General features: G+C 58.6%; 54 protein-coding genes (2 of these 54 running past the window's edge). 25 read left to right on the top strand and 29 right to left on the bottom strand.

Features of this window, described 5'->3' with window-relative positions; translation table 11 throughout:
• Positions 1-804: the 3' portion of a glycosyl transferase family protein gene (locus CH92_RS09100; protein WP_025241467.1), read on the top strand. It extends 180 nt beyond the left edge of the window; only the last 804 of its 984 coding nucleotides appear in the window; its start codon lies beyond the left edge, outside the window; its stop codon occupies positions 802-804.
• An 87-nt stretch (positions 805-891) separates the two neighbouring features.
• Positions 892-1,890 carry a glutathione S-transferase family protein gene (locus CH92_RS09095; RefSeq protein WP_025241466.1) on the top strand — a complete coding sequence of 333 codons (999 nt, stop codon included), beginning with the start codon at positions 892-894 and terminating at the stop codon, positions 1,888-1,890.
• 61 nt (positions 1,891-1,951) lie between these two features.
• On the opposite strand, the gene cysG is transcribed toward CH92_RS09095, so the two are convergent.
• From cysG to ftsK, 6 genes are all read right to left on the bottom strand, one after another.
• Complete coding sequence (gene cysG, locus CH92_RS09090; protein WP_025241465.1) at positions 1,952-3,349, bottom strand: siroheme synthase CysG; 1,398 nt, start codon at positions 3,347-3,349, stop codon at positions 1,952-1,954.
• Between the two features lie 162 nt (positions 3,350-3,511).
• Positions 3,512-4,792, bottom strand: coding sequence for a serine--tRNA ligase (gene serS, locus CH92_RS09085; protein WP_025241464.1), 1,281 nt, complete (start codon positions 4,790-4,792; stop codon positions 3,512-3,514).
• Between the two features lie 71 nt (positions 4,793-4,863).
• Entirely contained in the window at positions 4,864-5,238 is a 375-nt protein-coding gene (gene crcB / locus CH92_RS09080; protein WP_025241463.1) for a fluoride efflux transporter CrcB, read from the bottom strand.
• Positions 5,235-6,560, bottom strand: coding sequence for a replication-associated recombination protein A (locus CH92_RS09075; protein WP_025241462.1), 1,326 nt, complete (start codon positions 6,558-6,560; stop codon positions 5,235-5,237). Before CH92_RS09075 ends, crcB begins: the two co-directional genes overlap by 4 nt.
• Positions 6,561-6,635: 75 nt before the next feature.
• Positions 6,636-7,262, bottom strand: coding sequence for an outer membrane lipoprotein chaperone LolA (lolA, locus tag CH92_RS09070; protein WP_025241461.1), 627 nt, complete (start codon positions 7,260-7,262; stop codon positions 6,636-6,638).
• A 15-nt stretch (positions 7,263-7,277) separates the two neighbouring features.
• A complete protein-coding gene (gene ftsK / locus CH92_RS09065) occupies positions 7,278-9,683 on the bottom strand; it encodes a DNA translocase FtsK (protein WP_025241460.1) in 2,406 nt (801 codons plus the stop codon).
• Positions 9,684-9,897: 214 nt separating this feature from the next.
• On the opposite strand from ftsK, the gene trxB reads away from it, so the two are divergent.
• From trxB to infA, 4 genes are all read left to right on the top strand, one after another.
• On the top strand, positions 9,898-10,845 hold the full coding sequence (gene trxB, locus CH92_RS09060) for a thioredoxin-disulfide reductase (protein ID WP_025241459.1): 948 nt from the start codon (positions 9,898-9,900) through the stop codon (positions 10,843-10,845).
• Between the two features lie 48 nt (positions 10,846-10,893).
• Complete coding sequence (aat, locus tag CH92_RS09055) at positions 10,894-11,574, top strand: leucyl/phenylalanyl-tRNA--protein transferase (RefSeq protein ID WP_025241458.1); 681 nt, start codon at positions 10,894-10,896, stop codon at positions 11,572-11,574.
• A 52-nt stretch (positions 11,575-11,626) separates the two neighbouring features.
• The gene (locus tag CH92_RS09050) at positions 11,627-12,334 is read left to right on the top strand and encodes an arginyltransferase (protein WP_025241457.1); all 708 of its coding nucleotides are present in this window, start codon (positions 11,627-11,629) and stop codon (positions 12,332-12,334) included.
• A gap of 99 nt (positions 12,335-12,433) precedes the next feature.
• Positions 12,434-12,652, top strand: coding sequence for a translation initiation factor IF-1 (infA, locus tag CH92_RS09045; protein WP_002553999.1), 219 nt, complete (start codon positions 12,434-12,436; stop codon positions 12,650-12,652).
• A gap of 182 nt (positions 12,653-12,834) precedes the next feature.
• Here infA and clpA read toward each other — a convergent pair whose 3' ends face one another.
• Positions 12,835-15,105 (bottom strand): ATP-dependent Clp protease ATP-binding subunit ClpA, encoded by a 2,271-nt coding sequence (gene clpA, locus CH92_RS09040; RefSeq protein WP_025241456.1) that lies wholly within the window; start codon positions 15,103-15,105, stop codon positions 12,835-12,837.
• 29 nt (positions 15,106-15,134) lie between these two features.
• A complete protein-coding gene (clpS, locus tag CH92_RS09035) occupies positions 15,135-15,497 on the bottom strand; it encodes an ATP-dependent Clp protease adapter ClpS (protein ID WP_025241455.1) in 363 nt (120 codons plus the stop codon).
• A 213-nt stretch (positions 15,498-15,710) separates the two neighbouring features.
• Between clpS and cspD the strand changes: the two genes are divergently transcribed.
• Positions 15,711-15,968, top strand: coding sequence for a cold shock domain-containing protein CspD (gene cspD, locus CH92_RS09030; protein WP_025241454.1), 258 nt, complete (start codon positions 15,711-15,713; stop codon positions 15,966-15,968).
• A gap of 64 nt (positions 15,969-16,032) precedes the next feature.
• On the opposite strand, the gene icd is transcribed toward cspD, so the two are convergent.
• Positions 16,033-17,289, bottom strand: a complete 1,257-nt coding sequence (gene icd / locus CH92_RS09025) for an NADP-dependent isocitrate dehydrogenase (protein ID WP_025241453.1) — start codon at positions 17,287-17,289, stop codon at positions 16,033-16,035.
• A gap of 366 nt (positions 17,290-17,655) precedes the next feature.
• On the opposite strand from icd, the gene CH92_RS09020 reads away from it, so the two are divergent.
• From CH92_RS09020 to CH92_RS08975, 10 genes are all read left to right on the top strand, one after another.
• Positions 17,656-19,881, top strand: a complete 2,226-nt coding sequence (locus CH92_RS09020) for an NADP-dependent isocitrate dehydrogenase (protein WP_025241452.1) — start codon at positions 17,656-17,658, stop codon at positions 19,879-19,881.
• Between the two features lie 114 nt (positions 19,882-19,995).
• Complete coding sequence (locus CH92_RS09015) at positions 19,996-20,436, top strand: NUDIX hydrolase (RefSeq protein ID WP_025241451.1); 441 nt, start codon at positions 19,996-19,998, stop codon at positions 20,434-20,436.
• A gap of 66 nt (positions 20,437-20,502) precedes the next feature.
• Positions 20,503-21,633, top strand: a complete 1,131-nt coding sequence (mnmA, locus tag CH92_RS09010; protein ID WP_025241450.1) for a tRNA 2-thiouridine(34) synthase MnmA — start codon at positions 20,503-20,505, stop codon at positions 21,631-21,633.
• Positions 21,630-22,253, top strand: a complete 624-nt coding sequence (gene hflD, locus CH92_RS09005; protein ID WP_025241449.1) for a high frequency lysogenization protein HflD — start codon at positions 21,630-21,632, stop codon at positions 22,251-22,253. Before mnmA ends, hflD begins: the two co-directional genes overlap by 4 nt.
• A gap of 111 nt (positions 22,254-22,364) precedes the next feature.
• A complete protein-coding gene (purB, locus tag CH92_RS09000) occupies positions 22,365-23,735 on the top strand; it encodes an adenylosuccinate lyase (protein ID WP_025241448.1) in 1,371 nt (456 codons plus the stop codon).
• 75 nt (positions 23,736-23,810) lie between these two features.
• Positions 23,811-24,977 carry a cupin domain-containing protein gene (locus CH92_RS08995; protein ID WP_025241447.1) on the top strand — a complete coding sequence of 389 codons (1,167 nt, stop codon included), beginning with the start codon at positions 23,811-23,813 and terminating at the stop codon, positions 24,975-24,977.
• Entirely contained in the window at positions 24,970-25,395 is a 426-nt protein-coding gene (locus tag CH92_RS08990) for a GNAT family N-acetyltransferase (protein WP_025241446.1), read from the top strand. The genes CH92_RS08995 and CH92_RS08990 overlap by 8 nt, the downstream gene beginning before the upstream one ends.
• Before the next feature lie 6 nt (positions 25,396-25,401).
• Positions 25,402-26,031 carry a hypothetical protein gene (locus tag CH92_RS08985; RefSeq protein WP_025241445.1) on the top strand — a complete coding sequence of 210 codons (630 nt, stop codon included), beginning with the start codon at positions 25,402-25,404 and terminating at the stop codon, positions 26,029-26,031.
• A complete protein-coding gene (locus CH92_RS08980) occupies positions 26,028-26,834 on the top strand; it encodes a secretin N-terminal domain-containing protein (RefSeq protein ID WP_025241444.1) in 807 nt (268 codons plus the stop codon). Before CH92_RS08985 ends, CH92_RS08980 begins: the two co-directional genes overlap by 4 nt.
• A 506-nt stretch (positions 26,835-27,340) precedes the next feature.
• On the top strand, positions 27,341-28,936 hold the full coding sequence (locus CH92_RS08975; RefSeq protein ID WP_025241443.1) for an isocitrate lyase: 1,596 nt from the start codon (positions 27,341-27,343) through the stop codon (positions 28,934-28,936).
• A 395-nt stretch (positions 28,937-29,331) separates the two neighbouring features.
• On the opposite strand, the gene CH92_RS22015 is transcribed toward CH92_RS08975, so the two are convergent.
• From CH92_RS22015 to ppsA, 8 genes are all read right to left on the bottom strand, one after another.
• Positions 29,332-29,496 (bottom strand): hypothetical protein, encoded by a 165-nt coding sequence (locus CH92_RS22015; protein ID WP_158491118.1) that lies wholly within the window; start codon positions 29,494-29,496, stop codon positions 29,332-29,334.
• 151 nt (positions 29,497-29,647) lie between these two features.
• On the bottom strand, positions 29,648-30,640 hold the full coding sequence (locus tag CH92_RS08970) for an OmpA family protein (RefSeq protein ID WP_025241442.1): 993 nt from the start codon (positions 30,638-30,640) through the stop codon (positions 29,648-29,650).
• A gap of 99 nt (positions 30,641-30,739) precedes the next feature.
• A complete protein-coding gene (gene sigX / locus CH92_RS08965; RefSeq protein WP_038622936.1) occupies positions 30,740-31,306 on the bottom strand; it encodes an RNA polymerase sigma factor SigX in 567 nt (188 codons plus the stop codon).
• A gap of 107 nt (positions 31,307-31,413) precedes the next feature.
• Positions 31,414-32,244, bottom strand: a complete 831-nt coding sequence (locus CH92_RS08960) for a mechanosensitive ion channel family protein (protein ID WP_025241440.1) — start codon at positions 32,242-32,244, stop codon at positions 31,414-31,416.
• A 2-nt stretch (positions 32,245-32,246) separates the two neighbouring features.
• The gene (locus tag CH92_RS08955; RefSeq protein ID WP_025241439.1) at positions 32,247-32,492 is read right to left on the bottom strand and encodes a hypothetical protein; all 246 of its coding nucleotides are present in this window, start codon (positions 32,490-32,492) and stop codon (positions 32,247-32,249) included.
• A 54-nt stretch (positions 32,493-32,546) separates the two neighbouring features.
• Complete coding sequence (locus CH92_RS08950) at positions 32,547-33,545, bottom strand: zinc transporter ZntB (RefSeq protein WP_025241438.1); 999 nt, start codon at positions 33,543-33,545, stop codon at positions 32,547-32,549.
• Positions 33,546-33,604: 59 nt separating this feature from the next.
• Entirely contained in the window at positions 33,605-34,093 is a 489-nt protein-coding gene (rraA, locus tag CH92_RS08945) for a ribonuclease E activity regulator RraA (protein WP_025241437.1), read from the bottom strand.
• Positions 34,094-34,293: 200 nt separating this feature from the next.
• Positions 34,294-36,666, bottom strand: a complete 2,373-nt coding sequence (gene ppsA / locus CH92_RS08940; protein ID WP_025241436.1) for a phosphoenolpyruvate synthase — start codon at positions 36,664-36,666, stop codon at positions 34,294-34,296.
• 155 nt (positions 36,667-36,821) lie between these two features.
• Between ppsA and ppsR the strand changes: the two genes are divergently transcribed.
• The gene (gene ppsR, locus CH92_RS08935) at positions 36,822-37,640 is read left to right on the top strand and encodes a posphoenolpyruvate synthetase regulatory kinase/phosphorylase PpsR (protein WP_025241435.1); all 819 of its coding nucleotides are present in this window, start codon (positions 36,822-36,824) and stop codon (positions 37,638-37,640) included.
• A 132-nt stretch (positions 37,641-37,772) separates the two neighbouring features.
• Here the strand turns inward: ppsR and prpF are convergent, their stop codons facing one another.
• From prpF to CH92_RS08910, 5 genes are all read right to left on the bottom strand, one after another.
• On the bottom strand, positions 37,773-38,966 hold the full coding sequence (gene prpF, locus CH92_RS08930; protein ID WP_025241434.1) for a 2-methylaconitate cis-trans isomerase PrpF: 1,194 nt from the start codon (positions 38,964-38,966) through the stop codon (positions 37,773-37,775).
• 105 nt (positions 38,967-39,071) lie between these two features.
• Positions 39,072-41,669 (bottom strand): Fe/S-dependent 2-methylisocitrate dehydratase AcnD, encoded by a 2,598-nt coding sequence (gene acnD, locus CH92_RS08925; RefSeq protein WP_025241433.1) that lies wholly within the window; start codon positions 41,667-41,669, stop codon positions 39,072-39,074.
• Between the two features lie 81 nt (positions 41,670-41,750).
• Complete coding sequence (gene prpC, locus CH92_RS08920) at positions 41,751-42,878, bottom strand: bifunctional 2-methylcitrate synthase/citrate synthase (protein ID WP_025241432.1); 1,128 nt, start codon at positions 42,876-42,878, stop codon at positions 41,751-41,753.
• Between the two features lie 78 nt (positions 42,879-42,956).
• On the bottom strand, positions 42,957-43,844 hold the full coding sequence (prpB, locus tag CH92_RS08915; RefSeq protein ID WP_025241431.1) for a methylisocitrate lyase: 888 nt from the start codon (positions 43,842-43,844) through the stop codon (positions 42,957-42,959).
• Complete coding sequence (locus CH92_RS08910) at positions 43,841-44,563, bottom strand: GntR family transcriptional regulator (protein ID WP_025241430.1); 723 nt, start codon at positions 44,561-44,563, stop codon at positions 43,841-43,843. Before CH92_RS08910 ends, prpB begins: the two co-directional genes overlap by 4 nt.
• A 274-nt stretch (positions 44,564-44,837) precedes the next feature.
• Here CH92_RS08910 and CH92_RS08905 point away from each other — a divergent pair, with 274 nt between their 5' ends.
• Genes CH92_RS08905 through pabB form a run of 4 tightly spaced genes read left to right on the top strand, consistent with a single transcriptional unit; the run spans position 44,838 to position 49,281 of the window.
• Complete coding sequence (locus tag CH92_RS08905; protein WP_025241429.1) at positions 44,838-45,374, top strand: ATP-dependent zinc protease; 537 nt, start codon at positions 44,838-44,840, stop codon at positions 45,372-45,374.
• 4 nt (positions 45,375-45,378) lie between these two features.
• A complete protein-coding gene (locus CH92_RS08900) occupies positions 45,379-46,905 on the top strand; it encodes an inactive transglutaminase family protein (RefSeq protein WP_025241428.1) in 1,527 nt (508 codons plus the stop codon).
• 3 nt (positions 46,906-46,908) lie between these two features.
• Entirely contained in the window at positions 46,909-47,892 is a 984-nt protein-coding gene (locus CH92_RS08895) for an alpha-L-glutamate ligase-like protein (protein WP_025241427.1), read from the top strand.
• A 48-nt stretch (positions 47,893-47,940) separates the two neighbouring features.
• Positions 47,941-49,281, top strand: a complete 1,341-nt coding sequence (gene pabB / locus CH92_RS08890) for an aminodeoxychorismate synthase component I (RefSeq protein ID WP_025241426.1) — start codon at positions 47,941-47,943, stop codon at positions 49,279-49,281.
• A 139-nt stretch (positions 49,282-49,420) separates the two neighbouring features.
• On the opposite strand, the gene thrH is transcribed toward pabB, so the two are convergent.
• Positions 49,421-50,038, bottom strand: a complete 618-nt coding sequence (gene thrH / locus CH92_RS08885) for a bifunctional phosphoserine phosphatase/homoserine phosphotransferase ThrH (RefSeq protein WP_025241425.1) — start codon at positions 50,036-50,038, stop codon at positions 49,421-49,423.
• 183 nt (positions 50,039-50,221) lie between these two features.
• On the opposite strand from thrH, the gene CH92_RS08880 reads away from it, so the two are divergent.
• On the top strand, positions 50,222-50,956 hold the full coding sequence (locus CH92_RS08880; RefSeq protein ID WP_025241424.1) for a phosphoadenylyl-sulfate reductase: 735 nt from the start codon (positions 50,222-50,224) through the stop codon (positions 50,954-50,956).
• A gap of 135 nt (positions 50,957-51,091) precedes the next feature.
• Here CH92_RS08880 and cysB read toward each other — a convergent pair whose 3' ends face one another.
• Positions 51,092-52,066 carry an HTH-type transcriptional regulator CysB gene (gene cysB / locus CH92_RS08875; RefSeq protein ID WP_025241423.1) on the bottom strand — a complete coding sequence of 325 codons (975 nt, stop codon included), beginning with the start codon at positions 52,064-52,066 and terminating at the stop codon, positions 51,092-51,094.
• 314 nt (positions 52,067-52,380) lie between these two features.
• A complete protein-coding gene (locus tag CH92_RS08870; RefSeq protein ID WP_025241422.1) occupies positions 52,381-53,334 on the bottom strand; it encodes a putative 2-dehydropantoate 2-reductase in 954 nt (317 codons plus the stop codon).
• Positions 53,335-53,608: 274 nt separating this feature from the next.
• Between CH92_RS08870 and CH92_RS08865 the strand changes: the two genes are divergently transcribed.
• On the top strand, positions 53,609-54,685 hold the full coding sequence (locus tag CH92_RS08865) for a 3-deoxy-7-phosphoheptulonate synthase (RefSeq protein ID WP_025241421.1): 1,077 nt from the start codon (positions 53,609-53,611) through the stop codon (positions 54,683-54,685).
• A 43-nt stretch (positions 54,686-54,728) separates the two neighbouring features.
• Here CH92_RS08865 and CH92_RS08860 read toward each other — a convergent pair whose 3' ends face one another.
• Positions 54,729-55,019, bottom strand: coding sequence for a GNAT family N-acetyltransferase (locus CH92_RS08860; RefSeq protein WP_025241420.1), 291 nt, complete (start codon positions 55,017-55,019; stop codon positions 54,729-54,731).
• Positions 55,020-55,435: 416 nt separating this feature from the next.
• Here CH92_RS08860 and CH92_RS08855 point away from each other — a divergent pair, with 416 nt between their 5' ends.
• Entirely contained in the window at positions 55,436-55,690 is a 255-nt protein-coding gene (locus CH92_RS08855) for an Lpp/OprI family alanine-zipper lipoprotein (protein WP_025241419.1), read from the top strand.
• A gap of 82 nt (positions 55,691-55,772) precedes the next feature.
• On the opposite strand, the gene CH92_RS08850 is transcribed toward CH92_RS08855, so the two are convergent.
• From CH92_RS08850 to CH92_RS08840, 3 genes are all read right to left on the bottom strand, one after another.
• Complete coding sequence (locus tag CH92_RS08850; protein ID WP_025241418.1) at positions 55,773-56,735, bottom strand: L,D-transpeptidase family protein; 963 nt, start codon at positions 56,733-56,735, stop codon at positions 55,773-55,775.
• 68 nt (positions 56,736-56,803) lie between these two features.
• Positions 56,804-57,085 carry a hypothetical protein gene (locus CH92_RS08845; RefSeq protein WP_025241417.1) on the bottom strand — a complete coding sequence of 94 codons (282 nt, stop codon included), beginning with the start codon at positions 57,083-57,085 and terminating at the stop codon, positions 56,804-56,806.
• A 44-nt stretch (positions 57,086-57,129) separates the two neighbouring features.
• Positions 57,130-57,671: the 3' portion of an arylesterase gene (locus CH92_RS08840; protein WP_025241416.1), read on the bottom strand. The gene runs 64 nt beyond the window's last position; 542 of the gene's 606 nt are visible here — the last part of the coding sequence; its start codon lies beyond the right edge, outside the window — the gene reads right to left on this strand; the stop codon is at positions 57,130-57,132.

The following is a 57,671-nucleotide window of genomic DNA, read 5'->3' as shown; positions in this document are numbered from 1 at the left end:
GAAGAAAGCGCCGAAGAGCTTGCCGGCTTCACCGAGGCCGTGCGCGAGCGTTTGCACGCACCTGCAATCGAAGTGGATTTCGACTGGCCGACCTATGCCGGCAAGAAACGTCACCTGCCTTGGTACCTGCTCGCAGCCAAGTGCCTGGCGCGCAACGGTGTTCGCATCCTCATGCATGGTGGCGGTGCCCATACCGCTGGACGGATGTATAGCGAGCAGCTGCTCGACCTGCTTGAAATCACCCATTGCGATAACTGGAACAGTGTCAGTGCCACTCTGGACCGGGACAATCTCGCGTTCGCGCCGCTCGGTGCCTGGATGCCTGGGCTGCAACGGATGATCGACCAACGCAACATTCTCGGGCTGCGCTCGCCAATCCACTCGCTGGCGCGCATTCTCAATCCGCTCGGCGCCCGTTGCGGCCTGCAGAGTATTTTCCACCCCGGTTATCAGGCCAATCATCGTGAAGCCAGCCGTTTGCTCGGCGACACGGCCATCGTCATCAAGGGCGAAGGCGGCGAGATCGAGGTCAATCCGGACGGCGTTGCGCACCTGTACGGCACTCGAGCGAGCGAGTCTTGGGATGAGGACTGGCCGGCGCTTTCCCCACAACGTCATGTCAAGCCGGCGCAACTCGATCCGCAGCATTTACTCGCCGTCTGGCGGGGCGAGGCCGAAGATGCCTATGGCGAACTGGCGGTGGCGGCGACGATGGCTCTGGCCCTACGCGGGCTCGGTCAATCGCGCGAGGCCGCATTTATCCAGGCGCGACAGTACTGGGAACGACGCAATCTATCGGTCTGAGCGATGCCTTTAGACGGGGATTGTGATCCATCCATCGAACTATCCTCCCTAGACTGACCCCTAATCTGAAATATGAGGAGGCAGAACATGGGGCTCTTGGTCGATGGACAGTGGCAGGACCGCTGGTACGAAAACAGCCGTGACGGTGAATTCCAGCGAGAACAGGCGCAACGACGCGACTGGGTCACTGCGGATGGCTCACCAGGTCCGAAGGGTCAATCAGCAGTAAAGGCTGAAGCCGGGCGCTACCACCTCTACGTTTCGCTCGCCTGCCCCTGGGCCCATCGCACCCTGATCTATCGCAAACTCAAGCAGCTCGATCAGTTGATCGATGTGTTGGTCGTCAGTTGGTTAATGGCCGAGCACGGCTGGACTTTCGACAAACACACCGGGTCCTCCGGTGACGCGCTGGATGGCTTGCAATACTTGCATCAGCGCTACACCAGTGATGACAAAAACTACACCGGCCGAGTCACCGTACCGGTGCTCTGGGACCGCCAGCAGCAACGCATCGTCAATAATGAGTCCGCCGAGCTGATCCGCATTTTTAATAGTGCCTTCGACGAGTTGACCGGATCGACACTGGACCTCTGTCCAGAACCGCTGCGCGCCGAGATCGACATGCTCAACGAGCGGATTTATCCGCGCGTCAATAATGGGGTTTATCGCGCCGGATTCGCCTCCACGCAGAAAGCCTACGAAACCGCATTCGATGAGCTGTTCAACGAACTCGACTGGCTCGAGCAACGCCTCCGCGAACGGCGCTACCTGACCGGCGAATACCTGACCGAAGCGGACTGGCGCCTATTCACCACAATTGTTCGCTTTGACGCCGTCTACCACGGGCATTTCAAATGTAATCTGCGGCGGATCGAGGACTACCCGAACCTGTCGAACTGGCTGCGCGAACTGTATCAATGGCCCGGAATCGCCGAAACCGTCGATTTCGTTCACATCAAGAGCCACTACTACGCGAGCCACCGCCATATCAACGCCAACGGCATCATCCCCAAGGGCCCCCAGCTGGCACTGGACCGTGCGCATGATCGCGACCGGTTGCCAGGCAAGGGCATCTGGTCGCGCTGAGCACAGCGCGCAGCCGCAGCCGCAGCATCTGCTCTGGATTCGTGGCGCACGAGCGCCGCGTCTATTCGGATGCGGTGCCGGCCCCTTCAAACCAGGCGAGCTTTTCTCGAAGCTGCACCACCTCGCCGACGATGATTAGCGTCGGCGCTTGAACGCGCTCGCTTGCGACCCGAGCGGCCAGATTGCCAAGCGTGCCGGTAAACACACGCTGATGGCTGGTAGTGCCCTGCTGGATCAAAGCAACGGGCGTATCGGCAGCGCGCCCATGGACAATTAATTGCTCGCAGATCACCGGCAAACCAACCAAGCCCATGTAGAACACCAAGGTCTGGCTGGGCGCCACCAGTTCCGGCCAGGGCAGATCGCAGCTGCCGTCCTTCAAATGGCCAGTGACGAAACGCACTGACTGCGCATGGTCACGGTGGGTCAGGGGGATACCGGCGTAGGCGGCACAACCACTGGCGGCCGTGATACCGGGAACGACCTGGAACGGAATGCCGTGAGCCGCCAGCTCTTCGATCTCCTCCCCGCCACGACCGAAAATGAAGGGATCGCCGCCCTTCAGGCGCAACACTCGCTTGCCCTGCCGGGCCAGCGTCACCAGCAATTGGTTGATCTGCTCCTGGGGGACGGCGTGCTCCGCACGCTGTTTGCCGACGTAGATCCGATCGGCATCGCGGCGACACAAATCGAGGATGGCCGGCGCGACCAAGCGGTCATAGAGCACAACGTCGGCTTGCTGCATCAACCGCAGCGCACGAAATGTCAGTAGATCCGGGTCGCCAGGACCCGCGCCGACCAAATACACCTCGCCGAGGCTTTTGGGCGCTGCGCCGGAGAGCTTTTCCTCCAGCAGTCGCTCGGCCTCGTGCGGCTGTCCCGCCATTGCCCGCTCGGCAATGGTGCCTTGGAAGACTTCTTCCCAGAACACCCGCCGTTGCTGCACATTCGGCAATGCAGCCTTGACCTGACTGCGAAATTTTCTCGCCAGACCAGCCAACTGCCCGTACACGGCAGGCACCCAGGTCTCGATTCGCGCCCGCATCAGACGCGCCAGAACCGGGGCATCACCGCCGCTGGACACTGCGATCATCAGTGGAGAGCGATCGACGATCGCGGGAAAGATGACCGTACACAGATCGGGCGAATCCACCACATTGACCGGGATGCCGAGCGCTTTGGCATCGTGCGACACCTGTGCATTCAACGGCTCGTCATCGGTGGCGGCGATCGCAAGCACACAGCCGGCGAGGTCGTCGCGGATATAACCGCGTAGAAACGAATGACCACCGCTCCGCTCAACCAAGTCAGTCAACTGCGGTTCAATCTCGGGCGCCACGACACGCAGTACCGCACCGGCCTCGGATAACAGGCGCGCCTTGCGCAAGGCGATCTCGCCGCCACCGATGACCAGCACCGCGCGACCTTTGAGATTGTGAAACAGCGGCAGAAAATCCATCAGCGAGTCCTGGTAAAGAAAGTTGGGCCATCTCAGCCATTGCGCGGGAGACGGCCCTTGTCGGCAATCAAGAAATCAGGATAGTGCCGAGTACCAGCCTGTGGAGCGGCAAGACCGCGCCGATTTCCTGCTTCAAGCAGCGACGCGCGCCGCCGAAGCGCCTTAGCCGATGACCTCGATACCGCTCATGTAAGGCTTCAAGACATCGGGGACTTGAATGCTGCCGTCCGCCTGCTGATAGTTCTCCAGCACCGCGACCAGTGTGCGTCCTACCGCCAGACCCGAGCCATTGAGCGTATGCACCAACTCGGGCTTGCCGGTTTCAGGATTACGGAAGCGCGCCTGCATGCGCCGTGCCTGGAAATCGCCGCAGTTGGAGCAGGAGGAAATCTCACGGTACTTGTCCTGGCTAGGGACCCAGACCTCCAGGTCGTAGGTCTTGGTCGCACCGAAGCCCATGTCGCCGGTGCACAGCGCAAGCACGCGGTACGGCAGCCCCAAAAGCTGCAAGACCTTCTCCGCGTTGCCGGTAAGGCTTTCAAGCGCCTCGAACGATTGGCTCGGTTCGACGATCTGCACCATCTCGACTTTGTCGAATTGATGTTGGCGAATCATGCCCCGTGTATCGCGGCCAGATGCACCGGCTTCGCTGCGGAAACAGGGTGTATGCGCGACGAACTTCAACGGCAGCTGCTTGGCATCGAGAATCTCACCGGCGACGATGTTAGTCAGCGACACCTCCGCGGTCGGGATCAGATAGAGGTCAGCCTCGCTCTCACGGCTGATCTTGAATAGATCCTCCTCAAATTTCGGCAACTGGCCAGTGCCTTGCAGCGCGGGGGCCTGAACCAGATAGGGTGTATACGCCTCTTCATAACCGTGTTCGCGCGTGTGCAGATCGAGCATGAATTGCGCCAGTGCGCGATGCAGGCGAGCAATCGGCCCGCGCATCAGGGCAAAGCGAGCACCCGACAGCTTGGCGGCGGTTTCGAAGTCGAGCCAGCCATGCTGCTCGCCCAGGGCCACGTGATCCTTAACCTCGAACTCGAATGCCTTCGGCGTGCCCCAGCGGCGCACTTCGACGTTGTCGTCTTCGTCCTTGCCCACCGGGACCGACTCGTGGGGCAAGTTCGGCAGGCTCAGCATCAGTTGGTCCAACTCGACCTGAATACCCTCCAGCTCGACCTTGCCGGCGTCCAGTTCAGAGCCCATGCGGTCCACTTCCGCGAGCAATGGCGCGATGTCCTCGCCACGCTGCTTGGCCTGGCCAATAGACTTGGAGCGAGCGTTGCGCTCGGCTTGCAGTTGCTCGGTGCGGGTCTGCACGGTTTTGCGCTGTGCTTCCAGCGCCTCGATACGCGCCACGTCCAGCTGGTAGCCACGGGTGGCCAAGCGATTGGCGACGTCCTGCAGCTGCGTGCGTACCAGTTTCGAATCAAGCATGGTGGGTCTCGTCTGTGAAAGCTTTGAGGAAAGGCAAAGAGGAAGCGAAGTTTACGTGATCCAGCCCAGGTTCATAACCTGCCAAGCGTGAGCCCGGCCCAGGCCGCCAGCAGCCCGCCGAGTACGCTTATCCCGACATAGCCAAAGGTGGTTGCGAGCTGCCCACTCTCAAGCAGGCGCAGGCCATCAAGCGAGAAGCTGGAGAAGGTCGTCAGCGCTCCAAGAAAGCCGATGATGAGACCACCGCGCAGTTCGGGAGAGATTTCCGGTCGTGCCAGAAAGAACGCATACAGGTAACCAATCAGCAGGCAGCCAAGCAGGTTGACCCCCAGCGTCGCCAGATAGAAATGTCGAGGCCAGTTCGCCGACACCCAAGTCGCGACGCCGAAGCGGATCAGCGTCCCGAGCACGCCACCCGCCACCACGGCGAGCACCATCCGAATCATGTCTTCCTCCGTTGCCGCGGGCTTTCTCGATCAAGGCGTGCCAAATGCTCGAGCTTGTCGCGAATCTTGCTTTCCAGCCCTCGTGGTACCGGTTGATAGTACTGGCGTGGCGCCACCGCGTCCGGGAAATAATCCTCGCCGGCCGCATAGGCATCCGGCTCATCGTGGGCATAGCGATATTCGTTGCCGTAGCCCAGCTCTTTCATCAGTCGGGTCGGCGCATTGCGCAGGTGCAACGGGACTTCCTGCGACCCGCTCTCGCGCACGTCCCGCATCGCCGCATTGAAGGCACTGTAAACGGCGTTGCTCTTGGGCGCGCAGGCCAGATAGACGATGGCCTGCGCGACCGCCAGTTCGCCCTCGGGACTGCCGAGCCGCTCCTGAACATCCCAGGCCGATAAGCACAAGCTCAATGCCCGCGGATCAGCGTTACCAACCTCTTCACTGGCCATGCGCACCACGCGCCGGGCGATATACAGCGGATCGCAACCACCATCGATCATTCGGGCAAACCAGTACAACGAGGCGTCCGGATTCGATCCGCGAACGGACTTGTGCAGCGCCGATATCTGGTCGTAGAAGGCTTCGCCGCCCTTATCGAAACGTCGACGCGTGTCGCCCAACAAGTCTTGAAGCAGCTCGACGCTGATCTCGCCACCCTCTTCAGCCAGATCCGAGGCGTTCTCCAGGAGGTTCAGCAGCCGCCGACCGTCGCCATCAGCTGCCGCCATGAGAATTTGAAAACTCTCGTCCGGCAGGCTCAGGCGCAGGTCGCCCAGGCCTTTGGGTTCCGTTAGCGCGCGCGCAACCAGCCTGCGCAACGCAGCTTCGTCGAGGCTTTTGAGCACGTAGACCCGTGCACGGGACAACAGCGCATTGTTCAGCTCGAAGGAAGGGTTTTCGGTGGTCGCACCGATGAAAATCAGCGTGCCATCTTCGACGTAGGGCAGGAACGCGTCCTGCTGAGACTTGTTGAAGCGATGCACCTCGTCAACGAACAGAATGGTGCGCCGTCCATACTGGGCCGCCTGCTGCTTGGCAATTTCCACCGCCTGTCGAATCTCTTTGACGCCGGCCAACACCGCCGAGACGGTTTCAAAATGCGCGTCGGACACCTTGGCCAGCAGCCGCGCCAGGGTCGTCTTGCCGACACCCGGTGGTCCCCAGAACACCATTGAATGCAGCGCGCCCTGCTCCAGCGCCTCACGCAACGGCTTGCCGCGCGCCAGCAGATGCTCCTGCCCGACGTACTCGTCCAGGCTGGCGGCGCGCAAACGTGCAGCTAGCGGTTGAGCGACTGGTTCGCGGCTGAACAGGTCCATCGCGGACGGGAACCTCTTATGCGAACGGCCTGCAGGAACGCAGGCCGTATCGGTTAACGAACGTACCGACGCAGATCACTCGGAAATGACGTCGGTTCCCTCGGGAATCTCGAAGGTGAACTGGTCGGCCTTCAGCGGTTGGTTCAGCCTGACACCCTGAAACAGAATATTGGTGCGCTGACCGACACCGTCGACCATCTGCATGTCATTGATTACGTTGCCGCGAAATGACAAGCGCAGGGTGTCGAACAAGGTGTCCTTGGCCTTGGGCTTCAACGTGAAATCCACCACCTCGCCCGCTTCCTGATGCGAGACGTCGAAGTTTTCGCTGATGGCCGAGACGTCGCCCGAAAGCAACAGTGCCGGCGTATGGGTCAGGCGTTGATCAAGCGTCTGGATGGTTACCTGTTCGAGATCCGGATCGTACAGCCAGACTTTCTTGCCATTGGAAATCAACAACTGCTCCATCGGCTCATCGGTGTGCCAGCGGAACTGACCCGGCCGCTTAAGCGCCATCTCGCCGGACGTTTCCTGGAGCTGGGTACCGCTGCCGTCAAGCGACAGCTGGGAAAAACGTCCGGTCAGGGTTTCAGCCTTCTGCAGCAGACCGGTCAGGCGCTGCACGGAAGCGGCCTGGTCGGCCTGGGCCGGAACCAGTGTTAACAGCAGAGCGGATGCAAACAACGCACGAATCAACTGCATGGAGCCCTCGGCGATCTAGTCGCGGGTAGGAGGCGGCGCGAGCACTTCGCGCGAGCCGTTGGTATTCATTGAGGTCACTACGCCGGCCATTTCCATGGCTTCGATCATCCGCGCGGCGCGGTTGTAGCCGATCTTGAGCTTGCGCTGCACGGCGGATATCGATGCTCGGCGACTTTCGGTGACGAAGCGTACGGCCTCGTCGTAGAGCGGATCATCTTCACTGTCATCACCGCTGCCGCCCTCGCCTCCGCCACCATCGAAGCCGCTGCCGGAATCTTCCACGCCGACAAGAATCTCTTCGATGTAGTCAGGCGCACCACGAGCCTTCCAGGCCTCGACAACACGGTGCACCTCTTCATCGGAAACAAATGCACCGTGGACGCGAATCGGCAGACCGGTACCCGGAGGCAGGTAAAGCATGTCGCCGTGACCAAGTAATTGTTCGGCACCGCCCTGGTCGAGAATGGTGCGCGAGTCGATCTTGCTGGAAACCTGGAAGGCCATGCGAGTTGGAATGTTGGCCTTGATCAGGCCGGTAATGACGTCCACCGAGGGACGCTGGGTCGCGAGGATCAGGTGAATGCCAGCGGCGCGGGCCTTCTGCGCAATACGCGCAATCAGCTCTTCGACCTTCTTGCCGACGATCATCATCATATCGGCAAATTCGTCGACCACGACTACGATGGTGGGCAGCTTGTGTAACAGGGGCGCCTCGTCTTCCATGCTTTCGCGACGGTAGAGCGGATCGGTCAGCGGTGTACCCGCCTCCTCTGCATCCTTCACCTTGCGGTTGAAGCCCGCCAGGTTACGTACACCCATGGCCGCCATCAGTTTGTAGCGCCGCTCCATCTCGGCCACGCTCCAGCGCAGCGCGTTGGCGGCCTCCTTCATGTCGGTCACAACCGGGCATAGAAGATGCGGAATACCTTCGTAGATAGACAGTTCGAGCATCTTCGGGTCGATCATGATCAGCCGCGCGTCTTCCGGCGTTGACTTGAACAGGATCGACAGGATCATCGCGTTCACACCGACCGATTTACCCGAACCGGTCGTACCTGCAACCAGCAGGTGGGGCATTTTCGCCAGGTCGGCAATTACCGGCTTACCACCGATATCGTGGCCGAGTGCAATGGTGACTGGCGACTTGGCATCATCATAGGGAGCGGATGACAGCACTTCCGAGAACCGCACAATTTGACGGTCTTCGTTAGGGATCTCGATGCCGACAGTCGTCTTGCCGGGAATCACCTCGACCACACGGACGCTGATCACGGCCAGAGAGCGCGCCAGGTCCTTGGCAAGGTTTGATATGCGGCTGACCTTGACGCCAGCGGCCGGCTGGATCTCGAAGCGAGTGATGACCGGGCCTGGATGCACCGACTCGACTATGACTTCGACGCCGAACTCCTTCAGTTTAATCTCCAGCAGCCGCGACATGGCTTCCAGCGATTCGGGCGAGTACTGTTTTTGCTGCTTCTCAGCGACGTCCAGCAGCGACAGCGGCGGCACGCTGCCTTCGATCAGCGGGTCGACAAACAGGTTGGCCTGTTTTTCCTTTAATACTCGCTTGCTCTGTTCGACCGGCTTGGGTGGGGCGGGCGGCGGAATCATCAGCGCCGGACGCTTATCGCGTTCGGTCATATGCTTACTCAGCGACTCTTCTCGCTCGAGCAGGCGCTCCTTCACCTTGGCGCGCTCGCGGCGATCCGAAAGTGAGCCGGCCACCTCGTTGACCACGTCATCGACTTCGCGCAGCTGCGCCACAACCTGCTTGCGCTCGTTTCGTGCGGTCCACCATCGGGTGAAGAGACTTTGAATCAGCTCGATCAGGTCGAGCGTGATCTTGCCGGTCAGGTCCATTACCTTAAACCAGGACAGATCGGTAAACACCGTCAGACCGAACAGGAAGAAAGCCAGCAACAATAAGGTGCTGCCTTGAACGTTGAGCGCCGCCTCGGCGAGCTGCCCGAGACTTTCGCCCAATGCCCCGCCCGCCGACGCAGGCAGATTATTGGCGAACTGGAAATGGATATAAGCCAGCGCGGAGCCGGAAAGAATCAGGAATACGAGCCCGATCAACCGCCAGGAGAACAGCCAGCCGTTCCAGCTCCAGGGCTGGTGGCGCGCGCGAAACACTTGCCAGGTCTTGATCCCCAGCAGCAACGGAAACAGGAACGCAAAATAACCGAGCGCCATGAACAGCACATCGGCGAACCAGGCCCCGGCGCGGCCGGCGGCGTTCTGGACTTGCTGGACGTTACTGGTATGAGTCCATCCGGGGTCGGCCGGATCGTACGTGAGCAATGCCATCCAGAGGTATGCGCACAACGCGCCGAGCGCAATCAAAGCGCCCTCTTTAAGACGGTAATGCAATTGCTGTCGCCAGACGGAAGCCGGCGCGGTAGAGGAGGTATTCTTCAAAACGCTTTTTTTCCTGCGCCCGGGGCGCGCTCTATGAACCGTATTCAGCCAGGTAATTGGACATTGTACGGGTTTGTCGATTCGATGGCATGCCGGTTCCGCGCCGGCTTGGGCTTTTCGCGATGCTTCGGTGTAGCATAACCGCCAGTTTTTTCAGCGCGGCTCGACTGGAGCACGCTTCTCTATTAGCAACAAAGGCTTATGAGGGCTTTTTATGAATGAAGTCAAGCATTCACGTCTGATCATCCTCGGCTCGGGCCCGGCCGGTTATACCGCCGCGGTATACGCTGCCCGCGCCAACTTGAAGCCGGTCATGATTACCGGCATCCAACCCGGCGGCCAGCTCACAACCACCACCGAAGTGGATAACTGGCCCGGCGACGTCGAAGGCCTTACCGGCCCGGCACTGATGGAGCGGATGCAAAAACACGCGGAGCGCTTCGATACCGAAGTGATCTTCGACCACATCCATACCGCCGAACTGCAGCAGCGCCCCTTCGTCCTCAAAGGCGACAGCGCGACCTACAGCTGCGATGCGCTGATCATCGCTACAGGGGCTTCGGCCCAATATCTCGGCCTTCCTTCAGAGGAGGCATTTGCCGGACGCGGCGTATCAGCTTGCGCTACCTGCGATGGCTTCTTCTACCGCAACCAAGTGGTTGCGGTGATCGGAGGCGGCAACACGGCGGTCGAGGAAGCGCTCTATTTGTCCAACATCGCCAAGGAAGTGCATCTGATCCATCGTCGCGACAAGCTGCGCTCTGAGAAAATCTTGCAGGACAAGATTATGGAAAAAGCGACCAACGGCAATATTCGCCTGCATTGGAATCACACCTTGGAGGAAGTACTTGGTGATGCCAGCGGCGTCACTGGCGTGCGCTTGAAGAACACCCTATCGGGCGAAGAACAGAAGCTCGACCTGTCAGGAGTGTTCATTGCTATCGGCCATAAGCCCAACACCGATCTATTCGCAGGTCAGCTAGAAATGAAAGACGGCTACCTCAAGATCAAGGGCGGCAGCGAGGGCGACGCCACCTGCACGACCATTTCGGGCGTATTCGCAGCAGGCGACGTGGCCGATCATGTGTATCGTCAGGCGATTACGTCTGCCGGAGCAGGCTGCATGGCCGCACTCGATGCCGAAAAGTATCTGGATCAGTAACCCTCCTTCAGGGCGGACACCCATATCCGCCCTTCGTGACGTATCGATATGCTGACCTGGCTGCAGCGCGACGACCTGTCGTTTCCCCCGCTAGAAAAGGCCATGCGCGAACCCAACGGGCTACTCGCCGCAGGAGGCGACCTGTCGCCCGAGCGCTTGCTGGCAGCCTACCGGCATGGTTGCTTCCCCTGGTATCAGGACGGCCAACCGCTGCTCTGGTGGTCGCCTGACCCACGCACGGTTCTGTATCCCGAGGAGCTGCATGTCTCACGCAGCCTGAGGAAGAAATTGCGCCAGGGGAAATTTGACATCACCTTCGATCGAGCATTCCAGGACGTAATCGAAGGCTGCGCAGGCCCACGTAGATATGCCGATGGAACCTGGATCACAACACCGATGCAGGAAGCCTACCTAAAGCTGCATCACGTCGGCATCGCGCACTCGGTAGAAGTCTGGCAAGACGAACGGCTGGTCGGCGGCCTCTATGGTCTCGCCATGGGTCGACTATTCTTCGGCGAATCGATGTTCAGTCGCACAACCGATGCATCTAAGGCAGGATTCGTGGCACTAGTGGAACGTCTCCGAGACTGGAGATTCAAATTGATTGACTGCCAGATGCCGACTCAACACCTGGCCAGTTTCGGGGCGCGAACCATAGCCCGCCAAACCTTCGCCGAAACGCTCGCCAAATATCTGGACGAACCCAGTTCAGCCCGATGGGAGACCTAGTCCACGAAGCCAAGCTGACCTACACTGACTTCAAGATTTCCGAGAGCTGACCATGACTTCACTGGCTCGTCTCAAGTTCTATGCCACACAGCCTCATGCGTGCAGTTACCTGCCCGACGAACAGGCCACCACGCTATTCCTCGACCCTAGCCAGCCGATGGACGTACAGGTGTATGCAGAATTGTCCGAAATGGGTTTCCGTCGCAGCGGCGACCATCTCTATCGGCCGCACTGCCAACGTTGCACCGCCTGCATCCCCGCACGCATACCCGCCGAAGGGCTAGAGCTCAATCGTCAGCAGAGACGTATTCTCAAGCGCAACGCGGATCTGATCGTTACCGATGTTCGGCCTTCGTTCACTGAAGAGTATTACTCGCTCTATGCCAGCTATATCGAGCAGCGCCACGCTGACGGCGACATGTACCCACCGAGCCGAGATCAGTTCCATACCTTCCTTGTCCGCGACCTGCCCTTCTCCCGCTTCTACGAGTTCCGTCTGAATGGTCGCCTGCTCGCTCTGGCGGTGACCGATGTGCTGCCTAACGGCTTGTCTGCGGTCTACACCTTCTACGACCCCAGCGAGGAACGCCGGAGCCTTGGCCGTTTCGCCATTCTCTGGCAGGTCGGCGAAGCGGCACGACTCGGGCTGAAGGCGATTTATCTGGGCTACTGGATCAAGAACTGCCGCAAAATGAGTTACAAGACCGAATACCGCCCTATCGAACTGCTGGTTAACCAGCGCTGGATAACTCTGAGCTGAGGCCTTGGCTCTCGGAGCCCTTTCAGGCACAATACTTGCCGCTTTTACCCGGGCATTCTTCGCACCGGGTCAATCATTGAACACCGAGGGCTCTACTGAATGTCGAAAGAAGACAGCTTCGAAATGGAAGGTACTGTCGTCGACACCCTGCCCAACACCATGTTTCGTGTGGAGTTGGAAAATGGGCACGTCGTTACTGCGCACATCTCCGGAAAGATGCGCAAGAACTACATCCGGATTCTTACCGGCGACAAGGTTCGCGTAGAACTGACGCCGTACGACCTGAGCAAAGGTCGCATCACCTACCGCGCCCGCTAACAGGTCGCGAGAATGAATGCCCGGTATCGACCGGGCTTTTTGTTTCTACCGGATTACCGAATCCGGATCTGGCCGAACGCTTTGCATGCGCACCGCCGGCTAAAGCCGTTGCCATCGCAACGACGACCAAACGAAAACGCCCGGCAATGCCGGGCGCTTCTGTTTAAACACAGTGACAGGCTCTAAGCCAACTCGGCCGAGGTCTCGAAGTCGAAGAACGGCTCGCCATCACGAATGTCGATGTGCACCACACCTCCATGCTCAGCCAATTCGCCAAAGAGAATCTCCTCAGCCAGCGGACGCTTGATTTTATCCTGAATCAAACGAGCCATCGGCCGCGCGCCCATCTGAGGATCATAGCCACGCTCAGCCAGCCAGCCACGCGCCGCATCCGACACCTCAAGCGTGACATGCTTATCCTCGAGCTGTGCCTGCAACTCAATGAGAAACTTATCGACAATGCTCTTGATGACTTCGTGACTCAGACGGCCGAACTGGATGATGGTATCCAGGCGGTTACGGAACTCCGGCGTGAAGCTCTTCTTGATCACTTCCATCGCGTCCGATGCATGATCCTGATGGGTGAAACCAATCGAAGCACGGGCAGCAGTTTCGGCGCCCGCATTGGTGGTCATGATCAAAATGACGTTACGGAAATCTGCCTTGCGGCCGTTGTTGTCGGTCAACGTCCCGTGATCCATCACCTGCAATAGCAGATTGAACACTTCCGGATGCGCCTTCTCGATCTCGTCGAGCAGCAGCACGCAATGCGGTTGTTTGGTGATCGCCTCGGTTAACAAGCCACCCTGATCGAAGCCTACATAGCCAGGCGGCGCACCGATCAAACGCGACACGGTATGACGCTCCATGTACTCGGACATATCGAAGCGCACCAGATCGATACCCAGAGCCCTCGCCAATTGACGCGCCGCTTCCGTCTTGCCGACACCGGTAGGGCCTGCAAAAAGGAACGATCCTACAGGCTTATCGGGTGCCTTCAGCCCCGCCCGGGACAGTTTGATAGCCGTAGCCAACGAATCGATCGCATCGTCCTGGCCGAAGACTGTCAGTTTCAAGTCGCGCTGCAGATTGCGCAGCAATTCCTTGTCAGAGGTGCTGACATGCTTAGGCGGAATCCGCGCAATCTTGGCAACGATGTCTTCAACCTGCTCGACATCGATCCGAGCGGCGCGCTTGTCCTCGGGCTGCAGACGCTGGAACGCTCCCGCCTCGTCGATGACATCTATCGCCTTGTCCGGCATGTGCCGATCATTGATGTAGCGCGAAGCCAGCTCAGCAGCTGCACGGAGCGATTCATCACTGTATTCGATACCATGATGCTGCTCGAAGCGCCCTTTCAGGCCACGCAAAATACCGATGGTGTCTTCAACGGATGGCTCGGAAACGTCAACTTTCTGGAAGCGTCGGGCCAGGGCCCGGTCCTTTTCGAAGATCCCACGAAATTCCTGGAACGTGGTCGACCCGATACAGCGAATCTCTCCCGACGACAGGAGTGGCTTAAGCAAATTTGAAGCATCCATTACGCCGCCGGACGCCGCACCAGCGCCAATAATCGTATGGATTTCGTCAATGAAAAGGACAGCCTGAGGCCGCTTGCGAAGCTCGTTCAACAGAGCCTTGAAGCGTTTTTCGAAATCGCCGCGATACTTCGTACCGGCCAGTAAGGCGCCTAGATCGAGCGAATAGACGACACTGCTGGCAAGCAGGTCCGGCACTTGATTGTCGACGATGCGCTTGGCCAGCCCCTCGGCAATAGCGGTCTTGCCAACCCCGGCCTCACCAACCAATAACGGATTATTCTTGCGCCGACGAGCCAGGATCTGAGCGACTCGTTCGACCTCGTGCTCTCGGCCGACCAATGGATCTATACGACCCTGACGAGCCAGATCGTTGAGGTTGCTCGCATAGGCGTCGAGCGGGTTACCCGAGGTAGCAGACTCGCCACCCTCCTCGTCCTGCATTTCCGAATCGCCTTCCGGATTACCGCTATTGCCCGGGACCTTTGAAATTCCGTGGGCGATGTAATTGACGACATCGATCCGGGCGATGTTCTGCTGTTTGAGTAAAAATACCGCCTGGCTTTCCTGCTCACTGAAGATTGCAACCAGGACATTCGCACCAGTGACTTCGCGCTTGCCCGAGCTTTGCACATGAAAAACAGCACGCTGGAGCACGCGCTGAAAGCCCAAAGTTGGCTGGGTCTCACGCTCTTCGTCGTGCTGGGGAATCAGCGGTGTGGTGGAATCGATGAATTCTTGCAGATCGTGCCGCAATTTATCGAGACCGGCGCCGCAGGCCCGCAAGACCGTTGCGGCGGCTTCATTGTCCAGCAGCGCTAACAGAAGATGCTCGACCGTCATGAATTCATGACGCTTGGTACGAGCCTCCTTGAACGCCAAATTCAGAGTGACTTCGAGCTCACGGTTCAACATAGCTTTCACCTCTTACCCAGCAGTCGGGTTTAACCGTCCTTCTCGATCTCACAAAGCAACGGGTGCTGGCATTCCCTTGCATATTGATTGACCTGCATCGCTTTGGTTTCCGCGACGTCACGCGTATAGACGCCACATACGGCCCGCCCTTCGGTATGAACCGCCAGCATAAGCTTGGTGGCGAGCTCCCGATTGTGATTGAAAATCCCCTCAAGCACCTCTACGACGAAATCCATCGGCGTGTAGTCGTCATTAAACATGACAACTTTGAACATCGGTGGTGCCTTCAGTTGTGGCTTGGCTTCTTCGACTGCCAAGCCGGAAGAGTCGTCGTCCAACGGTTCGGGGCGATCTTGATTGAATATTAGTCGAATCTCTGGAGATGCACGCATGCGTATAACAGTTCTAGATCGGGGCGCCGAGGCCGAGTAATTGGAAAGGCTTCACAGCCACCTGACGAGTCGCCTTGACTATCGGCAAAACGATGATACAAACAGTATGTGCCACAACGGCAACGGGCTGCGCGTGTGGGCCATGTGCTGCATCAGCGCGGAATAAAATGGATGTTACTCCAGTGATGGACTCCTTTGCAGAGGGATAACAGCATGCTAAGCGGTAAGGTCAAGTGGTTCAACAACGCCAAGGGCTATGGATTTATCGTAGCAGACGGCGGCGATGAGGACCTGTTCGCCCACTACTCTGCCATTCAGATGGAAGGGTACAGAACTCTGAAAGCTGGGCAAGCGGTCATGTTTGATATTCTGCAAGGTCCCAAGGGCCTGCACGCAACCAATATTCAATCGCTGCAAAGCACCGTGGAAACAGTGGCGTCTGCTCCACAGAGCTCTACCGTAGACGCCTGATTCCAGGCAACAACGGACAACAAAAAGGCCGATCGACGATCGGCCTTTTTGTCGCTCCCTCGGTTTACATGTGGGAGATCATGGCATCGCCAAATTCCGAGCAGGACATCAGCTTCGCGCCGTCCATCAGACGCTCGAAGTCATAGGTCACTGTCTTGGCAGCGATTGCGCTTTCGGTCGATTTGATGATCAGATCCGCGGCCTCCAACCACCCCATGTGGCGTAGCATCATTTCGGCTGAGAGGATCAATGAACCAGGGTTGACCTTGTCTTGCCCGGCGTATTTCGGGGCAGTACCATGAGTTGCTTCGAACATAGCCACCGTGTCGGACAGGTTGGCGCCCGGAGCGATACCGATGCCACCGACTTCTGCCGCAAGCGCGTCGGACAGGTAGTCGCCATTCAGATTCAGCGTGGCGATGACGTCATACTCAGCCGGACGCAACAGGATCTGCTGCAGCATGGCATCGGCAATGGCGTCTTTGACGATAATATTCTTGCCGGTGTTCGGGTTCTTGAACTGCATCCAAGGACCGCCGTCCAGCAGCTCGGCGCCGAACTCATCGCGAGCCACCTCGTAGCCCCATTCCTTGAAGGCACCCTCGGTGAACTTCATGATGTTGCCCTTATGCACCAACGTCACGGAACTGCGATCATTGTCCACTGCGTATTGCAGGGCCTTGCGAACCAGACGCTTGGTGCCCTCGAGCGAAACCGGCTTGATGCCGATGCCACAATTCTCGGTGAAGCGGATCTTCTTGACGCCCATTTCCTCGGTGAGGAATTTGATGACCTTTTCCGCCTCTGGCGAACCGGCCTTCCACTCGACTCCAGCGTAAATGTCTTCCGAGTTTTCCCGGAAAATGACCATGTCCACATCGGCAGGTTTTTTCACCGGGCTGGGCACGCCAGTGAACCAGCGAACTGGGCGCTGGCAGACGTAGAGATCCAGCTCCTGACGCAGGGCAACGTTCAAAGAGCGGATACCACCACCGACAGGCGTCGTCAGCGGCCCCTTGATTGACACCACGTAGTCACGAACGACTTCCAGAGTTTCTTTTGGCAGCCAGGTGTCCTGATCGTAGACCTGAGTCGCCTTCTCGCCCGCATAGATTTCCATCCAGGCGATCTTGCGCTCGCCGCCGTAGGCCTTCTCGACGGCTGCGTCGACAACCTTGATCATCACCGGACTGATATCAATCCCGATCCCGTCGCCCTCGATATAGGGAATGATCGGGTTATTGGGAACGTTCAGAGTGTTATCGGCGTTGACGGTGATTTTGTCACCGCTGGCAGGCACCTGGATCTTTTGATATCCCATGCTGGACTCCGTTTTGTGGTTAAACATTAAACAGCGGTCTTCCCCGGAGGGTAACCTAGCTGAATCAGCCTAAACTAGATGTTCATTCGTCTTATGGCTTGGGCATTCTTTGACAGCGGGTCGCGGTGATATACTGCTTAGGTGACTAACGAGTCATGAGGGCCAACCGATCTTCAACGAGATCCTTGCTCCTGAAACCGTCGACTGCCAACCGCAGCCGGTCGGACTAAACGCTCAACACTCTAGTGGTGCTGCATCCAACATCATCGCGGCGAATCTTGAGACTGGCTCAGCAAACGTAGCCAGAGCGCTTACCAGCGCACTTCTCGATTCTGTGCACGCTCAGCAAGAGAGAGTTAACTCTACATGTCCACCCGCTCGAAGATTATCTATACCTTCACCGACGAAGCCCCGGCGTTGGCCACCTATTCGCTTCTGCCTATTGTAGAAGCCTTTGCCGCCTCTGCCGGTATTGCCGTCGAAACACGTGACATCTCTCTTGCAGGGCGCATTCTTGCAAGCTTTGCCGACCAGCTGGATGCGGACAAGGTAGTCGCTGATGACCTCGCCAAGCTCGCCGAGCTGACCAATCAGCCCGATGCCAACATCGTCAAGCTTCCGAACATCAGCGCTTCCGTTCCTCAGCTCAAAGCCGCCATTGCTGAATTGCAGGCGCTCGGCTACAACATTCCCAACTTCCCGGAAGATCCGCAGACCGAAGCCGAGAAAGACGCGCGTGCGCGCTACAGCAAGGTATTGGGCAGCGCCGTGAACCCGGTCTTGCGCGAAGGCAATTCCGATCGCCGCGCACCTGCAGCGGTTAAGGCCTTCGCCCGCAAGCATCCGCATTCGATGGGCAAGTGGAGCAAGGCCTCGCAATCCCATGCCGACTACATGCGCGGCGGCGACTTCTTCTCCAGCGAGCAATCCATCACGATGGATAGAGCTGGCGACGTGCGTATCGAGTTCGTCGGCAAAGACGGTCAGGTCGAAGTGAAGAAGACAGTTTCGCTGCAGAACGGCGAAGTGCTTGACGGCATGTTCATGAGCTGCCAGAAGCTGCGGGCATTCTTCGAAGACACCCTGCAGGACTGCAAGGAAACCGGCGTGATGTGGTCCCTGCACGTGAAGGCCACGATGATGAAGATCTCCCACCCGATCGTCTTCGGCCATGCCGTCAGCGTCTACTACAAGGACGTGTTCGATAAATACGGCGAGCTGTTCAAGGAACTGGGCGTCAACCCTAACAACGGCTTGAGTAGCGTCTACGACAAGATCAAGTCATTGCCCGATTCCCAACAGGAAGAGATCCTTCACGATATCCACGCGTGCTACGCCGGCCGCCCGGAAATGGCGATGGTCGACTCGGTCAAGGGCATCACTAACCTGCACATTCCAAGCGACGTGATCGTCGACGCTTCCATGCCGGCAATGATTCGCAGCTCGGGTCAAATGTGGGGCAAGGATGGCAAGCTCAAGGACACCAAGGCGGTGATGCCGGAAAGCACCTATGCCCGCATCTACCAGGAGATGATCAACTTCTGCAAAACCAACGGCGCTTTCGACCCGACCACCATGGGCAGCGTACCGAACGTCGGCCTGATGGCACAGAAGGCCGAAGAGTACGGCTCACACGACAAGACGTTCGAGATGACTGCCGACGGCACTATGCGTGTCGTGCTGGGCGACGGCACCGTGCTGATGCAGCATGCAGTGGAAAAAGGCGACATCTGGCGTGCCTGTCAGACCAAGGACGCCCCGATTCGTGACTGGGTCAAGCTGGCTGTTACCCGTGCTCGTCAATCGGACACGCCGGCCATCTTCTGGCTAGACCCCGAGCGCGCCCACGACCGCGAGCTTCAGAAAAAGGTCGAAGCTTACTTGCAAGAACACGACCTAACCGGTCTGGATATCCGCATGATGGGCTACAACGAAGCCATCCGTGTCAGCATGGAACGCCTGATCCGCGGCCAAGACACCATCTCGGTGACAGGCAACGTGTTGCGCGACTACCTGACCGACCTGTTCCCGATCATGGAACTGGGCACGTCGGCGAAGATGTTGTCGATCGTCCCGCTGATGGCCGGCGGCGGCATGTACGAAACCGGTGCCGGCGGTTCGGCCCCCAAGCACGTGCAACAACTGATCGAAGAAAACCACCTGCGCTGGGATTCGCTCGGTGAGTTCCTGGCACTTGCTGTTTCGCTCGAAGAAACCGGTATCAAGACAGACAACTTGAAGGCCAAGCTGCTAGGCAAGGCATTGGATGCTGCTACCGGAAAACTCCTCGACAACAACAAATCGCCGTCGCGCCGTACCGGCGAGCTGGACAATCGTGGCAGCCACTTTTACCTGGCACTGTACTGGGCTCAGGAGTTGGCAGCACAGACCGAAGACTCGGAACTACAGGCTCACTTCGCACCGCTGGCCAAACAGCTGAGCGAAAACGAGCAAGCCATCATTGCCGAACTGGCAGCGGTCCAAGGCGAGCCGGTAGAAATCGGTGGCTATTACCGTACAAACTCGGATCTGACCAGCCAGGTCATGCGCCCTAGCGCGACCTTCAATGCCGCGCTCGCCGCGCTGGGCTGAGTCGTCTGGCGCTGGATGGCGCTGCTGAATCGGAACCCCGGCCTGGCGCCGGGGTTTTCCGTTTTTATGCTGCGCACTGGTCGCTACCATTAGCTTTGCGAGGACTCACCGAACATGACCTGGCATCCCCATATCACCGTGGCAACGATCGTTGAGACAGACGGCCGCTTCCTCATGGTTGAAGAATCGAAAGGTGGCCGGCTGGTGCTGAATCAACCGGCGGGCCATCTCGAGCCCAACGAGACACTGCGCCAGGCCGCCGTACGCGAGACGCTCGAGGAAACGGGATGGGACGTCGAGCTGAGCGGCGTGGTTGGCATCTATCTCTATACCGCACCGAGCAATGGCGTGACCTATCAGCGTGTCTGCTTCTCGGCCAGCCCGGTTCGGCATCATCCTCAGCGCGCACTCGACAGCGGCATCGTCGGCGCGCGCTGGATGAGGCGCGACGAATTGGCAGCGCAACCGGAGCGTTGGCGCAGCGAGTTGATCCTGCGCTGCATTGACGACTATCTGGCGGGACCGGTTTACGACCTTGCCGTAGTCCGCGACTGATCCGCCTTAACCGCTGGCTAGGCCAGCCTGTTAGAATTCAATCTTTGCAGTCAACCCTGAGCTTCTATGCCTGATTCAACCTCCGTTGTTCCTGAAAACCTGCGCGTCATCGTCGGCATGTCCGGCGGCGTCGACTCTTCGGTTTCCGCCCTGCTTCTGCTTGAACAGGGGTATCAGGTCGAAGGCCTGTTCATGAAGAACTGGGAAGAGGATGACGGCACCGAGTATTGCACCGCACGGGAAGATCTGGCCGACGCTCAGGCCGTCTGCGACCGGATCGGCATCAAGCTGTACACCGCGAACTTCGCTGCTGAATACTGGGACAACGTGTTCGAGCACTTCCTGGCCGAGTACAAAGCGGGACGAACCCCGAACCCGGACATCCTTTGCAACCGCGAAATCAAGTTCAAGGCGTTCCTCGACTATGCTCTGACGCTGGGCGCCGACCTGATCGCGACCGGGCACTACGTGCGCCGCCGTGACACTGACAGCCGCAGCGAGCTGCTCAAGGGACTCGATCCGAACAAGGACCAGAGCTATTTTCTCCATGCCGTCGGCGGCGAGCAGCTGAGCAAGACGCTCTTTCCGGTGGGCGAGCTGGAAAAGCCCGCGGTCCGTGCGCTTGCAGAAAAGCACGGCCTCGCCACTGCGAAAAAGAAGGACTCCACCGGCATCTGTTTTATCGGCGAACGCCGTTTCAGTGACTTTCTTAAACAGTATTTACCGGCTCAGCCTGGTGATATCGAGACGATCGATGGCGAAGTCATCGGCCGCCATCACGGCCTCATGTATCACACCATTGGCCAGCGTCAGGGCCTGGGCATCGGCGGGCTCAAGGATGCGGGCGACGAGCCCTGGTATGTATTGAGCAAGGATCTCGAGCGCAACGTGCTGGTGGTGGGACAGGGCAACGACCACCCCTGGCTGTTCTCACGCGCCCTGCTTGCCTCCGAGATTTACTGGGTCAATCCGATCGAACTGTCGGCACCCTTGCGGCTCACGGCCAAGGTTCGCTATCGGCAAGGCGATCAAGCCTGCACATTGGAGCAGACCTCCAATGGCTATCGGGCCGTGTTCGACGAACCTCAACGCGCCGTCACCCCCGGCCAGTCCGTGGTGTTTTACCAAGGTGACGTCTGCCTCGGCGGCGGGGTGATCGAAACGGCCGAGCCCTGGTTCACCGGAGCTCGGCCATGACGCCGCTGCAAGAACAGCTGGTAGCGCTCAGTGCGGTATTCGAAGCGGCAGCGCTGGTCGATCGAATTGCCCGCACAGGTCAAGTACCGAACGCCGCGCTGGGCAGCATGCTGGGGAGTTTGCTGGTACGCGAGAACAAGCCCGCTCTGGAAGTTTACGGCGGCGACGATCTTAATCTGCGCGACGGCTATCGAGCCCTTGTCGGTGCCCTGGAGCGCGACACCAGCAGCCTGCAACGCGAGCCATTGCGCTATGCGCTCGCGATGATCGGTCTGGAGCGTCAGCTGGACAAGCGCAAGGATTTATTGCAAGTGATCGGCAGCCGCCTGGACCAGATACAACAGCAAGTCGACCATTTCGGGCTGACTCACGAAAACGTGATCGCGTCCTTTGGCGGCCTGTATCAGGACACGCTCAGCACCTTCCGCCAACGCATCCAGGTGCAAGGCGATATGCGCCACCTTCAGCAAAGCGACAACGCCGCCAAGATCCGCGCTCTGTTGTTAGCCGGGATTCGCTCCGCCCGACTCTGGCGGCAGCTCGGCGGGCACCGCTGGCAAATGGTTTTCAGCCGGCGCAAGTTGCTCGACGCGCTGTATCCGATGCTCCGACCGGAATAACCGACGGCCGCCGATGCGACAACCGTTCTAGCCACGGCAACGGTTATTCATCTGCATTCATGTATAATCTGCGCCCTCTTTTCGTTGCTCGACTGTCCGAGAATGCCTTCTATGCAGCTTTCCTCGCTCACCGCGGTTTCCCCTGTCGATGGCCGCTACGCCGGCAAAACCAGCGCTCTGCGCCCCATTTTCAGCGAGTTCGGTCTGATTCGTTGCCGCGTTCAGGTTGAAGTTCGCTGGTTGCAACGTCTGGCTGCACACGCCGGAATTCCGGAGGTCGCACCCTTCTCCGACGAGGCCAATGCCCTCCTCGATCAGTTGGCCGAAAACTTTCAGCTCGAGCACGCCGAACGGGTGAAGGAATTCGAGCGCACCACCAACCACGACGTAAAAGCGGTGGAGTATCTCCTCAAGGAGCAGGCCAAGCAGGTGCCCGAGCTGGCCAAGGTCAATGAATTTATCCACTTCGCCTGCACCAGCGAAGACATCAACAACCTTTCCCACGCGCTGATGCTGCGTGAAGGCCGCGACGACGTATTGCTGCCACTGATGCGCCAACTTGCAGAAGCCATCCGCACGCTGGCCGTAACCCATGCCGACGTTCCGATGCTGTCGCGCACGCATGGCCAACCCGCCTCGCCGACTACCCTCGGCAAGGAATTGGCCAACGTGGTTTACCGCCTCGAGCGACAGATCGCGCAGGTCGCCGCGGTCCCGCTTCTCGGCAAGATCAACGGCGCTGTCGGTAACTACAACGCGCACCTGTCGGCCTATCCCGATGTCGACTGGGAAGTCAACGCGCGAGAATTCATCGAGGCCGATCTGGGCCTTACGTTCAATCCCTATACCACGCAGATCGAACCTCACGATTACATCGCTGAGCTGTTCGACGCGGTCGCACGGTTCAACACGATTCTCATCGACTTCGACCGCGACATCTGGGGCTACATTTCGCTGGGCTATTTCAAGCAGCGCACCGTTGCCGGGGAAATTGGCTCTTCGACGATGCCGCACAAGGTCAACCCGATCGACTTTGAAAACTCCGAGGGTAATCTGGGTATCGCCAACGCGCTGCTGCAGCACCTGGCGAGCAAACTACCGATCTCTCGCTGGCAGCGTGACCTGACCGACTCCACCGTGCTGCGCAACCTGGGCGTCGGCTTTGCACACAGCGTCATCGCCTACGAGGCGAGTCTTAAGGGCATCGGCAAGCTGGAGCTCAACGGAGCGCGTATCGCCGAAGACCTCGACGCCTGCTGGGAAGTGCTGGCCGAGCCGATCCAGACCGTCATGCGCCGCTACGCAATCGAGAACCCGTACGAGAAGCTCAAAGAGCTCACCCGGGGCAAGGGCATTGGCCCCGAGGCGCTGCAGGCGTTTATCGACGGCCTTGAAATGCCGTCTGAAGCCAAAGCAGAGCTGCGCAAGCTCACTCCTGCCAGCTACACCGGCAACGCCGCAGCCCAGGCCAAACGGATCTGAGCGAACCCTCTCTTTGCACGCCCGGCTGTGCCGGGCGTTTTTATTTGCAGCTCTGTCGCAGAGCAAGGTACATGCATGACTTCCGATATCCCTTTGCAAATTCTCGGCGGCATCAGCGCGCGCGAGTTCCTACGCGACTATTGGCAAAAGAAGCCGCTTCTGGTCCGCCAGGCGATTCCTGCATTCGAAAGCCCAGTTTCCCCAGACGAGCTAGCCGGCCTTTCGCTGGAGGAGGAAGTCGAGTCGCGCCTGGTCATCGAGCATGGCGACAGCCCTTGGGAGCTTCGTCGTGGACCATTCGGCGAGGATACCTACCAGAACCTGCCGGAGCGCGATTGGACGCTACTGGTTCAGGCGGTCGATCAGTTGGTTCCCGAAGTCGCCGAACTCATCGAGCACTTTCGCTTCTTGCCCAACTGGCGGATCGACGACGTGATGATCAGTTTCGCGGCGCCGGGTGGCGGCGTCGGGCCGCATTTCGATAATTACGACGTGTTCCTGCTACAGGCCCAAGGCCAACGCCGCTGGCGAGTAGGGCAGATGTGTGATGGTGACAGCCCACTGCTGCAGCACGCCGATCTGCGCATCCTTGCCGACTTCCAAGGCACGGACGACTGGGTGCTCGAGCCCGGCGACATGCTCTATCTGCCGCCAAGGCTTGCGCATTTCGGCACGGCCGAAAATGCCTGCATGACCTACTCGCTGGGCTTTCGGGCGCCTAGCGCAGCGGAAGTTCTGACCCATTTCACCGATTTCCTTGCGCAGTTTCTGCCAGATGAGGAGCGTTACAGTGACGCCGATCTGGCCCCGGTAGAAGATCCGCACCAGATCCAGAGCGATGCATTGGACCGTCTGCGGGCCATGCTTGCCGAGCATATGGGCGATGAGCGTCTGCTGCTCACCTGGTTTGGTCAGTTCATGACCGAACCCCGCTATCCGGAACGCGTGCAAGGTCCTGAGATTGAAGAACAGGCGCTATTCGCGTCGCTGGACGACGGCGCTTTGCTGGTGCGAAACCTCAGTGCCCGACTGGCCTGGAGTGAAGTTGACCTCGGCTTGCTATTATTTGCCAGCGGTCAGAGCCGCCTGCTCCCCGGTCATCTGAGAGATTTGTTGAGGCTGATCTGTTCAGCGGATGCCCTGCATACAGATAACCTTTCCGAATGGCTGAACGATGAGGATGGGCGTAACCTGATATGGCAGTTGGTTAAACAAGGAAGTCTGGAGTTTGCTGATGAGTGATATAGAAGTTCGCATCGCCGACTGGCAGCAGGACAATGCCGATCTGCGGCGAATTCGTGAAACCGTATTCATTGCAGAGCAATCGGTTCCGCCCGAATTGGAATGGGACGCAGACGATACCGAGGCCGTGCACTTCCTCGCTTTGGAAAGCGGCTACCCCATCGGTACTGCACGATTGCTCAACGACGGACACATCGGACGCGTTTCAGTCCTTCGCGACTGGCGCGGGATGAATGTCGGAGATGCACTGATGAAAGCAGCCATTGAGGAAGCCGAGCGCCGCGGACTCAATGAACAGCGTCTTACCGCTCAGGTGCATGCCACGGCATTCTACGAGCGACTCGGTTTCAAGGTCATCAGTGATGAATTCCTCGAAGCGGGACTTCCCCACGTCGACATGCTTCGAAAGAGTAACTGAGCTGCCATGAGCGCAGATGACCCGGATCGCTCGAACGCTGCACCTGAACTGGCAGCTATCGAGTTCCTATCTCCGGGTCGCTTCTCAGTTGCCAATCCGCCGGCCATGCAGAACCCGTCCGACCAGTGGCAGCCCGCGCCTTTTGTTCTAGGGGAGACGGCGGCGATTCAGCGCTTCGAGTCCCTCGACGACGCTCGCCGGCACGCCCTCGCATTGCTCGGACAGGCACAACGCAGCCTGAGTCTCTACAGTCCCAACCTAGAGCCGCTACTGTACAACCACAGCAGTATTCAGCAGGCCTGCGTACGTTTTCTCCTGGCACATCCTCGCAATCGTTTACGCGTGCTGCTCGATGACTCTTCTCACGCCGTCAAACAGGGGCACCGTCTGCTCGGTTTGTCACGTCGATTGAGCAGCAACATGCAGATCCGCAAGCGCCACCCCGAGTATCCTGCAAAAACATGCGCCGTCCTGGTAGCGGATGACCGTGGTGCGCTGGTTCGTCCCCAGCCCGATCAGATGATCGGTTATGCGCTTTATAACGATCCCGGCCGCGTTCGCCAGCTGCAACGACAATTCGACACCGCATGGGACCATAGCCTGTCCGACCCCGACCTACGGAGCTTTCTGCTATGACACGTCGCCTTCTCGTCGCGCTCTCGCTATTGGCCAGCATGTCGCTTCAGGCTGCGACCGAAGTGATCCCGCTGAGCTATCGCATGGCCGAAGACGTTTTGCCAATTGCCCAGTCCGTTGTCGGCGATCAGGGCAAGGTGAACGCCTATGGCAATCAACTGATCGTAAACGCGCCCGCCTCGGTGATCAGCGAACTGCGTGATGTGCTGTCCCAACTGGACAGCGAGCCACGAAGATTGCTTATCAGCATCGATACGCAAAATTCGGCGACAGGGGATGACAGTGGCTACCGCGTCGACGGGTCCGCGCGCGCTGGCGATGTCGAAATTCAGACCGGACGCGGCGAGAGGAACGGGCGCGATCAGGTTCGCATTATTCGCCGTAACACCAGCAGCCAGGGCAGTGGCGTCCAGCAAGTTCAGGCAACCGAGGGGTACCCGGCTCTGATCCAAGTCGGCCAAAGCGTGCCACTTACCACTAGCGGCACCGACGGCTACGGCCAGATCTATCAACAAACCCAATACCGCAACGTCACGCGCGGTTTCTATGCCACCGCAACGGTCCATGGGGATCGGGTACAGGTGGCTATCAGTAGCCATCAAGATCGCATGAGCCCTTCCCTTCCTGGCGCTATCGACATTCAGGAAACAGATACCCGAGTCAGTGGCCGACTCGGGGAATGGATTCCGCTCGGCGGCGTCGACGAAAGCGCCAGTTCCAATCAGAGCGGGACCCTTCGCCACTACTCCACCCAAGGTAGCCAGGACTACTCGCTACGAATAAAAGTAGACACACTGGATTAGTAACATTCGACGCGTTTGCCGCCCCATTCAAAATATGTAGTGCCATAAAAAAACCACTACAAAACATTTGACGAACCTTTTTCGTCAGCGCATTATGGCCCCGCTCCCGCTAACCAGGGGCCCTGGCAAGGGTCTCCGGATCGCGCTCAGCCAACCAGCAGAGCCGTTCCGTGACTGTACTGCCCACAAGGCGGACTGACGAGGTTGCGACTGGAACGAGTCGTCCTGAGGGACGGGGAAGCGATTAACGCATCAGCTCGAGACGTCAGTACTGTCGTTACGCAATGGCCGTGTGTCACTGCGTGTTGGAATGCCACGAATCATTCCACAGTTTGCCAACTTCTCTTGCGGTCGTGACTGCACACCCTCCTCTCCTTGGTTCAATCCTCGTCCCGGTCGGTATTTCGACGCTCTGCCGCGTGTTGCCCGCATGATCAGCGTAAGCACGTAGGTTTCGGTGGGAAAGTCGGTGCTCAACCAAACACGAATTTTTTGAAGGATTGACCATGTCCGCTTATCAAAACGACATCAAGGCCGTTGCCGCTCTGAAAGAAGTAGCTGGAAGCAGTTGGAGCGCTATTAACCCTGAATCCGTAGCTCGTATGCGCGCCCAGAACCGCTTCAAGACCGGCCTGGAAATTGCTCAATATACTGCCGACATCATGCGCAAAGACATGGCCGAATACGATGCCGATTCGTCCGTTTACACTCAGTCGCTGGGCTGCTGGCACGGCTTCATTGGCCAGCAGAAGCTGATCTCCATCAAAAAGCATTTGAAAACGACCAACAAGCGCTACCTCTATCTGTCGGGCTGGATGGTTGCCGCCCTGCGCTCTGAGTTCGGCCCGTTGCCTGACCAGTCGATGCACGAGAAGACTGCCGTTTCCAACCTGATCGAAGAGCTGTACACCTTTTTGCGTCAGGCCGACTCACGCGAGCTGGACCTGCTCTTCACCGCCCAGGATGCTGCCCGCGAGGCCGGAGACAGCGCCAAGGTTGCTGAGATTCAGAACCAGATCGACAACTATGAAACTCACATCGTCCCGATCATTGCCGACATCGACGCCGGCTTCGGTAATCCGGAAGCGACCTACCTGCTAGCCAAGCGCATGATCGAAGCAGGCGCTTGCTGCATCCAGATCGAGAACCAGGTGTCTGACGAGAAGCAGTGCGGCCACCAGGACGGCAAAGTGACCGTTCCCCACGCCGATTTCCTGGCGAAGATCGCAGCCGTCCGCTATGCCTTTCTCGAACTGGGCATCGACAATGGTGTGATCGTTGCACGTACCGATTCCCTGGGTGCCGGCCTGACTAAGCAGATTGCAGTGACCAAGGAGCCGGGCGACCTGGGCGACCTATACAACTCGTTCCTGGATTGCGAACAAATCTCCGAAGCCGAGCTGGGCAACGGCGACGTTGTGATCAAGCGCGAAGGTAAATTGCTGCGCCCCAAGCGCCTGCCGAGCAACCTGTTCCAGTTCCGCAAGGGTACGGGTGAAGATCGCTGCGTGCTGGATTGCATCACCTCGCTGCAGAACGGCGCCGATCTGCTGTGGATCGAAACCGAGAAACCGCACGTGGGCCAGATCAAGGCCATGGTCGATCGCATCCGTGAAGTCATTCCGAATGCCAAGCTGGTTTACAACAACAGCCCGTCGTTCAACTGGACGCTGAACTTCCGCCAGCAAGTGTTCGATGCCATGGTTGCCGAAGGCAAGGACGTTTCCGCCTACGATCGCGCCAAGCTGATGAGCGTCGATTACGACGAAACCGAGCTGGCCACCCGCGCAGACGAAATGATCCGTACCTTCCAGCGCGACGGTGCCGCACAGGCTGGCATCTTCCATCACCTGATCACGCTGCCGACCTACCACACCGCCGCGCTGTCCACCGACAACCTGGCCAAGGGTTACTTTGCAGAAGAAGGCATGCTTGCCTACGTCAAGGGCGTGCAGCGCCAAGAGCTACGTCAGGGCATCGCCTGCGTGAAGCACCAGAACATGGCTGGCTCCGACATTGGCGACAACCACAAGGAGTACTTCGCTGGCGAAGCTGCTCTGAAGGCTAGCGGTAAAGACAACACCATGAACCAGTTCCACTAAAAACTGGCACGGCCTGGGCATAACCCGGGACGGGGGAGACTTAGATGCTTCGGCATCTACCGAAAGCTGCGCCCTTACCGGCGCAGCTTTTTTATTTCTGCCGGTCTGTGTTCGGCCGGATACTTCCCAAGTTTATCGCTGCACGATGCATGCCTTTTAGGTTAATCAGCGCCATAAGGGTTATGTAGTTGAAGGTAATAGAACGTAGTATCGGCAAGATCAGCGAAAACCTTCGTGATAAAGCCGGTAGGCTGACTGCGCGAATTCTGTCAAATCGGCTACTTGCCCTCTCATCACCACCACGAACATAAGCGTCATATGGAAGCGGACTAGAAGAACGCAGAGCACCGAGAGACCCGGACGTCATGTGTGCCAGCTCCGTAGTTGCACTTCAGTCAGACGTAGAATCCGAGCCCAATCGGCTGGCCGCCGACGCTCTTCACTTGCTCGCCTTTGAAGGGTTGTTTACCTATGACGTGAAGCGTCCAGACCACACCATAGTGAACGCTGGACAGCACAACGACTATGGGCGCAGCGCAGGCCGATGCCGGCGTGCGCATGACCGTTAGTTCGCCCGATCGGGACCATTGCTGTCTGTTTGCACAGGCAAAAAAAATCCGATGCCAGAGTCTGGCATCGGATTCTTCAACAGATCAGCTGATCGCGTCGACCTGAAGCCGGCGCGGTCAAACTAACGAAACGTGGTGCGTATTAACGAACCTGCGCTTCGACTTCTGCCTCTACACGACGGTTGATCTGACGACCTTCCTCGGTGCTGTTGTCAGCAACCGGGCGGGATTCGCCGTAACCGACCGAATCAACACGCTGGCTCTCAACGCCGTACTGGTTTACCAACACTTCGCGAACAGCCTGAGCGCGACGCTCGGACAGACGCTGGTTGTATTGATCAGTACCCACCGAGTCAGTGTGACCTTCGACAGTGGTGCTGGTCTGCGGATACTGCTGCATGAAGTCAGCCAGGTTCTTGATATCGCTGTAGCTTTCTTCGCGAACGCGCGCCTTGTCGAAGTCGAACTTGACGTCCAGTTCGACACGGACCAGCTCCGGTTCCGGCTCTGGCTCGTTATCGACGATCGGAGCCGGTGCCGGCTCAGGAGTCGGCTCAACCTGCGCGACCTGCTGCCGTGCGCCGCCGCCGAAGTTCAGGCCTACACCAACGCCAGCCATCCACTCGCTGTCACCGGCATCAATGTTATGCATGCCATCAACGCTGGCCTTGGCAAAGAAGTTCTCGGTGAAGTAGTACTTCAGACCTGCGCCAATGTTTGCAAAGGTGCTGTGATCACGACCGCTACGCGCTGCCTGGCCAATGCTCTGGTGAGCCATACCGGCAGAAACGTAAGGACGCAAACCTACGCCTGGCTGGCCGAAATGATAGGCCGCATCAAGAGAGGTCAGGCTTCCCTTGATATTCTTGTGGCCGCCGCCCGCTACCGGGTCGTCGGACGTGACGTCATGATATTCACCATAGGACAGGCCCAAGGAAACATCATCGGTCAGAAAATAGCTGGCGCCAGCGCCATAGAGCTCGCCTTCGTCTTCGAAGCCGCGGGAGCTGTCGGAGAAGTAATGCTTGCCGAATGCTTCCACCTCTACAGCGCCCTGGCCCTGGGCGAGCGCGCTAATAGAAGTAGCAGCAACCATAGAGCCAATTACAACGCCCAAGGTGTTTTTAAGTTTCATCCGTAAATCCCCATCTGGTGGTGAGTATCAGAACAATCTAAGGAAACCGGCTGTCTCTAAGCCCAAGCTGTTCGCTATCACTAAGACAGTTTGTTGCCATTAAGTTTCAGCAATTCCCGAAAATTTTTCGCGAAGTTTATCCAGTGCACGCTTGTATCGCATCTTCGTTGCGCTTAAACCCATATGCATGATGTCGGCTATTTCCTGAAATTCCAGTTCCGCAACAAACCGCAGCACGAGAATTTCCCGGTCAATCTGATTCACATGGACCAGCCACTTGTCTAGCCCCGCCTTTTCCTCGGTGTTAGGCGCGTTTTCCTCGATCGCCTCCTCAACAGGGTCGAGGCTCAGCGCATCAAGTAACCGGCGCTTACGGCGCTCTTTTCGATACTGCGTAATACATTCGTTGTACGTAATACTGTATAGCCATGTTTTGAACTTCGACTTCCCTTCAAAGTTCTTCAAGCCGTACAACACCTTCAGCATCACTTCTTGACAAACGTCATCTGCGTCTCGGTCGTTTCCCAAATAACGCGCGCAGACATTAAATAGCGTGCGTTGATAGCGGCGCATCAGCTCTTCATAAGCACGTGTTATATGGAACAGCTCGGCATGGGCGCGCCGCACCAGCTCTTCGTCCGAAAGCTGGCGGGGGTCATAGCTCATGGTGGGCGGATGGGCTGTAGTCAAGACGCTTCGAACCGGCAAAAGTCGTGGCCGCCGTTCACGGTAGCCCGCGAAAAGGGGCGGCGCACTTTAACAGATTACCGGGCCTAACGGCTGCCCACGCGCTGTTCCAGCAGCACCCTATTTGCAATCGAGACCAGCTCACCGTCATCCGTGAGCAGTAAGGTCTTGGCGGTACCGATCTCTTCAATAGCGCCTTCCAGCTGCAACCCCTCAAGCCGCACCCGTTGACCGACCTCGTAAAGCTCGCGCACATAAATTCCGGCCAGAATCTGGCTGACCAGTTCACGACTACCAAGCCCCAAGGCCAACGCAACTGCCAAACCGACGGAGATCAAAGCAATCGCGATTACGTAGTTGAGAAGCTCGGTCTTGACCTCCAGCTGCCCGATTGCAACCGAGATGATGATGATGATCACCAAGCCCTGAGCGATCCGGCCCAGTCCGCTGGCGTACTCGAGCCCAACACCCTCGGCAGCACCTCGAACCAGGCCATTGACCAACTGGGCCAATAAAATGCCGACGAGCAGTATCAGTCCGGCACCAAATACCTTGGGCACATAAAGCGCGAGCATATCGAGCGTCGCCGATACTCGGGCGAGACCCAGGGATTCGGCAGCCGACACAAGAAAAACCAGCAGAACGAACCAATAGACGATCCTGCCGATCAGGACCGATATCGGGACGCGAATCCCGGCACGCCCGAGCAACTTGGTCACACCAGTACCCGCGACCAGTCGATCCAGGCCTACTTTCGCCAGAACTTTAGACAGCAAGGTGTCCAGCAGCTTGGCGACTACAAATCCGACGGCCACTACCAGCAGCGCACCAAACAAACGAGGAATGAATGCCGCGACGGGTGCCCAAAGCGCACTCAGCGCACCCAGTAAGCTCTGGCCCCAGGGATCTAATTCCATGATCAATCAGCCTTATCGAAAGAAGAATGGAGAGAGGAACGACGACGTGTAACAGCCGTTGTGTGCGGCGCCCCGCTGCTGACGGCGATCAGCACAGTCTGCAGCCAATGCCCCATCAGTCCGAACAAGTCGCCTGCACCAACCTGACGGTTCGCCGTCTTCAGTACGCGGTCCAGGCAGGCATCGTCATCGCGCGCCGATTGCGCGTTCAGCATGTCCCGCAGGGATTCTTCAAAGGGATCGCGCATGTTTACCTCGCTAACAATCTGATCTAGACGGCTTAACCGTGTGGGTAGTCACATTCACACCCATTTCAGCCTGCGAAAGATCCACCATTGGAAACCGGCCACCGCCATAATCACCGCGGTCGCCACCGCAAATCCGTACGGGTTTTCAGAGCCGGGGATGCCACCCACGTTGATGCCTAGCAGCCCGGTGAGAAAACTCATTGGCAGGAAAAAACCGGTAATGATGCCGAGCAGGTACATGGTCCTATTCATCCGTTCGCGCATTCGCCTTTCTTCTGCTTCAAGCACCAAATTGACTCTCTCGCGTACCAAATCCAGCTCTTCGAGGTAGCGAATCAACCGGTTGTTCAGCTCGTTCCAGTAATCCGTATCGTCATCGACGAACCAGGGCAAACGATTGCGTGTCAGCTGGGCATAGATATCGCGCTGCGGCAGCAGGAAGCGACGAAGACTTGCGGCCTGGCGCCGTAGGTACAACATCTTGTCCTGAAGCGGTGTGTACCGTTCGTCCGTCTCAATTCGCTCCTCTTCCTCGTCCAGCTTTTCCGTCAGCACGGCGACCAGGTCGTCAACGCGATCGGTGAGTGCATCAGCCAAGCCGAGCAATATCTCGGAAGAGGTTTTCGGCCCAACGCCCGCTTTCAGCTGTTGAAGCACCACTTCGGTGGAGCGCAGCGGACGCAGGCGCAGCGAGATGACCCTCCGAGCATCCGCAAACACCCGTAGTGAGACCATATCCTCAGGCTCAGCGTCGGGGTTGAGATTGACGCCTCGCAGGAATAGCAAAAGCTCATTCTCAGGCAGCGCGAGCAAACGCGGCCGGGTATTTTCCTCCAGCAATACGTCGCAGACGAACTCGCTCAATCCGCTTTGCTTGCGCAGCCAGGCCTGCGCCTGCGCCTGGCTGCGGTCCCAGTGAAGCCACAGGCTCTCGGGCTCGGTCAGTTGTAGCGAGGGGATGTCTGCATAGGCGATCTGGCGTGCCCCTCCCTGCCCGTCCAGGACCAATGCATGCAATAGGCCTGCATGGCCAATCTCATCAGACACAGTCATATCACCTTCAATCGCAAAAAGCCCGGCATAGCCGGGCTTGGGTAACCGAACGCCTGCAATTAGCCAGGCATCTTCAGCATTTCAGGCGAAACGACAATGCCGTTGTTGTCGGCATACACATACTCACCTGGACGGAATGTAACCCCGCAGAAGGTTACCGGAACGTTGAGGTCGCCAATGCCACGCTTGTCTGTCTTCATTGGATGAGTGGCCAGTGCCTGTACGCCGAGCTCGGTCTGGGCAATCACGTCGACATCGCGGATGCAGCCGTAGATGACCAGCCCTTCCCAGCCGTTACGGGCCGCCTTTTCTGCAAGCATGTCGCCCAGCAATGCGCGTCGTAACGAGCCACCGCCGTCCACCACCAGCACCTTGCCGGTGCCGTCGACATCCACTTGCTCCTTGACCAGCGAATTATCCTCGAAGCACTTGATGGTCACGATCTGCCCACCAAAGGAGTCGCGGCCCCCAAAATTGCTGAAGATCGGCTCCACTACCTGCACCAGCTCCGGGTAGGCGTCGCACAGATCGGGAGTGACATATTGCATGGTAAATCTCCTCCAAGTGGGATCTCTGACGCAGGCACCAGCATTCACCATACTGGCGCCGCGAAAATGTGAACGACACGCTGAACCTGCCAATACCGCATTGGAATCGGCACCACGGATGGTCGATACGCATCCAACGGGCCCCGCCAGCCGCATCCACGCAAAAAAGGGCGCAGGCGCCCTTTTTTTTGCCACCGCGATTATTTGATCTCGGCGTCAGCCAGGAAGAACCACGTATCCAATACGGAGTCGGGGTTCAGCGACACGCTCTCGATACCCTGTTCCATCAACCATTTGGCCAGATCCGGATGATCCGACGGACCCTGACCGCAAATGCCAATGTATTTGCCCGCCTTGTTGCACGCTTCGATCGCGTTCGCCAGCAGCTTCTTCACCGCCGGGTTACGCTCATCGAACAGGTGCGCGATGATGCCAGAGTCGCGGTCCAGACCCAACGTCAGCTGGGTCATGTCGTTGGAGCCGATGGAGAAGCCGTCGAAGAACTCAAGGAACTCATCGGCCAGCAATGCGTTGGATGGCAGCTCGCACATCATGATGATACGCAGGCCGTTTTCGCCACGCTTGAGGCCGAACTGGCCGAGAATGTCGATGACCTGTGAAGCTTCGCCCAGCGTCCGTACAAACGGCACCATCAATTCGACGTTGGTCAGCCCCATCTCATCGCGAACCTTGCGCATCGCCCGACACTCGAGTTCGAAACAATCGCGGAAGGATTCGCTGATGTAGCGCGAAGCACCGCGGAAGCCGAGCATCGGGTTCTCTTCTTCCGGCTCGTAAAGCTTGCCTCCGATCAGGTTGGCGTATTCGTTGGACTTGAAATCGGACAAACGCACAATGACCTTCTTCGGCCAGAATGCGGCAGCCAGCGTACTCACGCCCTCGACGAGTTTCTCAACGTAGAAGTCGACCGGATCGCCATAGCCCGCGATACGCTTTTCGACGCTGGACTTGATATCTGCCGGCAGACCTTCGAAATTCAACAGTGCTTTTGGATGAACGCCGATCATACGATTGATGATGAATTCAAGTCGCGCCAAACCGACACCGGCGTTCGGCAGCTGAGCGAAGTCGAATGCACGGTCCGGGTTGCCGACGTTCATCATGATCTTGAACGGCAGATCAGGCATGGCATCGATGGAATTCTGACGAATATCGAAGCCCAGCTCACCTTCGAAAATGAGGCCGGTGTCGCCCTCAGCGCAAGTGACGGTGACGCGCTGGCCATCCTGCAGCAGCTCGGTTGCATTACCGCAACCAACAACCGCCGGAATACCCAGCTCACGAGCAATAATGGCCGCGTGGCAGGTGCGGCCGCCGCGGTTGGTAACGATGGCACTGGCGCGCTTCATTACCGGTTCCCAGTCAGGGTCGGTCATGTCCGACACCAGTACGTCGCCGGGCTGCACTTTGTCCATCTCGGAAACGTCGCGAATGATCTTCACCGGGCCGGCGCCGATGCGCTGGCCGATAGCGCGGCCTTCGACCAGGACAGTACCCTTTTCCTTGAGCAGGTAGCGTTCCATGACGTTGGCGCTGCTGCGGCTCTTTACGGTTTCCGGACGCGCCTGAACGATATACAGCTGATTGTCATCGCCATCTTTGGCCCACTCGATGTCCATCGGGCGACCGTAATGCTTCTCGATGGTCATGGCCTGCCGGGCAAGGTTGGCGACTTCGGCGTCGCTCAGACAGAAACGCATGCGCTCGGCCTGATCGACTTCCACGGTTTTGACCGATTTGCCGGCGCTGGCTTCTTCGCCATAGACCATCTTGATCGCCTTGCTGCCCAGGTTCCGGCGCAGGATGGCGGGACGACCGGCTTCCAGGGTGTGCTTGTGAACATAGAACTCGTCTGGGTTCACCGCGCCCTGCACAACGGTCTCGCCCAAGCCATAGGCGCCGGTGATGAATACCACGTCGCGGAAGCCGGACTCGGTGTCCAGGGTGAACATCACACCGGCGGTGCCGGTCTCGGAGCGGACCATACGCTGAACGCCCGCGGAGAGTGCGACCAGCTTGTGATCGAAGCCCTGGTGCACGCGATAGGCGATTGCACGATCGTTGAAGAGCGAGGCGAACACTTCCTTGGTAGCGCGGATCACGTTGTCTACGCCACGAATATTGAGGAAGGTTTCTTGCTGACCGGCGAATGAAGCATCCGGCAGGTCTTCAGCGGTGGCGGAGGAGCGAACCGCGACCGCCATGTTGTCATTACCGCCGGCCATTTCTGCAAAGGCGGTACGGATATCCGCATCCAGTTGCGGCGGAAATTCAGCTTCCATCACCCAACCGCGAATCTGCGAGCCCGCCTTGGCAAGAGCATTCACGTCATCGACATCCAATGCATCGAGAAGCGCATGGATTTGCTCGTTGAGACCGCTGAGCTCCATGAAATCACGATAGGCCTGGGCCGTGGTGGCGAAACCTCCAGGTACCGAAACACCCGCACCTGCGAGGTTGCTGATCATCTCGCCAAGGGAGGCGTTCTTGCCCCCTACACGCTCAACATCATGATTGCCGAGCTTATCGAGGGAAACTACGTACTCTACCAAGGTGATCTCTCCACGTTGTGTTGGAAACTCGGTTCGTGCCCATCCGCGGCACGGTGGTCTGGCCCTGCAAAATAAGTAACAATGCCGCCAATCGAGGCTCGGCGAAGGGGCCTACTATAGCTGAGAACCGTTCTTGACTTAAGGTCCCAGGCGCAATGAAACGAACTGCATTTTTTATATCCGACGGTACCGGGATTACGGCCGAAACACTCGGCCAAAGCCTGTTGGCACAGTTCGAAACCATCAACTTCACCAAGCTCACCCGGCCGTATATCGACACGGCCGAAAAAGCGCGGGCAATGGTACAGCAAATCAATAAAGCGGCGGAAAGCGACGGCGCGCGCCCGATCATATTCGATACGCTGGTGAACCAGGAAATCCGCGATATCCTGGCTGAGTCCAACGGTTTCATGATCGACATCTTTTCATCCTTCCTTGCTCCGCTGGAACATGAGCTGATGTCACGTTCCTCCTATTCGGTCGGCAAATCCCATTCGATCGGCCATAACGCCAACTACATGGAGCGAATCGACGCCGTCAATTTCGCCCTGGACAACGATGACGGTGCCCGTACGCACTACTACGACAAGGCGGATCTGATTTTGGTCGGCGTCTCCAGGTGCGGCAAAACGCCCACCTGCCTCTACATGGCCATGCAGTACGGCATCCGGGCAGCCAATTACCCGCTGACCGAAGACGACATGGAACGCTTGCAACTACCTACCGCTCTCAAAACCCACCGGGACAAGCTTTTTGGCCTGACCATCGACCCAGACCGATTGACCGCGATTCGCAACGAGCGCAAACCGAACAGCCGCTACGCCAGCTTCGCTCAGTGCGAGTTCGAAGTTCGCGAAGTGGAAAACCTCTTCCGCCGCGAGAACATCAATTACATCAACTCCACGCATTTCTCGGTGGAGGAAATATCCGCCAAGATCCTTGTCGAGAAAGGCGTCGAGCGCCGGCTCAAATAGGTGCCGTTCTGCTAGACAACAAAAAGTCCGCTTAGTGCGGACTTTCTGCATTAAACCCCTCGGTCTTCGGGCTGCCGGTCAACGTGCCGCCGACCGCATACCCTAGGCCATGCCCAGTTTCGACGTTCGCAATCAGAGCCCATCGCCGGGCACACGCACCCATCCTTCCATCAATATCCGCGCGCTGCGGCTCATGCTGGCTTTGACCACCGTCCATTCGCCGTTCAACTGGCGCGCTTCGGCACCTACTTTTAACGTGCCGGACGGGTGCCCAAACACAACCTCCGAGCGATCCCCGCCTCCGGTCGCCAGATTGACCAACGTGCCCGGAATCGAGGCGGCCGTACCGATGGCGACCGCCGCGGTACCCATCATCGCGTGGTGCAGCTTGCCCATCGACAGGGCACGCACCAGCAGATCGATATCTGAAACGCGAACGGCTTTGCCGCTGGATGAGATGTAGTCTCGCGGCTTGGCAACAAAGGCGACCTTGGGCGTGTGTTGCCGCTTCACGGCGTCGTCGATCGTCTTGATCAGGCCCATGCGCAACGCGCCGTGGGCACGAATCCGCTCGAACATCGCCAGCGTCTTCGGGTCCCCATTGATCGCATCCTGCAGTTCACTACCGGTGAGCCCTATTTCATCAGCATTGATGAAGATCGTCGGGATACCCGCATTGATCATGGTCGCTTTCAGGACGCCGACGCCTGGCACCTCGAGTGAGTCGGTCAGATTGCCCGTGGGGAACATCGAACCGCCGCCCTCACCTTCCCCCTCGTCGGCGGGATCGAGGAACTCAAGCATGATTTCCGCAGCCGGAAACGTCACGCCATCCAGCTCGAAGTCGCCGGTTTCCTGTACTTCACCGTTGCTGACCGGCACATGCGCAATGATCGTCTTGCCGATATTGGCCTGCCAGATACGCACGCTGCAGACGCCGTCCCGCGGGACCCGTTCCGGGTCGACCAACCTGGCATGCAGCGCAAACGCGCCTGCAGCCGTGGATAAGTTACCGCAGTTGCCGCTCCAGTCGACGAAGGCGCTGTCGATCGAAACCTGGCCATACAGGTATTCGACGTCATGTTCAGGGCGGTCGCTCTTGGACAGGATGACGCATTTACTGGTACTAGACGTCGCGCCGCCCATACCGTCGGTGTGCTTGCCATAAGGGTCGGGACTGCCGATGACACGCATGAACAGTTTGTCCCGCGCCTCGCCCGGGACCTGCGCCGCAGGCGGCAGATCCTCAAGGCGGAAAAACACGCCCTTGCTGGTGCCGCCGCGCATATAGGTGGCCGGAATTTTCAGTTGCGGTGCGTGAACCATGGAAATCTGCCTCATTAAATACATGACCCGCTGGGCGGAAACGGATTCGACTCTCAAGGCGCGACGCTGCTGCCTTTTGCGCAGCAGCGAAGCCTGGCGACGCGCTCAGGATTGGTTGAGAAAGTCCTTCGCGAAGCGCTGCAACACCCCGCCGGCGTCATAGATCGATACCTCTTCCGCCGTATCGAGGCGACAGGTGACCGGCACCTCGACACGTTCGCCACTCTTGCGGGTTATCACCACGGTCAGCGTGGCATGCGGCGTACGGTCACCGATCACGTCATAGGATTCGCTACCATCGATCCCCAGCGTCAAGCGTGTGGTGCCCGGCTTGAATTCGAGAGGCAGCACACCCATGCCTACCAAATTGGTACGGTGGATCCGCTCGAAGCCCTCGGCCACGATCGCCTCTACGCCTGCCAACCGAACGCCTTTCGCGGCCCAATCGCGGGATGAACCCTGCCCGTAATCGGCGCCAGCAATAATGATCAACGGCTGCTTGCGGGTCATGTAGGTTTCGATGGCTTCCCACATCCGCATCACCTTGCCTTCCGGCTCGACGCGGGTCAGCGATCCTTTCTTTATCTGCCCATCGACCACCGCCATCTCATTGATCAATTGCGGATTGGCGAAGGTGGCGCGCTGAGCGGTCAGGTGATCGCCGCGGTGCGTGGCGTAAGAATTGAAGTCCTCTTCTGGCAGGCCCATCTTGGCGAGGTATTCGCCGGCAGCGCTGTCGAGCAGGATCGCGTTGGATGGCGACAGGTGATCAGTGGTGATGTTGTCCGGCAGCACCGCCAGTGGGCGCATGCCCTTGAGCGCGCGCTCACCTGCGAGAGCGCCTTCCCAGTAAGGCGGACGACGGATGTAGGTCGACATCGGACGCCAGTCATACAGCGGGCTTTCCGCCTCTACCACCGTCCCCAGATCGAACATCGGAATGTAGATCTGCTTGAACTGCTCCGGCTTGACCGACGCGGCGACAATGCGGTCGATCTCTTCGTCACTCGGCCAAAGATCCTTGAGCGTGACTGGACTGCCCGCCTGATCATGGCCGAGCACATCCTTCTCGATATCGAAACGCACGGTGCCGGCGATGGCATAGGCGACCACTAGCGGTGGTGATGCCAGGAACGCCTGCTTGGCATATGGGTGAATGCGTCCATCGAAGTTGCGGTTACCCGAGAGCACGGCAGTGGCATACAGGTCACGGTCGATGATTTCCTGCTGGATCGTTGGATCCAGCGCACCGGACATGCCGTTGCAGGTGGTGCAGGCGTAGGCGACGATGCCAAAGCCGAGCTTTTCCAGTTCGGTTAGAAGACCGGCGTCCTCCAGATAAAGCTTCGCGACTTTCGAACCTGGCGCGAACGAAGTCTTCACCCATGGCTTACGCACCAGTCCCAATTCGTTGGCTTTCTTCGCCAACAGGCCGGCTGCCACGACGTTGCGCGGATTGGAGGTATTGGTACAGCTGGTGATAGCGGCAATGATCACCGCGCCATCGGGCATCAGCCCTTGCTCTTCCTCGGCCAATGCCTTGTCCAGGTCAGTGGCGATACCGCGCTCGTGCAACGCCGAAGTCGGTAGGCGGCGATGCGGGTTGGACGGACCGGCCATGGTGCGCTCGACGCTCGACAGATCGAACTCCAGGACCCGCTCATATTCCGCATCGACCAGCGCATCAGCCCACAGCCCGGTAGTCTTTGCGTAGTTTTCCACCAGTGCCACCTGTTCCGGTTCACGACCGGTCAATATCAGATAGTCGATGGTTTGCTGGTCGATATAGAACATCGAAGCCGTGGCGCCGTACTCGGGGCACATGTTGGAGATCGTCGCGCGGTCGCCGATGGTCAGGCTGGCGGCGCCGTCACCGAAGAACTCTACGTAAGCACCGACCACGCGTTCCTTGCGCAGGAACTCGGTCAATGCCAGGACAATATCAGTTGCTGTGATACCGGGCTGACGCTTGCCGGTCAGCCGAACGCCGGTGATATCCGGCAGTCGCATCATCGATGCGCGGCCGAGCATCACCGTTTCGGCTTCCAGTCCGCCGACGCCAACGGCGATTACACCGAGCGCGTCGACGTGCGGGGTGTGGCTGTCGGTTCCGACGCAGGTGTCCGGAAAGGCGATGCCGCCACGGGCCTGGATCACTGGCGACATCTTCTCCAGGTTGATCTGGTGCATGATCCCGTTGCCAGCCGGGATCACATCGACATTCTTGAATGCCGTCTTGGTCCACTCGATGAAATGAAAGCGATCCTCGTTGCGACGCTCTTCGACGGCACGGTTCTTCTCAAATGCGTCCGGATCGAAGCCGGCATATTCGACGGCAAGCGAGTGGTCGACGATCAACTGGGTCGGCACCACAGGATTGACCTTGGCCGGATCACCGCCCTGCTCGGCAATCGCATCGCGCAGCCCGGCCAGATCCACCAGCGCGGTCTGACCTAGGATGTCATGACAGACCACGCGCGCCGGATACCAGGGGAAATCCAGATCGCGGCGCCGCTCTATGATCTGTCTCAGCGAATCGATCAAGATGGCCGGATCGCAACGCCGCACCAGCTGTTCGGCCAGCACGCGCGAGGTATAGGGGAGTTTGTCGTAGGCCCCGGTCTGGATAGCTTCGACCGCGGCGCGTGTATCGAAGTAGTCCAGCAACGTGCCGGGCAGTGGTTTGCGGTGTTCTGTATTCATGCCTAAGACTCAATCCAGTGGGATGTTCGCAAGAGCGGGACGGCGAGACCGCCGGCGCGGTCTCGCCGTTCTCGATCAGGCTCAGCGCTCAGCGATCGGGACGACCTGGCGCTGTTCCGGACCAACATACTCGGCGCTTGGCCGGATGATGCGATTGTTGGCCCGTTGTTCGATGACATGGGACGCCCAGCCGGTGACCCGCGAGCAGACAAAGATCGGCGTGAACAACTTGGTCGGGATCCCCATGAAGTGATACGCGGAGGCATGGTAGAAGTCGGCATTGGGGAACAGCTTCTTCTGCGCCCACATGGTCTCGTCGACGGCAACCGATACCGGAAACAGGACGGTATCGCCTACTTCTTCGGCCAGTTTCTTCGCCCAGACCTTGATGACTTCGTTGCGCGGATCGGATTCCTTATAGATTGCATGGCCGAAACCCATGATCTTGTCCTTGCGCTCGAGCATGCCGAGGATGCCCTGCATCGCTTCTTCTGGCGACGTCCATTGCTGGATCATGTCCATGGCCGCCTCGTTGGCACCGCCATGCAACGGACCGCGCAGCGAGCCGATGGCGCCGGTGACGCAGGAGTACATGTCCGACAAGGTCGAGGCGCAGACGCGCGCGGTGAAAGTCGAAGCGTTGAACTCATGCTCCGCGTAGAGAATCAGGGAGACGTTCATCACCTTGACGTGAAGCTCGCTCGGCTTCTTGCCGTGCAGCAGCGTCAGGAAATGCCCGCCTAGGGTAGCCTCGTCGCTGGTACATTCGATCCGCTGCTGCTCATGCGTGAAGCGATACCAGTAGCACATTATCGCTGGAAATGCCGCCATCAGACGTTCGGCGACATCGCGCTGCTGCTCGAATGAATGTTCCGGCTCCAGCGTACCCAGCACAGAAGCGCCGGTACGCATCACGTCCATCGGATGCGCATCGGCCGGGATCCGCTCCAGCACCTCTTTAAGCGCAGCTGGAAGATCACGCATGCCCTGCAGGCGTGTCTTGTAATCGGCAAGCTGCCGAACCGTCGGCAGCTCACCATAGAACAGCAGGTAGGCGACTTCCTCGAATTCAGCCTGTGCCGCCAGATCCCGTACGTCGTATCCGCGGTAGGTCAGGCCCGCGCCGGTCTTACCGACCGTGCACAAAGCAGTCTGCCCAGCAACCTGGCCACGCAGGCCTGCGCCACTCAATACTTTTGCCTCAGCCATTGCTTTCTCCTTAATTGAATTTGTTCTGGATACTGCAAATTGCTCACTCGCTGGGCGCTTGGATTGCCCGCTCAGGCCTCAGCCTTTTTTCTGGGCAAACAGCGCGTCGAGGCTTTGCTCGAAGGCGTGATAGTTGATGCGCTCGTACAGCTCCATGCGGGTCTGCATGGTGTCGATGACATTCTTCTGCGTTCCGTCGCGGCGAATGGCGGTGTAGACATTCTCTGCCGCCCGGTTCATGGCGCGGAAGGCAGACAATGGGTACAGCACCAAGGAGACGTCGGAACTGGCCAGCTCCTCGGTTGTGAACAACGGTGTCGAGCCGAATTCGGTAATGTTGGCCAGAACCGGCGCACCGACCTTTTCGGCGAACAGCTTGTACATCGACAGCTCGGTGATCGCTTCCGGGAAAACCATATCCGCTCCGGCCTCAATGCAGGCCTGGGCGCGCTCCAGCGCAGATTCGAGCCCCTCGACCGCCAGCGCATCGGTACGCGCCATGATCACGAAGCTGTCGTCGGTACGCGCGTCGACGGCTGCCTTGATCCGATCAACCATTTCCTGCTGCGAGACGATTTCCTTGTTGGGCCGATGACCACAACGCTTGGCGCCGACCTGATCCTCGATATGAATCGCTGCGGCGCCGAACTTGATCATCGACTTAACGGTGCGCGCCACATTGAAGGCCGATGAGCCGAAGCCGGTATCGACATCAACCAACAGCGGCAGATCGCAAACATCGGTAATCCGGCGTACATCGGTCAGTACGTCATCCAGCCCGCTGATGCCGAGATCCGGCAGGCCAAGCGATCCGGCTGCGACGCCACCACCCGACAGGTAGATCGCCTTGAAACCGGCACGCTTGGCAAGCAGCGCATGATTGGCGTTGATCGCGCCAACTACCTGCAGCGGGTGTTCACTGGCCACCGCGTCACGAAAGCGCTGGCCGGGGGTAGGAAGTGTCATGCCTCACCTCTTGTTTGTGGTGTCTGTTGTTGATCGGGCTGATAGTGGCGCTCGATGTTGCGCTTGGACGCGCCGATATGCCGGCGCATCAACAACTCCGCCAGCTCGCCATCGCGATCGGCAATGGCATCGAGAATTCGATGATGTTCAGCGAACGCCTGATGCGGGCGGTTCGGGGTGGCGGAAAATTGGATGCGGTACATCCGAACCAACTGATACAGCTCGCCACAAAGCATCTGAGTCAGCGTGCGATTGCCGCTGCCCTGGATGATTCGGTAGTGGAAGTCGAAGTCGCCCTCCTGCTGGTAATAGCCGACTCCGGCCCTGAACGCCTCGTCTCGCTCATGAGTCTCCAGCACGCGACGTAACTCATCGATTTCGGTCTCGCTCATGCGCTGTGCGGCCAATCGGCAGGCCATGCCTTCGAGCGATTCGCGAATCTCATAGAGTTCGATCAACTCCGAATGGCTGAGCGAAACAACACGAGCCCCCACGTGCGGCACGCGAACCAGCAGCTTCTGCCCTTCCAGGCGGTGTATCGCCTCGCGCAACGGTCCCCGGCTTATGCCGTATGTGCGCGCAAGCTCGGGCTCCGAAATCTTACTGCCTGGGGCGATTTCACCTTTTACGATGGCCGCTTGGATCAGTCGAAAAACGTGCTCGGAAAGGGTTCCGCTGTCAACCTGATCAGGGCGAGCAACTTCTAGCGCATCGAGCATATTGTTGACACCTAGGCTGATATCAGGGCAAATCTATGCCTGAAACTGCGGACAGTCAAATGCTACGAAGGTAGATTGTCGACACCAAGCTGAAAACACCTCATCCCCATCGAAACGCCCTGAATAGGAACGCCAGGGGGTTTAGGGCTAGTCGCGCCAAATGCCCATGCTAGAATGCGTTGTTATATTCGCGCTGGCGTTCGCCTCGCCATGCCTCAACTCACGGGATTGTCGTTTCCGACTGCCCCTCTCCGACTCGACTAATTCTGGATTTATGAGCACCAAACCCCGTCTCCTGTTGCTCTGCCTTTTGGCCTCACCATTTCTTGTTCAGGCTGAAGAAAAAACTGTTTATGGCCTCAACGAACATGTAGCGCTGCCCGATTTCGGTCTCGAAGTGCCCGCGAAACTCGACACAGGCGCGCAGACCGCCTCGCTCAGTGCACGTGACATCGAGCGATTCAAACGCAACGGGAAAAGCTGGGTCCGCTTCTATCTCGCCATTGACGAGGCCCACGATCGCCCAATCGAGCTGCCTTTGCAGCGCATCAGCAAGATCAAGCGGCGCGCCGGTGACTTTGATCCAGAAGAGGAAAAAACCTACACCCCGCGCCCCGTCGTGGAGCTCTACTTGTGCATGGGCAAGGCTAAACGCAGCATTGAAGTGAACCTCACGGACCGAAGTGCATTCCAATACCCACTTTTAATTGGTTCCGATGCGCTTGCTCGCTTCGAAGCCCTGGTCGATCCAAGCCTTAAGTACGCTGCTGGCAAACCCGGCTGCATCATCGAATCCGAAGCTGACGAGTAATTCCATGCGCGCCCTTACCCTGCATCTGAAAGTTTTGATTTTTATACTCGTCACACTGGGCATCGCGATCACCGCGTACCAGATCTTCATTCTCGGCATCCCGATTACCGAGGACGAAACCGATGACTTATGGAATATCGATGCCAAGGTTGAATTCCAGGCCAATCCGCGCGACCCGGTGAAGCTGCAGATGTATGTGCCGCCGCTGAACCAGGAGTTCGTCAGCCTCAACGAAAGCTTCATTTCCAACAATTACGGCGTGAGCATCAACCGTGCCGACGGCAACCGTCGGGTCACCTGGTCGGCGCGGCGCGCCAGTGGCAATCAGACCCTCTATTACCGCCTGGTTCTGACCCGGCGTTATAGCGGTGAACAAACCAAGGCCAACGGCCCGATCTTCCGTGACAGCATTCCCGTCGAGGGCGCCGAGAAGATTGCCGCCGAAGCGCTGCTCTCGCCGATTCGCCAGCATTCGGCCGATGTCGAGACCTTCATCAGCGAAGCCATCAAGCGTGTCAACAATGAGAACGACGACAACGTCAAGCTGTTGCTCGGCGGTGACTCCGCGACGGCGAACAAGGCGCGCGTGATCGAGTTGCTGCTGTCGATCGCTCATGTACCGATGGAGCGTGTACACACCATACGGCTGTCGCCTGACATGGCTCAGTCGCCAGAACTCTGGCTACGCAGCTTCAATGGCGACAATTGGCTGTACTTCAATCCTGAGACCGGTGAGCAAGGTCTGCCGAAAGATCGTTTGGTCTGGTGGACAGGCGACGAGTCGCTCATCAATCTGGAGGGTGGCCGGAATCCGCAGGTGACCTTCACGCTCAACAGCAGCGAAATGAACGCCATCCGTCTGGCCAAGTTGACCGACGAAAATACCGACGCGGACTTCCTGGAATATTCGCTGTACGGCCTGCCGCTGCAAACTCAGCAGACCTACCAGATCATGATCATGATCCCGATCGGCGTGCTGGTGATCCTGATTCTGCGAAACCTCGGCGGCTTGCAGACGCTGGGTACGTTCACCCCGGTTCTGATCGCCCTTGCCTTCCGTGAGACGCAGCTCGGATTCGGGATCATCCTGTTTACCGTGATTACCGCACTGGGGCTCTCACTGCGTTCCTACCTGGAACACCTCAAATTGCAAATGCTTCCGAGACTTTCCGTAGTCCTGACCTTCGTCGTCGTACTGATTGCGGTGATCAGCCTGTTCAGCCACAAGCTAGGCCTGGAGCGTGGATTGTCGGTCGCGCTGTTCCCAATGGTGATCCTCACCATGACCATCGAGCGGCTATCCATCACATGGGAAGAACGCGGCGCGGGCCATGCCTTCAAGGTAGCCGTCGGGACGCTGGTCGCGGCGACCCTGGCGCATCTTTTGATGAACGTGCCGGAGCTGACCTACTTCATGTTCACCTTCCCGGCCGTGCTGCTGATCATGGTGGGCTTCATGCTGGCGATGGGTCGCTATCGCGGCTACCGCCTGACCGAGCTGTTCCGATTCAAAGCCTTTTTGAAGGATTGAGCCATGTTCGGTCTGATCAAAACGTGGAAGGCTCTCGAAGCCAAGGGCATCATGGGTATCAATCGCCGCAACGCGGACTATGTGCTCAAGTACAACAAGCGCAACCTTTACCCGATTGTCGATGACAAGATCATCACCAAGGAACGGGCAATCGAAGCTGGCATCGACGTCCCGAAGATGTACGGCATCATCGAGACCGAAAAAGACATCGACAAGCTCAAGGACATCGTCAAAGACCATGACGATTTTGTAGTCAAGCCGGCGCAAGGGGCTGGTGGCGACGGCATCCTGGTAATCGCTGATCGTTTCGAAGGCCGTTATCGGACGGTGTCGGGCAAGATCATGACGCACGACGAAATCGAGCATCAGATTTCCAACATCCTCACCGGCCTCTACTCACTCGGCGGCCATCGCGATCGTGCCCTGATCGAATACCGCGTCACGCCGGACCCCATCTTCAAGAGCATCAGCTACGAAGGTGTTCCGGATATTCGCATCATCGTCCTCATGGGCTACCCGGTGATGGCCATGCTGCGCCTGCCGACGCGGCAGTCCGGTGGCAAGGCCAACCTCCATCAGGGTGCGATCGGCGTCGGCGTAGACCTGGCGACAGGCATCACGCTGCGCGGCACCTGGCTGAACAACAAGATCAGCAAGCATCCTGACACCACCAACGCAGTGGACGGCGTGCAGCTGCCGAACTGGGATGGTTTCATGAAGCTCGCGGCGGGCTGCTACGAACTCTGCGGGCTGGGCTATATTGGTGTCGACATGGTGCTGGATCAGGACAAAGGGCCGCTGATCCTGGAGCTCAACGCACGTCCCGGCCTGAATATCCAGATTGCCAACGACTGCGGCCTGACCCTGCGTACGCATGCAGTGGAAGATCGGATCGAGGAATTCAAGCAAAAGGGTATCCAAGAAACGCCTGAGGAGCGGGTGCGGTTCGCACAGCAACTCTTCGGTCATATACCGCCCCACGCGTGACTCCAGGCCCGGCCAGCAGCCGGGCCGCTTCTGGATCGACACACTCGCATGCCGCTCTGCACCGTACATACCCTGCCCTATCGCCCTGATCCCGCCTTCTGGTTCGAGCGCATTCGCCATGCGCCCGGCGCGGTGTTGTTCGACTCCGGGCGCCCGATCGCCGAGCGCGGAAGGTACGACCTGCTGAGCGCGTGGCCGATAGAGATACTGGAACCGGGTACGGCGGAGACTGGCAGCGCCTTCTTCGCGCGCCTTCGTGACGCCCTGCAGGCACTCGGCGAGGCAGAGCCTCCAGCGGGACTGGAGCTGCCTTTCACTGGCGGCCTGCTGGGGTTTCTTGCCTACGATTTCGGAGCGCGGCTCGAACGGCTCCCGAAAACTGCGGTGGCGGATCTGCAATTGCCGTCCGCCCGGTTCGGCCTGTACGCCTGGGCATTCATCAACGACCACCACAGCCACACCGCCCAGCTGATTTTTCACCCAGGACTGGCCGATGCAGACCGGCTTCACCTGATCAGTCTGTTCGAGTCCGCGTGGCAGCCAGAGCACTCATCGTTCAGCCTTGATTCGCCATTCACCGCCGACTTGGAGCGCTCCGAGTACCAGCGAGCAGTCGAGCACATCCAGCAGTACATCCAGGCTGGAGATTGTTATCAGGTGAACTTCGCACAGCGCTTCCGGGCGCCGTGCACGGGCGACCCGTGGCAGGCATACCGGGCCCTGCGCGCCGCCTGCCCGACACCCTATTCAGGCTTCATGACTGTGGAGCAAGGCGCCATCGTTAGCCTCTCCCCCGAACGCTTCCTGCGCCTCACGAATGGGATCGTGGACACCCGCCCGATAAAGGGCACGCGTCCTCGTCGAAGTAACCCTGAAGCCGACCAGGCGGAGGCCCAAGCGCTGCTTAGCAGCGAAAAGGATCGCGCCGAAAACCTGATGATCGTCGACCTGCTGCGCAACGACCTCGGGCGCAGCTGCGAAATCGGCAGCGTGACGGTGCCAGAGCTGTTCTCGCTGGAAAGCTACCCGAACGTGCACCATCTGGTGAGCAGCGTCAGCGGCACCCTCGCCAGCGGCAAGGACGCCCTGGACTTACTGGCCGGCAGCTTCCCTGGAGGCTCGATAACCGGCGCGCCGAAAATTCGTGCCATGCAGGTTATCGATGAGCTGGAGCCCACCTGCCGCACGGTCTACTGCGGCTCGTTGCTCTATCTGGATGTACGAGGCGAGATGGACAGTTCCATCGCCATCCGCACGCTGCTGATTCAAAACGATCAGGCGACCTGCTGGGGCGGCGGCGGAATCGTGGCGGATTCTGACTGGCAAGCCGAGTATCAGGAGACCTTCGATAAAGTGAGGGTGCTGATGGAGACGCTGGAAGGACTATAGCCGGTGACCGCAGGCCCGCGGCTCGACGCGCCTCTGGGCTGAGGGCGATTGCTATCCTTCAGCGCCTCCGCACGGCCGTCAAGGTGGACCGGTGAAGCGCGAGTCCACCCGACGAATCCGAGGCTGAATCTTGGCCGGGTTAAAGCTCGAGCGTGCGATTGGACGCCTTGAGGAATTCCTGCTTGAGCGCCTCAAAGGTATGCACAGCCGGGAATTGCGGAAACTCCCGAATGACGTTATCCGGTGCATGGAAAAGGATGCCGGCATGCGCCTCGGCGAGCATGGTGGTGTCATTGTACGAATCGCCAGCGGCAATGACGCGGTAGTACAGGCTTTTCAGAGCGATCACCGATTGACGCTTGGGATCCTTCTGGCGCAGCTCATAGTTAACGACACGACCCGACTCGTCGGTGATCAGCCGATGGCAAAGCAGCGTCGGGAAACCCAACTGACGCATCAGCGGTTGCGAAAACTCGTAGAAGGTATCCGACAAGATCACAACCTGAAAACGTTCACGCAACCAATCGACGAACTCAGCTGCGCCGTCGAGCGGCTTCAGGGTAGCGATAACCGCCTGAATATCCGACAGCTTCAGGCCATGCTCGTCGAGGATGCGCAGGCGCTGCTTCATCAGTACATCGTAGTCAGGAATGTCCCGCGTGGTTGCCCGGAGCGATTCGATTCCGGTGGCCTCGGCAAAGGCGATCCAGATCTCCGGAACCAGCACACCTTCCAAGTCGAGACAGGCTATTTCCACGGGCCACTCCTCAAAGCAAAAAATTGAAGCGGCACTCTAACGGTAAGGCCCAAGTGGCGCAACGCGAGGCCTTATTCATTAAAGTTAGGCATAGCAGCGCCAAACGTTATTTAGAGTCATAAAGCCTATTTGTTAATATCCGCGGCCAGCAGAGCGCCAAGCGCCGACCAAGGAAGCCGCCTGATGAGTCAAACAATTGATGTAGCCGAGTTGGCATCTGCCTACGCCGGCAAATCCCCGCAAGACATTCTCAAGCTCGCCTTCGATCTGTTCGGAGATGACCTTTGGATCTCGTTCAGTGGCGCTGAAGATGTCGTGCTGGTGGACATGGCCTGGAAACTGAACAAGAACGTCAAGGTGTTCAGCCTCGACACCGGTCGCCTGCACAGCGAGACCTATCGCTTCATTGAACAGGTTCGCGAGCATTACGGTATAGCCATCGACATCATGACGCCGGACCCTGCCCTCCTGCAGCCGATGGTCAACGAGAAAGGCCTGTTCAGTTTCTACCGCGACGGTCATGGCGAGTGCTGCGGCATCCGTAAGATCGAACCGCTTCGACGCAAGCTTACCGGCGTCCGAGCCTGGGCCACCGGCCAGCGCCGTGATCAGAGCCCCGGCACGCGCAGCCAGGTATCGGTGCTCGAAATCGACACCGCCTTTTCGACGCCAGAGCATACCTTGTACAAATTCAACCCGTTGGCACAGATGACCAGCGAGGAAGTCTGGGCCTATATCCGCATGCTGGAAGTGCCGTACAACAGTTTGCATGAGCGCGGGTTCATCAGCATCGGCTGCGAGCCATGCACGCGTCCGGTGCTGCCGAACCAGCATGAGCGCGAGGGCCGCTGGTGGTGGGAGGAGTCAACACAGAAGGAATGCGGCCTGCACGCCGGCAATCTGATTGCCAGCGGCTGACGGCGTCTTCACGCATTTAAATGTTTGCGCTATGAGCTGGGGCTTACCGAGTCAGCTCATAGCGGGATCAACCGAGCCCCAGCTTCGTCTCAGCGGACGGGGCTCCGATTCGCATTGGTCGCGATTGTCCCGCTATTAGAAGGTTGGCAGGTCGACATCGTCGAACAACTCATCCAGCTCGACCTTGTTCCGGCATTGAACAGCTTTTTCCAGCATTTCCCGATCGAGATGCGGGGCAAAGGTTTCGATGAAATCGCACATGAAGCCGCGCAGGAAAGTGCCGCGGCGGAACCCGATCTTGGTCACGCTAGGCTCGAACAGCTCGCTGGCGTCGAGCACAACCAGATCCGGGTCGAGCTTGGCGTCGACCGCCATCCGCGCGACGATTCCGACCCCCAATCCCAGGCGCACATAGGTCTTGATGACGTCGGCGTCTGCCGCCGTAAACACCACCTTCGGCGACAAGCCTCTGTGACTGAAAGCTTCGTCCAGCTTGGAACGCCCGGTAAAGCCGAACACATAGGTCACGATCGGATGTTCCGCCAAGGTTTCCAGGGTGAGCTTTTCCGCTTTCGCCAGCGGATGCCCTTGCGGTACCACCACGCAACGGTTCCAGCGATAGCACGGCATCATGACCAGATCACCGAACAGCTCCAGCCCCTCGGTGGCGATGGCGAAATCCACAGTGCCGTCGGCAGCCATCTCGGCGATCTGCATGGGCGTGCCCTGGTGCATGTGCAGGGAAACGTCCGGGTACTGCTTGATGAACGCGCTAATCACCTGCGGCAAGGCATAGCGGGCCTGGGTATGAGTGGTCGCGATGCTCAAGGTGCCACGTTTCTCGTTGGAGAACTCTTGGGCGATCTGTTTGATGCTTTCACATTTGCGAAGAATTTCGCCAGCGGTAGTGATGATTCGTTCGCCAGCGGGAGTGACTCGGGTCAGATGTTTGCCGCTGCGAGCGAAGACTTCTACACCGAGCTCGTCCTCGAGTAAGCGGATCTGTTTGCTGATGCCGGGTTGGGACGTGAACAGGCTCTGCGCGGTTGCCGAGACATTGAGGTCATGATGCGCTACCTCCCAGATGTAACGCAGTTGCTGAAGCTTCATAGAGATCCCTCAAAGGCCAATGACGCCTGAACGCCACCACTTTTATAACTTTGTGCACCAGAACATCGGAATTCTAGGTCATTTCCGTATGTGCCGCCTCCCAGCGATCCCGGCCGGGTTCGCTGCGTTGCATTATGCGAACTAGGACAGCGAGCTTATCCAGGGACACGTCGCCGAGTCTGCCAGACTGATCGCATCCTGGACCTCAAGCAGGGAATCTCGCGGCCTCGTTTGAGCTTAGCAGCCCTAAAAGAAACCTCTACCGCCCCGAACGCCCGCCCGGCGGCTGGTTGAACTGGTCCAAGATGATCGACCTAGCGGTCCGCGCGAGCAGCAATGAAACGCAGAGCCTGTAGGAGCGCCTCCGTCTTGGGCATCGCAAAACCGACCTGTGCCGCTGCGGCCAACGGAGCGACATAGATCGCCTCGAGCTCCATCGGACGGCCATGCGCGTGGTCGTGGTACATGCTCGGCAGATAGTTGGGCATGTGGTCGGTGGCGGTCATCATCCGGTCCACGAGCACCGCAGGCAGCGGATGACCACAAGCGGTCGCCGCTCCACAGGCTTCCAGCATGATCGACCGGACCAGTGCTCGACTGTCGGGGTCGGCCATCAATGGCGCTGTGCCGGCATCCAGCAGGACCGAAAGACCGTTGTATGGCATGTTCCACACCAATTTTTGCCAGCGCGCCTGAGCAAGATTGGCGGCCGCATTGGATTCGACACCCGCCGCGCGGAACATCGCCACGCCCTCCTCGATCAGGGCCTGCTGTTGCTCTGGCGTTGCCGCCGAACCCGAGTGGTAACCTAGATTGACCCCGCCAAGCGCCTGATGCTCGACGACTCCCAGTGCCGAGCGATGAGCACAGATAAAACAGAGGCCGCCAAGCAGATGAATATTGTTCGGCAGCAACACGCGCAGGTCATCTTCGATTCCCAGACCATTCTGTAACACCACGACCTTGGCATCGTCTCCTGCAGCTTCCACGATCAGCGGGGCCAGCTCCGGGTTGCTGGTGCTTTTCGCCCCTACCAGTAGCCAGTCGCATTTGGGCATATCCGCGGCGTGCCGATAGGCCTGCACTGCATCCAGGTGCAACGAGCCGTGCACCGCGCTGTTCACGTGCAGCCCGTTCAGCTTGACCGCCTCATATTCGCTACGCAGCAGGAAGTGCACGTCGTAACCGGCCCGGGCGAGCATCAGTCCGTAGAAGCCACCGATGGCACCAGTGCCAATGATTCCAATTCGAGGATGGGGTGCGGTCATGCAGAACTCCAGCTACAGAACAGTAGGACGCCACCGATGGCGCGCTTGAATTACCACCTTATCAGCGTCCCAAGGCAGCGCCCAGTCGCCACGATCGATTGCACAGCGGGCGCGAGACGGTATCGGAGGCAGCGATGCCATGGTCCAGCTTCAAGATCATTGTCGAGGCCACACAATACGCGATAAGGTTCCGCCTCCCCGCTGCGCATTAAAGCCCTGCTCCGCCGCACCGGGATGGCTGGCGGACGGCATCCGTGACCCTGACGAGAACACGATGGCTGATTTACCGATCGATGACCTTAACGTTTCCTCCAACGAGACTCTTATTACGCCGGAGCAGCTCAAGCGCGACATACCGCTGACCGCCTCCGCACAGAAGACCGTCTCCGATGGACGCCAGGTGGTACGCGACATCCTCGACGGCAAGGATCACCGGCTGTTCGTGGTGATCGGCCCTTGCTCGATTCATGATCTCAAAGCTGCACATGAATACGCTGAGCGCCTCAAGGTACTGGCCGACAAGGTGTCCGACAGTCTGTTTTTGGTCATGCGGGTGTACTTCGAGAAGCCACGGACCACGGTCGGCTGGAAGGGGCTGATCAATGATCCGTATATGGACGACTCGTTCAAGATCCAGGATGGCCTGCACATCGGCCGTCAATTGCTGCTCGACCTTGCCGAAATGGGCCTGCCCACCGCTACCGAAGCGCTGGACCCGATCTCCCCGCAATACTTGCAGGACCTGATCAGTTGGTCGGCCATCGGTGCGCGCACCACTGAGTCCCAGACACACCGCGAGATGGCCTCAGGCCTGTCCTCGGCGGTGGGTTTCAAGAATGGGACCGATGGCAGCCTGACCGTTGCGATCAATGCACTACAATCGGTATCCAGCCCGCACCGCTTCCTTGGCATCAATCAGTCCGGTGGTGTCTCCATCGTCACGACCAAAGGCAACGCCTACGGACATGTCGTGCTGCGCGGCGGCAATGGCAAGCCCAACTATGACTCGGTCAGTGTGGCAGTGTGCGAACAGGAGCTGAACAAGGCCGGTATCACCCCTAACATCATGGTCGATTGCAGCCACGCGAACTCCAACAAAGATCCGGCATTACAGCCGCTGGTCATGGATAACGTGGCCAATCAGATCCTCGAGGGCAACAATTCGATCGTCGGACTGATGGTAGAAAGTCACCTGGGCTGGGGCAGTCAGCCAATTCCCAAGGACCTCGCGGACCTGAAGTACGGTGTATCCATTACCGATGCCTGCATCGATTGGGAAGCCACTGAAAAAGCTATCCTCGGCATGCATACGAAGCTGAAAGACATATTGCCCAAGCGCGCTCGCGGCTGACGGGGGCAGTAGTAGGAAAACGCCGCTTGCCGGCGTTTTTCTTTTATTCGCTGTCGATACTGCTCGTCGAACTGCCCCGCCGTTCCATGTACCACTCCACATACGAACAGGACGGAATCACTGTATAGCCCTCGCTTGCCGCGTAATCCAGCGCGTGCTGAGCCAACACAGCGGCGACGCCGCGCCCACGAAGCACATCAGGCACGAAGGTCCGATAGATATCCAGCGTCTGTTTACCCAAATCGACATATGCAAGATAGGCGCGATAGCCGTCCACGGTGGTCTCGAACTGGCGGCCCGTTCGATCATGGTAGATGGTTAGCTTCTCGGTCATCTCGCCTCCTCTGCAGGCTTGCCTGCCCTATCGACTTGGAGCTGTGTGCGAGGCCGCACATTCCCCATTCTTGTTGTTACTGGACGATGCATGCTACCGCCATGTAAGACTTGGCTTCAATTGATTAGTTGGTAGCGCTTCGAAGCAGAGCTGAGCGATATAGCGTTCACTCGCCGAATCGCACGCGAAGTGCAACTTTTCAACCCTCCGACCGGTCCATGTATCGAGTGCAGCGGCTGGTTCTGATTGTTTTTTAATCGTCGGGCCGGTGGATGCCGTGAAAAAGAATGAGCTTGCAGAAAATATGTGGTAACCGCTGCTTGCCTCAGTTTACTTAGCGCAACTTATCGGTAGTATGTGCGCGCCAACTTTCCATAACGGAAGTTGCCATGGATTTCATCCTTAAGGGGAACACGATGAACAACGTTCTGAAATTTTCTGCTCTGGCTTTCGCCGCAGTTCTGGCTACTGGTTGCAGCAACAGCATGACCAAGGAAAGCGAAGCCCGTCTGACCGCGACCGAAGACGCCGCTGCCCGTGCTCAGGCTCGTGCCGACGAAGCGTACAGCAAGGCCGACGAGGCCATGCAGGCTGCTCAGAAGGCTCAGCAGACTGCTGACGAGGCCAACGAGCGTGCACTGCGTATGCTGGAACGCGCCAGCCGCAAGTAAGCTTCAGGCGATAAAAAAGCCGACCTGCAAACAGGTCGGCTTTTTTGTGGGTGCCAGATAATCAACTCAATCCATCAAGACTTCAAAAGATCGACTCTTCGTGGTTGGCCAAAGCTTGCCCCTGTTCCGCGATCTGGATCGGCAGGCCGTCTTCGCCAGCGATGATCTCGCGAACCATTTCCCAATCCAACTGCAGCACACCGGCCGCTTCGTCACGCTTGAGCAGCGTATTGACCACCACTGCATGCTTATCCATAAGCGTCATATGCTTATCCTCATCCTGCAGCGGCGTATGCGCCTCCAGGTAGATCTTGCCCTCGCTTACACCGAACTTGTAAGGCTCGTCGATAATCCGCACCGATGTTCCCACCTTGACCAACTCGGCCAGCTCCAGAACGTTATGGTTCAACATTCGAAAACAACCGTGGCTCACACGCATGCCAATGCCGAATTTTTTGTTCGAGCCGTGGATAAGATAACCCGGCAGCGCCAGGCTCAGCTTGTACGGCCCCAGCGGATTATCCGGTCCTGCCGGCACGACCTTCGGCAGAGGATCGCCTTCGGCGGCGTGCTCATCCCTAATCGATTGCGGAGGATACCAAGCCGGATTGCTCGTCATCGCCGAGATATGGGTAGTGCCGACAGGCGACCCCCATCCTTCCCGCCCGATGCCAAGGGGGAAGGTATGCACCACATTTTCCCCTTTCGGGTAGTAATACAGCCGGTATTCGGCCAGGTTGATGACAATACCTTCGCGTGGCCCTGACGGAAGGATGTAGCGAGTCGGCAGGATGATGTCGGTCCCTTCACCGGGTAACCAGGGGTCCACCCCCGGATTAGCCGCAACGAGTTCCAGATAGCCCAGATCATGCGTCTCGCCCAGTGCCGCGAACGTGTCTTCGTATTTGGCCTTGATGACTTGAATCTGCCCAACCACGTCCTCGCCTTCTGGAGGTAGCGGCAACTCGAGCGCAGCGGACTGTCCGGCCAGCAGCAAAGCAGCAAATGACACACAGGAGGCGACTGCAGACGCACGCGAGAGCATTCAGGGATTCCTTGGTAATAGTGAGCGTGTTGCCCGCGATTGTACTCGAAGCACCAGCGGCCGCCGAGCTACCAGACGCTGACGGCAGACGGAAGGCCCTTGCGCTGCGCGCTGAGCGTATCACGGCAGGCCGGGCAGAGTCGGCGGTCCTTGAGCATCGCTCGCTCCAGATCCTGCCAGTGCGGTCGAGCAGGTAGAAAACCGCCGCAGAGCGTGCGATCAACTCGACCGTTCAGTTCCAGTTGCCGTAGCGCCAGGTGCAGACGATTCTCGCGACAGGCGAACAGGTCGAACTGCTCGTCCGGCACGATGAGGCGATAGGCGAATAGGGTCCAGGCTGGGCGTGGCATTTGAGGCTCCGATCGTGGGGCGCGACAGTAGCCGCGCGCACGCATCAAAGCAAGGGTTCGAGCACCGGCCAGACGTTATCCAACAATCGTTGCTGCGCGCCGGCTGCCGGATGGATGCGGTCGGCCTGCATCATGCCTTCGACCCCGCCGACGCCTTCCAAAAAAAACGGGACGTAAGGCAGCGCCTGTTCCTTGGCAAGCGAGTCGAACGCCTGGGCAAATGCCGTTGTGTACCGCTGCCCCAGATTGGGGGGCAAACGCATGCCAAGCAGCAGCACTTTGGCGTCCGCCTGACGCGACCGCTCAACCATGGCGGCAAGGTTCTGCTTCAATTGGGTAGGCGACTGGCCGCGCAATCCATCGTTGCCGCCAAGCTCCAGAATGACCACTTCGGGTTCATGCTCTTCGAGCAGAGTGGGCAATCTTGCCAACCCGCCGGCGCTGGTGTCGCCACTGATCGAGGCGTTCACCACCCGATGATCCTGCCCTTGTGTATCAAGGCGTTGCTGAAGCAGCTGCACCCATCCCTGGCTGGTTTCCAGGCCGAAAGCGGCGCTGATACTATCCCCGACCACCAGTACCGTTC

Source organism: Stutzerimonas stutzeri, assembly GCF_000590475.1.
Classification (GTDB): domain Bacteria; phylum Pseudomonadota; class Gammaproteobacteria; order Pseudomonadales; family Pseudomonadaceae; genus Stutzerimonas; species Stutzerimonas stutzeri_D.
The sequence above is the reverse complement of the archived record's forward strand: the minus strand, read 5'-3'. Positions and strand labels throughout refer to the sequence as shown.

Coding starts and splice junctions, on each gene's coding strand:
- CH92_RS08975 (WP_025241443.1), top strand. CDS start 27,341: ATGTCCGCTTATCAAAACGACATCAAGGCCGTTGCCGCTCTGAAAGAA.
- CH92_RS08895 (WP_025241427.1), top strand. CDS start 46,909: ATGTTCGGTCTGATCAAAACGTGGAAGGCTCTCGAAGCCAAGGGCATC.
- pabB (WP_025241426.1), top strand. CDS start 47,941: ATGCCGCTCTGCACCGTACATACCCTGCCCTATCGCCCTGATCCCGCC.
- mnmA (WP_025241450.1), top strand. CDS start 20,503: ATGCCTGATTCAACCTCCGTTGTTCCTGAAAACCTGCGCGTCATCGTC.
- ppsR (WP_025241435.1), top strand. CDS start 36,822: ATGAAACGAACTGCATTTTTTATATCCGACGGTACCGGGATTACGGCC.
- clpA (WP_025241456.1), bottom strand. CDS start 15,105: ATGTTGAACCGTGAGCTCGAAGTCACTCTGAATTTGGCGTTCAAGGAG.
- CH92_RS09075 (WP_025241462.1), bottom strand. CDS start 6,560: ATGGACCTGTTCAGCCGCGAACCAGTCGCTCAACCGCTAGCTGCACGT.
- serS (WP_025241464.1), bottom strand. CDS start 4,792: ATGCTTGATTCGAAACTGGTACGCACGCAGCTGCAGGACGTCGCCAAT.
- cysB (WP_025241423.1), bottom strand. CDS start 52,066: ATGAAGCTTCAGCAACTGCGTTACATCTGGGAGGTAGCGCATCATGAC.
- CH92_RS09050 (WP_025241457.1), top strand. CDS start 11,627: ATGACTTCACTGGCTCGTCTCAAGTTCTATGCCACACAGCCTCATGCG.
- clpS (WP_025241455.1), bottom strand. CDS start 15,497: ATGCGTGCATCTCCAGAGATTCGACTAATATTCAATCAAGATCGCCCC.
- CH92_RS08860 (WP_025241420.1), bottom strand. CDS start 55,019: ATGACCGAGAAGCTAACCATCTACCATGATCGAACGGGCCGCCAGTTC.
- CH92_RS09095 (WP_025241466.1), top strand. CDS start 892: ATGGGGCTCTTGGTCGATGGACAGTGGCAGGACCGCTGGTACGAAAAC.
- CH92_RS08910 (WP_025241430.1), bottom strand. CDS start 44,563: ATGCTCGATGCGCTAGAAGTTGCTCGCCCTGATCAGGTTGACAGCGGA.
- CH92_RS08980 (WP_025241444.1), top strand. CDS start 26,028: ATGACACGTCGCCTTCTCGTCGCGCTCTCGCTATTGGCCAGCATGTCG.
- CH92_RS08865 (WP_025241421.1), top strand. CDS start 53,609: ATGGCTGATTTACCGATCGATGACCTTAACGTTTCCTCCAACGAGACT.
- cspD (WP_025241454.1), top strand. CDS start 15,711: ATGCTAAGCGGTAAGGTCAAGTGGTTCAACAACGCCAAGGGCTATGGA.
- CH92_RS08850 (WP_025241418.1), bottom strand. CDS start 56,735: ATGCTCTCGCGTGCGTCTGCAGTCGCCTCCTGTGTGTCATTTGCTGCT.
- CH92_RS08900 (WP_025241428.1), top strand. CDS start 45,379: ATGCGCGCCCTTACCCTGCATCTGAAAGTTTTGATTTTTATACTCGTC.
- infA (WP_002553999.1), top strand. CDS start 12,434: ATGTCGAAAGAAGACAGCTTCGAAATGGAAGGTACTGTCGTCGACACC.
- CH92_RS08990 (WP_025241446.1), top strand. CDS start 24,970: ATGAGTGATATAGAAGTTCGCATCGCCGACTGGCAGCAGGACAATGCC.
- CH92_RS22015 (WP_158491118.1), bottom strand. CDS start 29,496: ATGCGCACGCCGGCATCGGCCTGCGCTGCGCCCATAGTCGTTGTGCTG.
- CH92_RS09020 (WP_025241452.1), top strand. CDS start 17,656: ATGTCCACCCGCTCGAAGATTATCTATACCTTCACCGACGAAGCCCCG.
- CH92_RS08950 (WP_025241438.1), bottom strand. CDS start 33,545: ATGACTGTGTCTGATGAGATTGGCCATGCAGGCCTATTGCATGCATTG.
- prpF (WP_025241434.1), bottom strand. CDS start 38,966: ATGGTTCACGCACCGCAACTGAAAATTCCGGCCACCTATATGCGCGGC.
- hflD (WP_025241449.1), top strand. CDS start 21,630: ATGACGCCGCTGCAAGAACAGCTGGTAGCGCTCAGTGCGGTATTCGAA.
- cysG (WP_025241465.1), bottom strand. CDS start 3,349: ATGGATTTTCTGCCGCTGTTTCACAATCTCAAAGGTCGCGCGGTGCTG.
- lolA (WP_025241461.1), bottom strand. CDS start 7,262: ATGCAGTTGATTCGTGCGTTGTTTGCATCCGCTCTGCTGTTAACACTG.
- CH92_RS08995 (WP_025241447.1), top strand. CDS start 23,811: ATGACTTCCGATATCCCTTTGCAAATTCTCGGCGGCATCAGCGCGCGC.
- CH92_RS08845 (WP_025241417.1), bottom strand. CDS start 57,085: ATGCCACGCCCAGCCTGGACCCTATTCGCCTATCGCCTCATCGTGCCG.
- CH92_RS08870 (WP_025241422.1), bottom strand. CDS start 53,334: ATGACCGCACCCCATCCTCGAATTGGAATCATTGGCACTGGTGCCATC.
- CH92_RS08960 (WP_025241440.1), bottom strand. CDS start 32,244: ATGGAATTAGATCCCTGGGGCCAGAGCTTACTGGGTGCGCTGAGTGCG.
- CH92_RS08880 (WP_025241424.1), top strand. CDS start 50,222: ATGAGTCAAACAATTGATGTAGCCGAGTTGGCATCTGCCTACGCCGGC.
- CH92_RS08985 (WP_025241445.1), top strand. CDS start 25,402: ATGAGCGCAGATGACCCGGATCGCTCGAACGCTGCACCTGAACTGGCA.
- CH92_RS08970 (WP_025241442.1), bottom strand. CDS start 30,640: ATGAAACTTAAAAACACCTTGGGCGTTGTAATTGGCTCTATGGTTGCT.
- prpB (WP_025241431.1), bottom strand. CDS start 43,844: ATGACACTTCCTACCCCCGGCCAGCGCTTTCGTGACGCGGTGGCCAGT.
- CH92_RS09015 (WP_025241451.1), top strand. CDS start 19,996: ATGACCTGGCATCCCCATATCACCGTGGCAACGATCGTTGAGACAGAC.
- sigX (WP_038622936.1), bottom strand. CDS start 31,306: ATGAGCTATGACCCCCGCCAGCTTTCGGACGAAGAGCTGGTGCGGCGC.
- rraA (WP_025241437.1), bottom strand. CDS start 34,093: ATGCAATATGTCACTCCCGATCTGTGCGACGCCTACCCGGAGCTGGTG.
- trxB (WP_025241459.1), top strand. CDS start 9,898: ATGAATGAAGTCAAGCATTCACGTCTGATCATCCTCGGCTCGGGCCCG.
- CH92_RS08855 (WP_025241419.1), top strand. CDS start 55,436: ATGAACAACGTTCTGAAATTTTCTGCTCTGGCTTTCGCCGCAGTTCTG.
- acnD (WP_025241433.1), bottom strand. CDS start 41,669: ATGAATACAGAACACCGCAAACCACTGCCCGGCACGTTGCTGGACTAC.
- CH92_RS08905 (WP_025241429.1), top strand. CDS start 44,838: ATGAGCACCAAACCCCGTCTCCTGTTGCTCTGCCTTTTGGCCTCACCA.
- crcB (WP_025241463.1), bottom strand. CDS start 5,238: ATGATTCGGATGGTGCTCGCCGTGGTGGCGGGTGGCGTGCTCGGGACG.
- aat (WP_025241458.1), top strand. CDS start 10,894: ATGCTGACCTGGCTGCAGCGCGACGACCTGTCGTTTCCCCCGCTAGAA.
- prpC (WP_025241432.1), bottom strand. CDS start 42,878: ATGGCTGAGGCAAAAGTATTGAGTGGCGCAGGCCTGCGTGGCCAGGTT.
- purB (WP_025241448.1), top strand. CDS start 22,365: ATGCAGCTTTCCTCGCTCACCGCGGTTTCCCCTGTCGATGGCCGCTAC.
- icd (WP_025241453.1), bottom strand. CDS start 17,289: ATGGGATATCAAAAGATCCAGGTGCCTGCCAGCGGTGACAAAATCACC.
- CH92_RS08955 (WP_025241439.1), bottom strand. CDS start 32,492: ATGCGCGATCCCTTTGAAGAATCCCTGCGGGACATGCTGAACGCGCAA.